Annotated in this window: 59 protein-coding genes, 1 pseudogene and 2 riboswitches (1 of these 62 running past the window's edge); of the genes and pseudogenes, 19 read left to right on the top strand and 41 right to left on the bottom strand. The window is 48.8% G+C overall.

All coding sequences use genetic code 11. From position 1 onward, the window contains the following. Positions 1 to 211: 211 nt before the first annotated feature. The gene (locus tag ACIFQN_RS14195; RefSeq protein ID WP_429833678.1) at positions 212 to 454 is read right to left on the bottom strand and encodes a hypothetical protein; all 243 of its coding nucleotides are present in this window, start codon (positions 452 to 454) and stop codon (positions 212 to 214) included. Positions 455 to 569: 115 nt separating this feature from the next. Beyond that, positions 570 to 677, top strand: a riboswitch (SAM riboswitch). A 93-nt stretch (positions 678 to 770) separates the two neighbouring features. Here ACIFQN_RS14195 and ACIFQN_RS14190 point away from each other — a divergent pair. Continuing rightward, entirely contained in the window at positions 771 to 2,075 is a 1,305-nt protein-coding gene (locus tag ACIFQN_RS14190; protein WP_429833677.1) for a homocysteine synthase, read from the top strand. Positions 2,076 to 2,199: 124 nt separating this feature from the next. On the opposite strand, the gene ACIFQN_RS14185 is transcribed toward ACIFQN_RS14190, so the two are convergent. The 11 genes from ACIFQN_RS14185 to ACIFQN_RS14135 form a co-directional block, all read right to left on the bottom strand. Beyond that, positions 2,200 to 2,778, bottom strand: a complete 579-nt coding sequence (locus tag ACIFQN_RS14185) for a 3D domain-containing protein (RefSeq protein ID WP_429833676.1) — start codon at positions 2,776 to 2,778, stop codon at positions 2,200 to 2,202. Between the two features lies 1 nt (position 2,779). Beyond that, positions 2,780 to 2,936: riboswitch (cyclic di-AMP (ydaO/yuaA leader) on the bottom strand. A 136-nt stretch (positions 2,937 to 3,072) separates the two neighbouring features. After that, complete coding sequence (locus tag ACIFQN_RS14180; protein WP_429833675.1) at positions 3,073 to 3,621, bottom strand: TasA family protein; 549 nt, start codon at positions 3,619 to 3,621, stop codon at positions 3,073 to 3,075. 104 nt (positions 3,622 to 3,725) lie between these two features. Further along, the gene (locus ACIFQN_RS14175; protein ID WP_429833674.1) at positions 3,726 to 4,325 is read right to left on the bottom strand and encodes a TasA family protein; all 600 of its coding nucleotides are present in this window, start codon (positions 4,323 to 4,325) and stop codon (positions 3,726 to 3,728) included. Positions 4,326 to 4,562: 237 nt separating this feature from the next. Next, positions 4,563 to 5,081, bottom strand: a complete 519-nt coding sequence (locus ACIFQN_RS14170; RefSeq protein WP_429833686.1) for a signal peptidase I — start codon at positions 5,079 to 5,081, stop codon at positions 4,563 to 4,565. Positions 5,082 to 5,268: 187 nt separating this feature from the next. Then, positions 5,269 to 6,081, bottom strand: coding sequence for a hypothetical protein (locus tag ACIFQN_RS14165; RefSeq protein ID WP_429833673.1), 813 nt, complete (start codon positions 6,079 to 6,081; stop codon positions 5,269 to 5,271). A 12-nt stretch (positions 6,082 to 6,093) separates the two neighbouring features. Then, positions 6,094 to 6,642 (bottom strand): hypothetical protein, encoded by a 549-nt coding sequence (locus tag ACIFQN_RS14160; protein WP_429833672.1) that lies wholly within the window; start codon positions 6,640 to 6,642, stop codon positions 6,094 to 6,096. A gap of 103 nt (positions 6,643 to 6,745) precedes the next feature. Then, a complete protein-coding gene (locus tag ACIFQN_RS14155) occupies positions 6,746 to 8,068 on the bottom strand; it encodes a right-handed parallel beta-helix repeat-containing protein (RefSeq protein ID WP_429833671.1) in 1,323 nt (440 codons plus the stop codon). Continuing rightward, complete coding sequence (locus ACIFQN_RS14150) at positions 8,065 to 8,610, bottom strand: signal peptidase I (RefSeq protein ID WP_429833670.1); 546 nt, start codon at positions 8,608 to 8,610, stop codon at positions 8,065 to 8,067. The genes ACIFQN_RS14155 and ACIFQN_RS14150 overlap by 4 nt, the downstream gene beginning before the upstream one ends. A gap of 457 nt (positions 8,611 to 9,067) precedes the next feature. Beyond that, positions 9,068 to 10,222: an HD domain-containing phosphohydrolase gene (locus ACIFQN_RS14145; protein WP_429833669.1), complete on the bottom strand. Its 1,155-nt coding sequence runs from the start codon at positions 10,220 to 10,222 to the stop codon at positions 9,068 to 9,070. Positions 10,223 to 10,266: 44 nt separating this feature from the next. Further along, positions 10,267 to 10,890 (bottom strand): response regulator, encoded by a 624-nt coding sequence (locus ACIFQN_RS14140; RefSeq protein WP_429833668.1) that lies wholly within the window; start codon positions 10,888 to 10,890, stop codon positions 10,267 to 10,269. Beyond that, positions 10,883 to 12,436: a GAF domain-containing sensor histidine kinase gene (locus ACIFQN_RS14135; protein WP_429833667.1), complete on the bottom strand. Its 1,554-nt coding sequence runs from the start codon at positions 12,434 to 12,436 to the stop codon at positions 10,883 to 10,885. The genes ACIFQN_RS14140 and ACIFQN_RS14135 overlap by 8 nt, the downstream gene beginning before the upstream one ends. 264 nt (positions 12,437 to 12,700) lie before the next feature. Between ACIFQN_RS14135 and ACIFQN_RS14130 the strand changes: the two genes are divergently transcribed. From ACIFQN_RS14130 to ACIFQN_RS14105, 6 genes are all read left to right on the top strand, one after another. Continuing rightward, complete coding sequence (locus ACIFQN_RS14130; RefSeq protein WP_429833666.1) at positions 12,701 to 13,759, top strand: ArsR/SmtB family transcription factor; 1,059 nt, start codon at positions 12,701 to 12,703, stop codon at positions 13,757 to 13,759. Then, entirely contained in the window at positions 13,746 to 15,002 is a 1,257-nt protein-coding gene (locus ACIFQN_RS14125; protein WP_429833665.1) for an MFS transporter, read from the top strand. The genes ACIFQN_RS14130 and ACIFQN_RS14125 overlap by 14 nt, the downstream gene beginning before the upstream one ends. Before the next feature lie 81 nt (positions 15,003 to 15,083). Next, positions 15,084 to 16,022: an AAA family ATPase gene (locus ACIFQN_RS14120; RefSeq protein ID WP_429833664.1), complete on the top strand. Its 939-nt coding sequence runs from the start codon at positions 15,084 to 15,086 to the stop codon at positions 16,020 to 16,022. 4 nt (positions 16,023 to 16,026) lie between these two features. Next, the gene (locus tag ACIFQN_RS14115) at positions 16,027 to 17,220 is read left to right on the top strand and encodes a DUF58 domain-containing protein (RefSeq protein ID WP_429833663.1); all 1,194 of its coding nucleotides are present in this window, start codon (positions 16,027 to 16,029) and stop codon (positions 17,218 to 17,220) included. Beyond that, the gene (locus ACIFQN_RS14110) at positions 17,217 to 18,548 is read left to right on the top strand and encodes a DUF4129 domain-containing protein (protein ID WP_429833662.1); all 1,332 of its coding nucleotides are present in this window, start codon (positions 17,217 to 17,219) and stop codon (positions 18,546 to 18,548) included. The genes ACIFQN_RS14115 and ACIFQN_RS14110 overlap by 4 nt, the downstream gene beginning before the upstream one ends. Before the next feature lie 108 nt (positions 18,549 to 18,656). Next, positions 18,657 to 19,574, top strand: a complete 918-nt coding sequence (locus tag ACIFQN_RS14105) for a Nif3-like dinuclear metal center hexameric protein (protein ID WP_429833661.1) — start codon at positions 18,657 to 18,659, stop codon at positions 19,572 to 19,574. A 5-nt stretch (positions 19,575 to 19,579) separates the two neighbouring features. Here the strand turns inward: ACIFQN_RS14105 and ACIFQN_RS14100 are convergent, their stop codons facing one another. From ACIFQN_RS14100 to ACIFQN_RS14080, 5 genes are all read right to left on the bottom strand, one after another. After that, complete coding sequence (locus tag ACIFQN_RS14100) at positions 19,580 to 20,959, bottom strand: MFS transporter (protein ID WP_429833660.1); 1,380 nt, start codon at positions 20,957 to 20,959, stop codon at positions 19,580 to 19,582. A 71-nt stretch (positions 20,960 to 21,030) separates the two neighbouring features. After that, positions 21,031 to 21,618, bottom strand: a complete 588-nt coding sequence (locus ACIFQN_RS14095; RefSeq protein ID WP_429833659.1) for a TetR/AcrR family transcriptional regulator — start codon at positions 21,616 to 21,618, stop codon at positions 21,031 to 21,033. A 207-nt stretch (positions 21,619 to 21,825) separates the two neighbouring features. After that, positions 21,826 to 22,854, bottom strand: coding sequence for an NADH:flavin oxidoreductase/NADH oxidase (locus tag ACIFQN_RS14090; RefSeq protein WP_429833658.1), 1,029 nt, complete (start codon positions 22,852 to 22,854; stop codon positions 21,826 to 21,828). 132 nt (positions 22,855 to 22,986) lie between these two features. After that, on the bottom strand, positions 22,987 to 24,090 hold the full coding sequence (locus ACIFQN_RS14085; protein WP_429833657.1) for a citrate/2-methylcitrate synthase: 1,104 nt from the start codon (positions 24,088 to 24,090) through the stop codon (positions 22,987 to 22,989). Positions 24,091 to 24,176: 86 nt separating this feature from the next. Beyond that, positions 24,177 to 25,085, bottom strand: a complete 909-nt coding sequence (locus ACIFQN_RS14080; RefSeq protein WP_429833656.1) for a LysR family transcriptional regulator — start codon at positions 25,083 to 25,085, stop codon at positions 24,177 to 24,179. Between the two features lie 166 nt (positions 25,086 to 25,251). On the opposite strand from ACIFQN_RS14080, the gene ACIFQN_RS14075 reads away from it, so the two are divergent. Continuing rightward, on the top strand, positions 25,252 to 26,901 hold the full coding sequence (locus ACIFQN_RS14075) for a hypothetical protein (protein WP_429833655.1): 1,650 nt from the start codon (positions 25,252 to 25,254) through the stop codon (positions 26,899 to 26,901). Positions 26,902 to 26,961: 60 nt separating this feature from the next. Here the strand turns inward: ACIFQN_RS14075 and ACIFQN_RS14070 are convergent, their stop codons facing one another. The 3 genes from ACIFQN_RS14070 to ACIFQN_RS14060 all read right to left on the bottom strand — a co-directional run bounded on the left by ACIFQN_RS14070 (position 26,962) and on the right by ACIFQN_RS14060 (position 29,456). Next, positions 26,962 to 27,396, bottom strand: coding sequence for a metal-dependent hydrolase (locus ACIFQN_RS14070; protein WP_429833654.1), 435 nt, complete (start codon positions 27,394 to 27,396; stop codon positions 26,962 to 26,964). Positions 27,397 to 27,485: 89 nt separating this feature from the next. Continuing rightward, positions 27,486 to 27,848 (bottom strand): cupin, encoded by a 363-nt coding sequence (locus ACIFQN_RS14065; protein ID WP_429833653.1) that lies wholly within the window; start codon positions 27,846 to 27,848, stop codon positions 27,486 to 27,488. Positions 27,849 to 27,929: 81 nt separating this feature from the next. After that, positions 27,930 to 29,456 (bottom strand): ABC transporter substrate-binding protein, encoded by a 1,527-nt coding sequence (locus ACIFQN_RS14060; RefSeq protein WP_429833652.1) that lies wholly within the window; start codon positions 29,454 to 29,456, stop codon positions 27,930 to 27,932. Between the two features lie 25 nt (positions 29,457 to 29,481). Between ACIFQN_RS14060 and ACIFQN_RS14055 the strand changes: the two genes are divergently transcribed. Further along, a complete protein-coding gene (locus ACIFQN_RS14055; protein ID WP_429833651.1) occupies positions 29,482 to 30,705 on the top strand; it encodes an MFS transporter in 1,224 nt (407 codons plus the stop codon). Positions 30,706 to 30,777: 72 nt separating this feature from the next. Here ACIFQN_RS14055 and ACIFQN_RS14050 read toward each other — a convergent pair whose 3' ends face one another. From ACIFQN_RS14050 to ACIFQN_RS14030, 5 genes are all read right to left on the bottom strand, one after another. After that, positions 30,778 to 31,794: an NAD-dependent epimerase/dehydratase family protein gene (locus ACIFQN_RS14050; protein ID WP_429833650.1), complete on the bottom strand. Its 1,017-nt coding sequence runs from the start codon at positions 31,792 to 31,794 to the stop codon at positions 30,778 to 30,780. 19 nt (positions 31,795 to 31,813) lie between these two features. Then, on the bottom strand, positions 31,814 to 32,395 hold the full coding sequence (gene clpP, locus ACIFQN_RS14045) for an ATP-dependent Clp endopeptidase proteolytic subunit ClpP (protein ID WP_429833649.1): 582 nt from the start codon (positions 32,393 to 32,395) through the stop codon (positions 31,814 to 31,816). A gap of 32 nt (positions 32,396 to 32,427) precedes the next feature. After that, complete coding sequence (locus ACIFQN_RS14040) at positions 32,428 to 32,691, bottom strand: hypothetical protein (RefSeq protein ID WP_429833648.1); 264 nt, start codon at positions 32,689 to 32,691, stop codon at positions 32,428 to 32,430. Continuing rightward, a complete protein-coding gene (locus ACIFQN_RS14035) occupies positions 32,688 to 33,281 on the bottom strand; it encodes a winged helix-turn-helix domain-containing protein (RefSeq protein ID WP_429833647.1) in 594 nt (197 codons plus the stop codon). The genes ACIFQN_RS14040 and ACIFQN_RS14035 overlap by 4 nt, the downstream gene beginning before the upstream one ends. Before the next feature lie 309 nt (positions 33,282 to 33,590). Continuing rightward, positions 33,591 to 34,349: an MBL fold metallo-hydrolase gene (locus ACIFQN_RS14030; RefSeq protein WP_429833646.1), complete on the bottom strand. Its 759-nt coding sequence runs from the start codon at positions 34,347 to 34,349 to the stop codon at positions 33,591 to 33,593. A 118-nt stretch (positions 34,350 to 34,467) separates the two neighbouring features. Here ACIFQN_RS14030 and ACIFQN_RS14025 point away from each other — a divergent pair, with 118 nt between their 5' ends. The 3 genes from ACIFQN_RS14025 to ACIFQN_RS14015 all read left to right on the top strand — a co-directional run bounded on the left by ACIFQN_RS14025 (position 34,468) and on the right by ACIFQN_RS14015 (position 35,464). Further along, positions 34,468 to 34,881 carry an Lrp/AsnC family transcriptional regulator gene (locus ACIFQN_RS14025; protein ID WP_429833645.1) on the top strand — a complete coding sequence of 138 codons (414 nt, stop codon included), beginning with the start codon at positions 34,468 to 34,470 and terminating at the stop codon, positions 34,879 to 34,881. A gap of 130 nt (positions 34,882 to 35,011) precedes the next feature. Beyond that, positions 35,012 to 35,302 (top strand): hypothetical protein, encoded by a 291-nt coding sequence (locus tag ACIFQN_RS14020; protein ID WP_429833644.1) that lies wholly within the window; start codon positions 35,012 to 35,014, stop codon positions 35,300 to 35,302. 27 nt (positions 35,303 to 35,329) lie between these two features. After that, positions 35,330 to 35,464: a hypothetical protein gene (locus ACIFQN_RS14015; RefSeq protein WP_429833643.1), complete on the top strand. Its 135-nt coding sequence runs from the start codon at positions 35,330 to 35,332 to the stop codon at positions 35,462 to 35,464. A 96-nt stretch (positions 35,465 to 35,560) separates the two neighbouring features. Here ACIFQN_RS14015 and ACIFQN_RS14010 read toward each other — a convergent pair whose 3' ends face one another. After that, on the bottom strand, positions 35,561 to 35,932 hold the full coding sequence (locus ACIFQN_RS14010; RefSeq protein WP_429833642.1) for a cupin domain-containing protein: 372 nt from the start codon (positions 35,930 to 35,932) through the stop codon (positions 35,561 to 35,563). Positions 35,933 to 36,203: 271 nt separating this feature from the next. On the opposite strand from ACIFQN_RS14010, the gene ACIFQN_RS14005 reads away from it, so the two are divergent. Beyond that, complete coding sequence (locus ACIFQN_RS14005; protein WP_429833641.1) at positions 36,204 to 37,370, top strand: cation:proton antiporter; 1,167 nt, start codon at positions 36,204 to 36,206, stop codon at positions 37,368 to 37,370. Positions 37,371 to 37,562: 192 nt separating this feature from the next. Here ACIFQN_RS14005 and rpmG read toward each other — a convergent pair whose 3' ends face one another. The 3 genes from rpmG to ACIFQN_RS13990 form a co-directional block, all read right to left on the bottom strand. Next, positions 37,563 to 37,712: a 50S ribosomal protein L33 gene (gene rpmG, locus ACIFQN_RS14000; RefSeq protein WP_055748042.1), complete on the bottom strand. Its 150-nt coding sequence runs from the start codon at positions 37,710 to 37,712 to the stop codon at positions 37,563 to 37,565. Between the two features lie 21 nt (positions 37,713 to 37,733). Next, the gene (locus tag ACIFQN_RS13995; protein WP_429833640.1) at positions 37,734 to 38,942 is read right to left on the bottom strand and encodes a GTP-binding protein; all 1,209 of its coding nucleotides are present in this window, start codon (positions 38,940 to 38,942) and stop codon (positions 37,734 to 37,736) included. A 187-nt stretch (positions 38,943 to 39,129) separates the two neighbouring features. Beyond that, positions 39,130 to 40,080 (bottom strand): hypothetical protein, encoded by a 951-nt coding sequence (locus ACIFQN_RS13990; RefSeq protein ID WP_429833639.1) that lies wholly within the window; start codon positions 40,078 to 40,080, stop codon positions 39,130 to 39,132. Positions 40,081 to 40,295: 215 nt separating this feature from the next. On the opposite strand from ACIFQN_RS13990, the gene ACIFQN_RS13985 reads away from it, so the two are divergent. Genes ACIFQN_RS13985 through ACIFQN_RS13975 form a run of 3 tightly spaced genes read left to right on the top strand, consistent with a single transcriptional unit; the run spans position 40,296 to position 43,807 of the window. After that, positions 40,296 to 41,663 carry a VCBS repeat-containing protein gene (locus ACIFQN_RS13985; protein ID WP_429833638.1) on the top strand — a complete coding sequence of 456 codons (1,368 nt, stop codon included), beginning with the start codon at positions 40,296 to 40,298 and terminating at the stop codon, positions 41,661 to 41,663. A 52-nt stretch (positions 41,664 to 41,715) separates the two neighbouring features. Next, positions 41,716 to 42,426, top strand: coding sequence for a response regulator transcription factor (locus ACIFQN_RS13980; RefSeq protein WP_429833637.1), 711 nt, complete (start codon positions 41,716 to 41,718; stop codon positions 42,424 to 42,426). Further along, a complete protein-coding gene (locus ACIFQN_RS13975) occupies positions 42,413 to 43,807 on the top strand; it encodes a sensor histidine kinase (protein WP_429833685.1) in 1,395 nt (464 codons plus the stop codon). The genes ACIFQN_RS13980 and ACIFQN_RS13975 overlap by 14 nt, the downstream gene beginning before the upstream one ends. Positions 43,808 to 43,887: 80 nt before the next feature. Here ACIFQN_RS13975 and ACIFQN_RS13970 read toward each other — a convergent pair whose 3' ends face one another. Further along, positions 43,888 to 45,306 carry an amidase gene (locus ACIFQN_RS13970; RefSeq protein WP_429833636.1) on the bottom strand — a complete coding sequence of 473 codons (1,419 nt, stop codon included), beginning with the start codon at positions 45,304 to 45,306 and terminating at the stop codon, positions 43,888 to 43,890. Next, positions 45,299 to 45,481: a hypothetical protein gene (locus tag ACIFQN_RS13965; RefSeq protein ID WP_429833635.1), complete on the bottom strand. Its 183-nt coding sequence runs from the start codon at positions 45,479 to 45,481 to the stop codon at positions 45,299 to 45,301. The genes ACIFQN_RS13970 and ACIFQN_RS13965 overlap by 8 nt, the downstream gene beginning before the upstream one ends. A gap of 218 nt (positions 45,482 to 45,699) precedes the next feature. Between ACIFQN_RS13965 and ACIFQN_RS13960 the strand changes: the two genes are divergently transcribed. Next, complete coding sequence (locus ACIFQN_RS13960; protein WP_429833634.1) at positions 45,700 to 47,985, top strand: transporter substrate-binding protein; 2,286 nt, start codon at positions 45,700 to 45,702, stop codon at positions 47,983 to 47,985. On the opposite strand, the gene ACIFQN_RS13955 is transcribed toward ACIFQN_RS13960, so the two are convergent. Then, a complete protein-coding gene (locus ACIFQN_RS13955; RefSeq protein WP_429833633.1) occupies positions 47,969 to 48,601 on the bottom strand; it encodes a nitroreductase family protein in 633 nt (210 codons plus the stop codon). The genes ACIFQN_RS13960 and ACIFQN_RS13955 overlap by 17 nt on opposite strands. A 147-nt stretch (positions 48,602 to 48,748) precedes the next feature. On the opposite strand from ACIFQN_RS13955, the gene ACIFQN_RS13950 reads away from it, so the two are divergent. Continuing rightward, positions 48,749 to 49,504 (top strand): SDR family NAD(P)-dependent oxidoreductase, encoded by a 756-nt coding sequence (locus ACIFQN_RS13950; RefSeq protein WP_429833632.1) that lies wholly within the window; start codon positions 48,749 to 48,751, stop codon positions 49,502 to 49,504. A gap of 231 nt (positions 49,505 to 49,735) precedes the next feature. Here the strand turns inward: ACIFQN_RS13950 and ACIFQN_RS13945 are convergent. The 6 genes and pseudogenes from ACIFQN_RS13945 to ACIFQN_RS13920 all read right to left on the bottom strand — a co-directional run bounded on the left by ACIFQN_RS13945 (position 49,736) and on the right by ACIFQN_RS13920 (position 54,093). Next, positions 49,736 to 51,366 (bottom strand): annotated as a pseudogene (locus tag ACIFQN_RS13945) (cbb3-type cytochrome c oxidase subunit I). A gap of 15 nt (positions 51,367 to 51,381) precedes the next feature. Beyond that, positions 51,382 to 51,849 (bottom strand): cytochrome c oxidase subunit II, encoded by a 468-nt coding sequence (locus ACIFQN_RS13940; RefSeq protein WP_429833631.1) that lies wholly within the window; start codon positions 51,847 to 51,849, stop codon positions 51,382 to 51,384. Between the two features lie 23 nt (positions 51,850 to 51,872). Next, complete coding sequence (locus ACIFQN_RS13935) at positions 51,873 to 52,040, bottom strand: cytochrome c oxidase subunit 2A (protein ID WP_429833630.1); 168 nt, start codon at positions 52,038 to 52,040, stop codon at positions 51,873 to 51,875. 807 nt (positions 52,041 to 52,847) lie between these two features. Then, on the bottom strand, positions 52,848 to 53,504 hold the full coding sequence (locus ACIFQN_RS13930) for a response regulator (RefSeq protein ID WP_429833629.1): 657 nt from the start codon (positions 53,502 to 53,504) through the stop codon (positions 52,848 to 52,850). Next, positions 53,479 to 53,781 carry a sensor histidine kinase gene (locus ACIFQN_RS13925; RefSeq protein WP_429833684.1) on the bottom strand — a complete coding sequence of 101 codons (303 nt, stop codon included), beginning with the start codon at positions 53,779 to 53,781 and terminating at the stop codon, positions 53,479 to 53,481. Before ACIFQN_RS13925 ends, ACIFQN_RS13930 begins: the two co-directional genes overlap by 26 nt. Continuing rightward, positions 53,782 to 54,093 (bottom strand): sensor histidine kinase, encoded by a 312-nt coding sequence (locus ACIFQN_RS13920; RefSeq protein ID WP_429833628.1) that lies wholly within the window; start codon positions 54,091 to 54,093, stop codon positions 53,782 to 53,784. Positions 54,094 to 54,204: 111 nt separating this feature from the next. On the opposite strand from ACIFQN_RS13920, the gene ACIFQN_RS13915 reads away from it, so the two are divergent. Next, complete coding sequence (locus ACIFQN_RS13915; protein WP_429833627.1) at positions 54,205 to 54,744, top strand: N-acetyltransferase family protein; 540 nt, start codon at positions 54,205 to 54,207, stop codon at positions 54,742 to 54,744. Positions 54,745 to 54,800: 56 nt separating this feature from the next. Here ACIFQN_RS13915 and ACIFQN_RS13910 read toward each other — a convergent pair whose 3' ends face one another. The 3 genes from ACIFQN_RS13910 to ACIFQN_RS13900 form a co-directional block, all read right to left on the bottom strand. Beyond that, complete coding sequence (locus tag ACIFQN_RS13910) at positions 54,801 to 55,793, bottom strand: copper amine oxidase N-terminal domain-containing protein (protein WP_429833626.1); 993 nt, start codon at positions 55,791 to 55,793, stop codon at positions 54,801 to 54,803. 84 nt (positions 55,794 to 55,877) lie between these two features. Beyond that, a complete protein-coding gene (gene yunB, locus ACIFQN_RS13905; RefSeq protein WP_429833625.1) occupies positions 55,878 to 56,579 on the bottom strand; it encodes a sporulation protein YunB in 702 nt (233 codons plus the stop codon). Between the two features lie 47 nt (positions 56,580 to 56,626). Continuing rightward, on the bottom strand, positions 56,627 to 56,665 hold the end of the coding sequence (locus ACIFQN_RS13900) for a calcium-translocating P-type ATPase, SERCA-type (protein ID WP_429833624.1). Its footprint extends 2,766 nt past the window's final position; only the last 39 of its 2,805 coding nucleotides appear in the window; its start codon lies beyond the right edge, outside the window; its stop codon occupies positions 56,627 to 56,629.

Here is a 56,665-nt window from a genome sequence, read left to right as displayed (position 1 = left end):
TTCTTTCGGAATTAGTTAAAAAGCGTCAAAAAGGAGAGCAGTCGATTGCTCTCCCCATTGCCTTTGAAACCCCAAACATTATGGGGTTTCTTTCTATTTAACTAGCGACTTTTACTGTTCCACCGTTCTGTCGTTTACTCGTCACCCAGAACGCCATAGGAGGGGGCTTCTTCAGATCGCCCAAAGGATCGCTCTCGCTGTAATCCCACTTTTATATTTTCCCTGCCCTGATCCACGTAAAAATGCGAAAAGATCCGTACAGCGAAGCCAGCAGAAGGCAAAAGAGCATGAATACCCACTTGCCAAATTCATTGATTTCCTTTAGTTCACTCGCATTGTCTATCACATAAAAGCCAAAGTAGATGACGAGCGCGTAACAGAAAACATTGGGAATGATCCATGCGATTCTTAGCGCCAGCTTTTTCTGATTCGTCGATTCATCCTGCAATTTCATTCCTCCTGTCGTCAGGTACGTAAATATCCTCAAAATCCACCCCGATAACTAATAATTATAATTGACAGCAAAGCAATGTTTTTCATACAATTATGACAACAATAACTTACACACTTTTTCATCAAGAGCGGTGGAGGGACAGGCCCTATGAAACCCGGCAACCAGCGTCAAGCGATGCGCGGTGCCAATTCCTGCAGAATCAATAGATTCTGAGAGATGAGTGCAAGCCCGCGTATGACCGGAGCCTTCTTCTTCTCAGGAGAATGCTCCGTTTTTATTTGTCTTCATTCTACCATAGAAAAAGGGAGAGATGATCATGTCGGATCAACAACAATGGAAGCCGGAAACACTCGCAGTACACGGAGGACAAGAGGTTGACCCTGTAACGGGCTCGCGTGCTGTTCCTATTTACCAGACGACCTCTTATGTGTTCCGCGATACAGAACACGCAGCCAATTTGTTTGCACTTAAAGAATTGGGCAACATCTATACCCGGATCATGAATCCGACACAAGATGTTTTTGAAAAACGCGTAGCCCTCCTTGAAGGTGGCGTTGGCGCGCTGGCTACCTCCTCTGGTCAAGCTGCCATTACCTTTTCCATTCTCAACATCGCTCACGCAGGAGATGAAATCGTAGCGTCCAGCAGTCTTTATGGCGGCACGTACAATTTGTTTGCCCATACCCTCCCGCGTCTCGGCATTAAAGTTCACTTTGTGGACCAGTCCAACCCAGAGAACTTCCGTGCTGCTATCAACGAGAAGACGAAAGCACTCTTTTGCGAAACAATTGGCAATCCGCGCATTAACGTCGCCGATCTGCAAGCAATTGCCGACATTGCTCATGAAAACGGCGTTCCGCTGATCGTCGACAACACCTTTGCCAGCCCTATTTTGTGCCGTCCATTTGAACACGGCGCTGATATTATCGTCCACTCCACTACCAAATTCATCGGTGGACACGGAACAGCGATTGGCGGCATCATCGTAGACTCCGGTAAATTCGACTGGAACAATGGAAAATTCCCTGGCTTGACGACTCCAGACCCGAGCTATCATGGCGTCGTTTATACAGAGGCAGTCGGCCCTCTGGCTTATATCATTAAAGCGCGCGTCCAGCTCCAACGCGATATCGGAGCTGCAGTAGCACCGATCAACTCCTTCTTGTTCCTGCAAGGGCTCGAAACGCTGCACCTGCGTATGGAGCGCCATAGCCAGAACGCGCTGGCAGTTGCACAATACCTTGCGAGTCATCCAGCAGTTGAATGGGTCAGCTATCCTGGCCTCGAGGGAGACGCTAACCATGCACTGGCGGGGAAATATTTGCCAAAAGGTGCAGGCGCCATTCTTACCTTTGGCATTCGCGGCGGCGTGAAGGAAGGCAAGGCCTTGATCGAATCCGTGAAGCTGTTCTCCCATCTGGCAAACGTAGGCGATTCCAAGTCGCTGGTCATCCATCCTGCGAGTACTACGCACCAGCAGATGAATGAAGAAGAGCAGGCAGCGGCAGGTGTGACTCCGGGGTTGATCAGGCTGTCGATTGGGACAGAGGCGATTGATGATATTATTGGCGATTTGGAGCAGGCATTGAAGAAGGCTGTAGTGTCCTCTGTGATCTCATAAGAACGCCTGTGCACCGATAAAAAAAGAACTGGGACTGCCGTAGATTACGGCAGTCTCAGTTCTTTTAAAATCGAGCTTTTTTCCTTACATACATTCGTCCGTATGTATGCAGTAATCCTTTCGATTACTTCAGCACATAAACCTGAACATTTTGCGTTCCAAAGTCGCTAGCGTCACTACCAGGCACATAAATGTCCACCCGAGCATTTTTAATTGCTCCGCCGATGTCGGTTGCTTTGGCGATCATGCCTTTTGCAGGAAGGGAGCCATGCTTGTACCCGGTGATGTATACGGTGGAGCCAAGTGGAATCACGGCCGGGTCGACTGCGATCGTACCTACTTTGAGTGGATTTCCGAAGTAATCCACCCCAGCCCATCCGCCGTTTTCCTCCGCTGAACCAGTATAGGCGGTTGCCACAGCTTTAATCATTTTGCTATAAGAGCGAGGTTGACCAGCTGTTGTTTTTACATGATTGGCTACGGGCACCTGGATGTTCTGCCCCAGTCGCAGATTCTGTGGGTCCACCCCAGGATTTGCCTTCTGGACCGATTCCAATGGCACGTTGAACCGTTTGGAAATCAGGTAAAATGTGTCGTCTTTCTTAATCTGGTAGGAAGCAGCGAATGCTGGTGTAGAGATCGCTGCCAAGCACAAGCCTAACGCCATCATTACAAAAGATTTTGCCTTGAACCGCTTTTTCATTTTTTCTCCTTTCAACTGCCTGCGAGGTTAGTTGTCGGGTTCGGGTTGAGGAGTCAACCCTACGCATACGCGTTTCACCCCAATCGCAGATCTAATGATCTTGCGAAGAAAATCGTCCCCCGCACTCCCTTTGTGAGAAGTTTTGGCTCCCAAAAAATTACCACATCTTTTTTATAGGGGTAAATGAGAAAATATTGGTAACTCCTAATTAAGCACTCCAGCTTTCAACGATCAACTAGCCCTCCTCAACCAATAAGAAAGCACGTATCTCACTTAATGAGTTACGTGCTCTCTTTATTGATGAACGTTTCCAATTCCCTGTACCGCTTCCAGATTCCAATGGAGTGTAATCTGATCCCCTTGAAAAATGTTTTGATCTTGATCATTATCGTTAAAGTGAAACCTCATTGCGATAATCTTTGCTTCTCCCACCCGCAAATTCATCCGATTCGTATTAAATCCCGAAATGTCTGGCGACTCCCCGCTGTCCGTCCTTTTTTTAAGATCTGCCAGGGATTGATTTTGCAAAATAATCTGACCGTCGGGAGTTAAAAATTCCATAAATAAGTGCTCGCCAAAATCTTCTGTACCATTGTTCCCCATGGAATCGAGGACTGTATAATTGGTATGTAACAGTACTTTTGCCATATCCAATGACCCGCTGTTCGTAATGGTAAAATAATGAATGATATCATCGCCAGGCTTTACGTCCTTTATATCCAAATGAACCGTACTCCCTAACGTCAAGCCCTGTGTCCCCGTGGCAAATGTATTATTGACAACTTCTTTGTCACTGAGATAAAGAAAAGTGGCTCCACTAACAAGAATGCTTCCGAATCCCATTGCAACGAAAGGAAAGCATCAGTTGTTTTCTCCAGTTTTTCATAGGTCATCTCCCTTTATTAGTAAAACGAAGGTGAGAGAACCTCACCTTCGTCATATACGCCTTATTGATTGATATGTTCACCTGCTGTTTGGGTAGCGTCAAACGTCCATTTCATTTGCAAACCATCGCCTTGGAAAATATTTTGATCTTCTCCGTTATCTACAAAAATAATTCGAACAGCGATATTGTTCACTTCATCACTAGCCAGTGATTGACCCGTTGCTTCATTGTAAGCTTTGAGTAGATCAGGACGATCCGTTCCCTGTTTCTGACTTAGGTCATAGATAGTTTCCCGCAGGATAACACGCTTGCCCTGCTCAAAGTTATCCATGAGCTCTACCACCATGTGCTTCCCTAAATCTTCGTTTCCATTGTTATTATTTGCGTCAGTCACACCATAACTAGTTGTCAAATACACATTTTTAATATCGAGCGAACCACTATTTGTAATATTGTACCATCTGTCTGCCCAGTCACCTGGCTTCATGTTCGCTACGTCAAAGACTACTTCTGGATTAACAGCCAAATCTAGCGTACCCGCTGCGAAGGTATTGTTAGCTTCTTCCTGGTCACTGAAGTATGCAAATGTACCTCCGCCGATCAGTGCTGCACCCAAGCCCACAGAAGCCAGTGTTAACGCAAATTGTTTTTTCAAATTCATGATTCCATTCCTCCTGCATCGTTTTTATTTTCGTTCTTGGCACCGTTTTTGATGTGCCTTACACTTCTTATCTTACTGATTTCGAACCATTCCAACTTCCTGCATCAGGGTGAAAAAGGAAGATGATAGGGATGAACTCTCTCTACAACAACCTGCTATCCTACCTCATACTTGAGTATGAGACTTATCTCTAGTAAAAAAATCCCGATCACAAGGACCGAGATTTCCGTTTGCTAGTCAGTTTGCTGGCGCTTCCGCTTCCTTCATCAGCTTAAATAACTTCCAGATTTGACTTACGATTAAGTAAATACCAGGAATACCAAGGAAGACAAGCATTCCTACTTTAGATTGGATGAAGTCAATCAGGTATCCGATGAAGGGTACCGAGTACTGGACTTGCCCGATTAACCGGTCTGCTGTTACTGGAATGGAGTCATTTCCGTTATTGGCATCCCCTTTTGTGATCAGCTTGCCGTTATTGATCTCCATTACCCGATGCGTTACAGTCAAGTTGTCTTCATTTTTAAACGTGACAATGTCTCCCTTCTTGACCTCCTCAAATTTCATTGGTTTCACCGCCACGATACTTCCCGTATTAAAGGTTGGAGCCATCGAGCCGCTTAATACGACCATGATCTCATTTCCAAACAAAGTTGTTTTTCCACCATTCATTTTTCCAATGAAAAGAAAGGCCGTAAGAGCAATGACAAGAACGAGAAAAAGGGTAGTTAATAGCGATAGACCTTTTTTTAGCATGTTCACTTATTCATTCCTCGCTTTCTTGTTCTATTCCATGATTTTATTGTACGAATTTTGTATGACGCTAACTTCCTCCACCAGGTGGGAAAGCCCTCATACTGAAGTATGAGTTTGCGTTAACAAAAAAAGGACCCCCGCAACCCTACTCTCACTGGGTAAGCTTGGGATCTCTTATGTAGGATCGTTAATCCTGTGTTTCCACAGAAGTCGGCGCTTCTTCTCCTGCCTTTGCATCCACTTTTCCATCTGTGGACGTCGTCGTCTCTGTCGCGTCCTGAGAGGAGGATTGCTCTTCTGATTCCTCCTGCACTACAGGTTCCCTTTCGACTGCATCCCCTGATGAGCCTGCTTGGTGATCTGTGTCTGCAGGCGGCGGTGCAGAAGGTTCAGTGGGTGCAGAAGGTTCTGGCGTACCGTCTGGCTGCGGTGATTGACCGGACGGACCTTCTTCACTTATGTCCGTTGAACTGCTATAGGTTGTACGAACAATTATCGGAATGGTAAACGAATAAAAACCTCCAAGTGCCGTAACATGAAGCTCGCCTTTTTCTGTCTTGGTTTTTCTATCTACCATCTGCCGATTGTGAGCAATCCGAAAGACAATCCCTTTCTCCGCCTCCATCTTTTCGACCTGCTCAATCGTTATTTCTCCCTCGGACAACCCTGTAACGGTTATATTCTCCACGCCCAAATTCAGATGATCACGCTGCGGAACAAAAGAAATTCGTTGGACGCCTTCTTCTATGGAAGTCCTACTCTCCGTCGTCTCGGAAGAACTTCCATCAGCGTTTTTGGTACGCTTCACCTTTACTCGTTTAGCTACCTTTGTTTTCAAAACAATCTGTTCCGTCTCCGTTACAAAGACATCTTCATTCGTACCAGTAGAAACAGCAGATACCTGTTTTTTTTCACTTGTTAGAAAAGAGAGTGTTCCATTCAAAGGAACGATATTCAGCCCAAGGGTGACCGCTATCAATCCGATCGCCAGTCTTTTCAAGTCCATCCCCCCTTACTCCGCATAGATCGCATCCTCCGTCGCTTGCTTCGCTAAAAAGCGCAGCTCTAGCTCCCCACCGAGGGACTGAAAGGTGTGATCGACGCCTTCCTCAGGGAGATATACCGTGATCCAAAACACTTTATCTGTCTCCTCCTCATGGAAAACGTTGTCAGTCCCGTTGACATGAACAAGACCCGGCTGCTCCTGATGCAGCTCGCGCACTAGGCCATCGTAGATTTTGTCCTTACCTTCCTCTATACGTATGCGCAAGACTTCTTCCAGCTTTTGCGCAGCCCCTGGCTTTGTGGAATCCTTGACTCGAGCCACAACTTTATAGAAAAAATCCAGATCACTCGCCCCATTGGAGAGTGTCGCTCTTATCTGACGAGAATCGCCCGGAATCATACGAGACAAGTCAATCACCCGGTTACCGCCTTGCACAACCTGCCACTCACTTCCAAAGCTGCTCTTTGAAATGTCAAGTAGACCGACGATAAATTCGTGACCGGAATCTTTGGCCTCCTGCCACATCCAACTGTATGTGTTCGTAGGGCTCCACAAGGAGAGAGCGACTCCAACCAAAAAGACGCATCCGATCACCTGATCCCGTAACGAAGCCCAGCTCCCCCCCGATCTTTGGCGTGTTCTGGGCCGCTTACCGTCTTCATTTCTCATACTTGTTGTTTTCGAGGTACAAGTCTGCCTTATGCAGATGGAGAGCAAGCTTCTTCGTCTCGTCATTTTCTGCCGCAATCTCCTTGAATCCATCAATTCCATCACCTACCTGGACTCCGTTGCTTTCCACGGCGTATTTGCTGACTTTGGTAAAATCGTTGTCGACAATCTGGACTTGTGTCTCTTTGTTGTTGGCAATAACAACCGCGTGCTCTACGCCACTAAATTTATTGTTGTCCACCATCACGGCCTTGATTGTTTGATCGAGCACAATCCCCTGATTCCCTCCCTCAAAGGTGCTTTCTTTTACCGTCAGCCCTTCGAGGAAGTTCCCTTTATCCGTTTGGTCCTCCGTTTGACTGTCATTCTGATTGCCTGACTGGGTCTGAATCGCTACTTCATAACCGTCAAAAATGCAATTTCGGAAGCTGACATTGGAGCCGACCAACAAGCCTGTCCCGTTCCCCTCGAATCGGATTCCTTCAAACGAGGCATCCCTAACCTCCAGCTCGTCAGCATGGATGATTACCTTTCCTTCCTGACCAGGTGCCGCCTTCCACGTAATATTTTTCGGCAAATCCAAACCGCTCAGTTCATAGCTTCCTGCTGCTAGGATAAAGGTCATCCCTTTGTTTGAATCTCCATCGGCTCGCTTTGCCGATTCCTCTTTTTCCACTCTATTTGCCAGCTTCATCGTCTCAAGCAAGGCCGTCCCGCTTAAATCGCTCGGTGTAAACGTCATGACTGGACCACTTTGCGCAAAGTAATCTCCATTTTCTTGTTGAGTGGCGAGAAAGCCAAAATTGACTTCAGCCGATTTCTCTTGTACTTCGTTTCCTGTGCTCTCCGGCAGGTATACGGTAAAAAGCAACTGATCATGCGCTCCCTTTTCCAAGTCGGGAATGACTACATTTGCCTGCGTTAACGTACTGATCCGTCCGTGATAGAGTAGCTGATCATCGCTGCCTCTTCTGATCTCTGTTACCAACTGATCGTACACGATATCGTCGCCTGCTTCTTTTTCCGCTAGCAAGGCATACTTCACAGGTACATCACTCTTGTTTTCAATACTGAGCGTCTTATCGACGCGTACTCCTGGCAAAAATGGTTGATCCGTTTTTGACTGAAATGCTGCCATGCTTTGCCCTAGGCTAATCTCAAGCCTTCCTACTGCAAAGGTAGTACCCGTTCCTACCTGACTGGTGAAGTAAGCGTATGTCCCAAAGCTTGTGCTAGCTGCAATCGAGCTGATGACAAGCGTTCCAAACAAGATGCGCTTCCACGGCCAATTTTTCGTTTGCTCCCACTTCATGACAGTTCCCCCTCAATCGTATCGGTCTGCATCGAATCTGGTCTGTTTTTTGGTCGACGCTGTGAATAGATGATATACACGAAAAAACCCGTAAAAATGACTAACATTGACAATGGCTCTTTTATCAATTGTTGAACATAAGCAGCAAACGGTATTGTAAACACTACCTTCCCCACCAAACGATTCGGATCCGTCCAGCCTCCATCCGTCTCCAGGTTGGCATCGCCCTTTGTTTGCAGATAACCATTTTCCAACCGTTGCATCACGCGATGTGTAATCAAGGAATGAAACTGATCATCCCTCCAGTAAGTAACAACATCTCCTGCTCGTGGTACATCGTTCGAATATCGGGTGACAATGACCATGTCTCCGGTATTAATAGCGGGGGCCATACTCCCTGTCAAAACAGAAAGCACCCTCCAACCTCCAATTCCGGGCATACCATCGGAGTTCCAGCGGCTACTCGCATAGAGAAAGAGATTGAGTAAGATAAACAACACAAGCAATACCGTTCCCACACGCTTTACTACGAGAATACCCACTCCGATCACCTCTTTTGTTCATTGTACGTAGTTGGCCATTCCTTATCTTCCTCCACCGGAAGGACTACCGCATCTCAACAGGAGGAAGATTTTTAGCGTCTAGTATGACCGCATCTCATACTGAAGGATGAGGGAATAAAAAAACTGCCTCGAGGGCAGTTTTTTATCAAGCTGTATCTTCATCGGGTGAATGTAATGGTTGTAAGCGTTGAGGTACGAGGGGACGTACATAGACAACCCGTAGTCTGGCTGGAGTGGCTTTTTGCTTCGTAATATCTTTGCCACAGTACGGGCACAGCCATCGGTACCAATCACCGCTACTGTATGAATGCTTTTTACAGTGCTTACACCGTTTTTGCATCATCGACCTCCCCCTCCACTACTCCACTCTAACCATATAGGCACATTTCGTACATCGGGGATCAGGGTCATTTCCGTCTAGCTATCAGGATGAGATTCACCCCACCTTGAAAGAGGAGTTGGATACCTTTGTAAGAGAATGGATTTGGACCGCGGTCGCAAACGCGCGTACTACCCTTTCATCGTAAGCGGTACCAGCCATTGAACAAATTTCTTCAAAAGCCTCCTCCAACGTGATCGTTTCCCGATAGGCACGCGGCGTGGTCATCGCCAGGAAGCACTCTACAATTCCCAATATTTGAGGCAAAAGGGAAACGTCATTTCCTTTCAGCTTATCTGGATACCCACTGCCGTCATACCGCTCGTGATGATCTTGCAGTGCGCGAACTACGCGTCCAAAAGCAGGCTCCTCACCAAACATCTCTCGACCGAAACGGCAATGCTCCTGAATAACCTGATATTCGAACATCGTCAGCTTTTCATCGGTTTCAAACACATAGTCCGGCCATTTGATCCGACTCACATAATGCAGCAAAGACAGAAGTTTGATTTCCCAATCCGTTATCTTCTCCTGCGGAAATTCGCGAAGCATCCGTTTCATCAATCTGCTCATTTGCTCAATTTCCTTGCTGCTGGTCTGCGTTTTTCGCTCTACGATTGGAACAAGTGTGTTGAGCAGAGTGATCGCATACTCTCGATTGTACTCCTCTGATGCTCGCCTCGATTCCCCCATATGCCTGTTCAAGGTACAATAACACGTCCAAGCACAAATGGCGCTAGCTCCAGCCACCGTGAGATGAAAAAAAATATCCAAGCTGAGGGCGTTGCTATGCTCCAACCCCAGTGACAAGGCATACAGCAAATAGCTGACTGCCCCCCAGACCAAAAGCAGGACTTTATCGTAAAAAAAGCTGAGAAAAATGGGAAAGAGCAAGAAGACAAACCACATGTTTGTAAACTGTTGGGGATTGTACAGACTCAAAAACAGCAATAGAGAAACACCTAGAAAGGCGGAGGCATGAAACGAATTTGTCTCCTGCAGCAAGTAGCGCTTGTGCAGGACGTAGACTGTCCATCCCACAGCAGCACAAACCATCAAACCAGCCATCCCTGCCCAAGTGGACATGACAATGCCCAAGGCGTGTAAGATTACAGCCATCAATGCATTCATGCTAACCAGAATCGAAATCCAGTAAAACATGGCATCCGCCAAGTAACCTCTGTGGTTTCTGTTTCTTTTTCGCAGTTTCATTGATAACCCTCTTCACCGTTTTTCCACGTATGGGCAGGCTTCTGTTAACGTGGTACCTTGACGAGACCCTTTTTTAGTGCGTACAGAACGGCCTGTGAGCGGTTCGGTTGTCCTGTTTTACGCAAAATGCTGCTGACGTGTGTCTTGACGGTTGCCTCTGAGATGTACAAGTGCTGCGCGATTTCTGAATTACTCAAGTTATCGACGATCAATTGAAAAATTTCCTGTTCGCGATCAGTAAAGGTGACGTCTGATTTTTCTTTCTTTTTTTGTTGAATCTTAGACTGGAAGCAAGAGTATCCCATCATGACCATGTCCATCGTATTCAAGATTTGCTCTGGTACCGTGTCTTTCATGATGTAGCCGTCCACATTTGATTCCAGTGCGCGAAATACATCCTCACTTTCGTCAAAAGCGGTAAGGATCAGGACTTTGATGTCAGGCAACTGCTCCTTTAACACCTTGCAGCTATCAATGACGGAAGCCCCTGGCATTTTCAAATCAGAGACAATCAAGTCAGGCGCAAGTGCAAGCGCTTTTGTCAGCAGCTCGTCTCCATCGCTCGCCTCATCAACAACAAGATAGCGAGGGGAGCTCTCCAGAATCATTTTCAGCCCTTCACGCACAATCCGATGATCATCGACCAACAGCAGCCTTACACTATCCAAACATCTCCACTCCTTTTCGCGGTATGATTGCCAGGACCTCTGTTCCTTCATCGGGCTTGGAACGGATCTGAAAGGTTCCTCCCACTTGCAAAATCCTTTCTCTCATCCCCATCACCCCATACGTCACTACGCTTTCCTTTTCTTCCGGCAAAAAGCCGATGCCATCATCCTTCACCCGTACCTTCACTTGCAACGATGATGCTTCTACCGAGACGGTTAAGCATTTGGCCTGCGCGTGCTTCACTGCATTGGCAGTCGCTTCCTCGACCATCCTATAGATGGCATCTTGTACCGGGAACTCCTCATCCATCACGCGCCCTTTTGCGGTAAAGCGTATTTGCAGATCGGTTCCCACCGTCATCCGCCCAAGCAGTTGCTCGATTGCCTCCGCTATTTGCTCTGATTCGCGAAACTCTCGCAAATGGGAAATGGTATTCCGAACTTCACCATGACACCACTTAATTCGCTCCTCGATCTGTTCTAATCGATCTGTCAGTTTCTCCGTCACTTCTACGGGGAGCGACCGCTTTAATCCATAGAGTTGCGCTGACAAAAAGAACAGTTGCTGCGCCAAACCATCGTGCATGTCCTGAGCCAGCTTTTTCCGCATCTCCTTGTGCAGGGACTGTGCCAGCTCGTAGCGTGCGCGGTTTTGCTTCCCCTGATGACAAACAATCGCGGACACGCTTTTCAGCAGCAATAGATCGACCCGGTCTATAGAGCTTTTGGGCGGAATCGAAAAGATCAGGCAGCCCCATGCCTCATTGTCCAATCGCATCGGCATGCATGCATACGTATCTTCCCGACCCGTGTAATCATCCAGCACATGAACCGAAAATCGTTCCCATTCCTGTGCTCCCTCATCAAGCAGTGTTCCAAGAAAATACTCTCTTTTCCAATCCCCCTCTGCATCCTGCTCATGGTAGAGGCACAAATATGCCTGCTCAGCTCTGAACATGCGTCGAATCAACTGCTCTGTAGCTGCGCATAGATGAAAGGTGGAATCCGATGCAGTCTTTCTTAGAAACATATAGACATGAAAACATTTCTTGTACAGCTTTTTCATCATTCTCAGTAACGCGAGAGAAACAAAAATAACAGTGACCCAAATGGTAATGTCGAGAATCAAGCGAAGCTGGTTGAGTCTTGTCTGGGGAAGGATCATGGTGAAGGTATGGATTTCCGGGAGCAGAGAGGCGGCGAGCAAAAACAGAACCACAATCAAAAGCACCTGCTCCAGCCGCAAAACTACCATGAGCCAGAGCATCGTTGTGTACACATAGAGCATAAACGGACTGCTCCATTTGCCCGTCTGGACGATAAAAAACAGGGCAATTGCCATGTCTACCAATCCGAGCAAGAACCAAGCTCTTCGTGGAAATGCAAAGCAAAGAATAACCAAATAGAGAGTGCACACGATCAGAAAGCTAGTCAAAAAGTGATAGTTCCAATTAGGTGCGTCCAAATAAAAAAAGAAAAAGGACAATAATAACACCCATTGGAAGAAATACATCACGAGCCGGATTTCTTTCAGCAGTCGAATCATAGAGCAGGGCTCCATTCCTTCCTGTCAAAACAAATCAGAATATATACATTAATCGTACCTTATATTGACAAAGAAATACAATATATGAAAAATGTCGAATGCACATGACTATTCTAGATCTTTCGACCTGTTCTATCATTTTAAGACTAATCTTCATGTTCTGTAAGCAGTCTTTCGAATTTACAAATTCGAAAGACATTGAATGTAATATTCGAATAACATATAATCAACCTACCTCATTTCTTTGGAAAGGATATCCAAACCATGAACATACTTAACATCGGCAGTGATCGAACGACTTATCATGTCGAAATTTTTCATTCCCCTTTATTCGAAGCTGCACTGGGCATTGCCGCCGCTACCTACGACCAGATCCATCCTACTCTGGAGCAGCCCGCCACCTACTGGCAACAGTTATTGAACGAGCTTCATCCCGATGTTTTTCTGGAAGTGGCGTACGCCAAGCAGCATAATACTTGGAAAACTCTTTTGCATTTACTGCATCAGCATCCTTTTGCAGAATTGACCTCCTTTCTCTCGTTTGTCGCTCAGTTGACACCTGAAGAGCTGCGCTATCTGGCCCTTCCCTTTTTGGGTGACGAACTGCAGAATTCGCGTAAAGAGGCAGCCCGCGGAAGTGAAGCTGATGCACTGCTCCTGCAAGGTGCTTGCCGCTCCCATCTCTTTTTCCCTGCCTATATCGCTCATATCACCTCGGTTGATCCCGAGGAATTGCGACAACATTTGCTGCTCCTGATGGAAGGCTGGTATCACGCACACATCAAGCCGCGGGAAGAGGAACTCATCCGTATTCTCGAACGAGACTGCGCACACAAAAAAGCCATGCAGGACAAGCTGTCAGCAGAAGCTTTCGTAGAATGGGCGACCAATGGCAGCTATCCGCCTGAGCCGACCATTACACGTGTGCTGCTCATTCCCCATGCCATTTACCGCCCTTGGACGATACACGCAAATGCAGAGGCGACCAAGATTTTTTACTATCCCGTAGCAGATGAAAGCATGCATGACACAATCGACCCGTACCGTCCTCCCCAATCATTCGTGCAAGCGTTGAAAGTGCTGGGTGACGAGCACCGGCTGCGCTTGGTCAAAATGCTGGCGGAACGAGAAATGAGCCTGCAGGAAATGACGGAGGTGCTAGGCGGTGCAAAATCGACCGTGCATCACCACCTCTCGCTGCTGCGTTCCGCCCATCTCGTAGACAGTGCGGGGAACAAATACAGGCTGAAGCGTGGCGCTTTGGGCAAAATCCCCATCCTGTGGGAGCAATTTCTCGGGTGCGTATCAGATGAGCAGGGTTAAACCTATCGCGCCCCTTTGGCGTCTGCGCTCCTACCGCTTCATTCTGCTAGGTCAGCTCGTCTCGGAGTTCGGAGCTGCGCTCGGGACGCTGGCGAATAGCTGGTTGATTTACCAAACGACAGGCTCTCAGGCTGCCGTGGGCGGGATGTGGCTCCTTTACTTTCTGCCTTCGCTTGCTATGCAATTGGTTGCGGGACCTTATCTGGACCGATTCGACAAAAAACGCATCATGGTCTTTTCGCAATGGATGAGAAGCGGTGTCTTTTGCTTTTCTTTTCTCGTGATCCTCATCCAGCCCGGTCTGCTCTGGCCGCTGTATCTCACCTCGCTAATCAACGGCTTGATCCAGCCGCTTTACGTTCCAGCAAGCCAGTCACTTTTGCCCTCCCTCGTCAAAGGGGAGCATCTCGTGCAGGCCAACGCCTATTTGGATAGCGCCTTGCGCATCGCGATGATTGCTGGACCACCGTTGGGTGGCCTGCTCGTAGCAGCGGTTGGTGGCGTACCCGTACTCGCTATGGTAGCGGCTGGCTATGCCTTAAGCGGCGGACTCCTGTTGATGTGCCAAAACATTTCACTAGAGACTCGCGCCGTAACGCAATCGTGGTTTGCTATGTTTCGGGAGGGGCTGGCCGTTTTTTATGAAAAACCGCTTCTCTTGTGGCTGAGTGTCTTTTCAGCCCTCGTCCAATTCGCAGTAGGGATTACCCTTGTGCTCAATCTTCCTTTTATCGCGGGTGAGCTTCACGGCTCCTCCTTTCATGTCGGGATTTTTCTCGCCGGCTATCCGCTAGGCTATTTGCTTGGCTCGCTTGTCGTTGCGCGACTCTCCTTCACCGAACGATTTGGGCAGCACATGATCATGCTAGGGTCACTTGTGCTGGGAGGGGCTACGTTTATCGCTCTTGGCTTTACATACAGTTTGTGGCTGGCCATCGGGATCGAAGTATTTGCCGGTCTCGTCGCTCCTTTTTTTCATGTACACAATACAAGCCTGTATCAGCGCTATGTACCTCCTCATCTGATGGGACGTGTCTTTTCGGTCCGGCTTTTGATCGTCCGTACGACCATGCCTCTTGGGGTATGGATCGGTGGACAACTCGGTGATCAGGTGGGAATTCGCCCTCTTTTCATGGCAATGGGAGCACTGATCGTGGTTGCATCTGTAATCGGCTTGTTTTTTCAAAAATTTACAAAAAAATCCTCATGGAGGATTTTTGATGAAGGAACGAAACCATTTTAGTAGAAGTTTTTTAAGTGGTACGTAAAAGTTTGAATGGAGATTGCTATTCCCCATCCATCACATCTACAAAGGAGAATTCCCATGACTCATCCGTCCCTGGATCATCTATTGAATGCCGTCAACCGCGTTATTGTCGGAAAAGAAAAACAAATCCGCCTGCTGGTGACAGCTTTGCTGGCTCGTGGTCACGTACTCCTAGAGGATTTGCCCGGCATGGGTAAAACTGTGCTCGCCAAAACATTGGCCCAGGCAATCGGCGGCAGCTATAATCGCTTGCAGTTTACTGCTGATTTATTACCCTCTGACGTAGTGGGGCTGCATGTATTCAACCAACGTACGAGTGAATTTGAATTGCGCAAAGGACCTGTTTTTGCTGATGTCCTGCTCGCTGATGAGATCAACCGCGCTACCCCTCGAACCCAGTCCGGCTTGCTGGAGTGCATGGAAGAACGTCAGGTCACCATCGAAGGAATCACCTTGCCGCTCCCTGCAACCATGCTTGTTATTGCGACACAAAATCCGATCGAGTCTGAAGGCACGTATCCGCTTCCGGAAGCGCAATTGGACCGCTTCTTGTTCAAGCTGTCGCTCGGCTATGGTACACGAGAGGATTCCAAAGAAATCCTGAAGCGATTCCGCAGTGACTCTCCCCTGGAGCAGGTTCAGCCAGCCATCACTGCTCAAGAGATCGCTGCCCTGCAAAAAGAAGTGACTGCGGTTCATGTCAGTCAAGCCGTCGAAGATTATGTGATCGATCTGACAGAAGCCACACGCAGCCATCGCTCGGTAGAGGCGGGCATCAGTCCCCGCGCTATGCTCGCCCTCCTGCGTTCCGCTCAAGCATTCGCTTTTATATCCGGCCGCACGTACGTCTTGCCTGATGATGTGAAAGCGGTGTTCCCAAGCCTCGCTACGCACCGCATCCGACTGTCTATGGAAGCTGAGCTGCATGTAACGGAGTCGGAAGTGGTCGAGCAAATCGTAACGAGTGTGCCAACGCCGGTCGAAGAAAGCGTGTAGCGAAATGAACACCAAGCAAACCTTTCATGTGATCGGTTTTCTCCTGCTGCTCTTCGCCCTGTTTTCGGGAAGCTCGTTTCTCTGGCTATTCGGCGGCTTCTTCTTTTTCATGCCTGCCATGCAAAGCTGGTGGATATCGTCCATGGCCAAATGGGTGAAGCTGGAGTGGTCTTATGATCATAGCCGGGTCATGCCGGGAACGCCCGTCCATGTCACGATCCGTCTGCGCAATTATTCCTGGTTGCCGCTTCCCGCTACCTGGATACGATTTTCCCTGCCTGAGCATGTATCCGTAGAAGGCGCAGATGAGGTGAGGATCAGCAATCAGCGGACGATCGTTCGACTCCGCTTCGATCTGCCCATGCGACAGAGCGCCGCGCGGAATTTGACCCTAGTCCCTCACAAACGCGGCACGGTTTGGCTGACAGAGGTACAATCCGAGTCACTGCCGTTATTCGGGGATGAGCTTAGCGCCCTGCCGCTTTCTCTCTCTTTTTCCCTTCTTGTCTATCCGCTGCCGCTGCCTCTGCCGCCTTTTGTCCTCGACGAAACAGAACCAGACGGAGGCAGACTTTCCCGCCAGCGACAGCAGGAGGATGTTACTTTTCAACGCGGCGTGCGCCCCTATATGCCAGGTGACCGCATGAAACATATACATTGGAAGGCAACCGCCAAAACCGGCTCTCTGGAGACCCGTCTGTTCGAACACACAGCTCAGCCCAATTGGCGAATCGTGGGTCATATCTTGCCTTCCTATGAGCCGCTATTGCAACGACATAATGACATCGTGAATGAGAGAACCATCTCCGCTCTCGCTGCCCTTTCTGTTCTGTGCAGAAGAAAATCATTCGGGTACGAGCTGTTTCTTACCGTGAAGCAACGGGGACGTGAGCTTTATCATTTACCAGCGGGCAGTGGCAAAACCCATCATCTGCATGTGATGACCCAACTGGCTCAGATGCACCACTATGTCACGACTTCACTCACTCTCCTTTTGCGACGCCTGGAAGACAGTCCGTCCAGAGAAGCCATTCTGCTTGTCACATCGCGACTGGATGAAGAGACACAAGCCGCCATTGAGCGATTGCTTCGGCGAGGGCATAAAGTTGCCGTTTTGGACGTATCCGAGGAGCATGCGTTGCTGCGCCGCTTCGAAAATGCGCGACACTCGAACCAAAGGAGAGTGATGTCACGATGACGCTCTCCATAATAAGTCGCTGGACTCTCGCTTTTTGGTTGGAGACCCTCTTGGTTGGCGGTGCCTTGATGATGCTTGGCTGGATGTCAGCCGGACTTGGTCAACTGCTCGTTTTTTGTGCGATTGCATCCCTTTTGTTGATTGCCGGCAGTTGGCTCTACCATGGCGGCGGACGCAGCCTACTATTGCATCTGCTGCTCTACCCGCTGGTCGCAGGAGTCGGACTTCTTACCTTTGTCACCTATGACTCCTGGATGATTGCTTTGATACTGGCAGGGGTCTTTTATTGGAGAATCCATTCCGTCTCCTCCGAAGGGATTGGGCATGCCAGCTTGCAGCGCCGCTTTGTCCTTGCCCTGATGGTGTGCGTGATGCAGCTGGCAGTAGCTGGACTGTACGGTTCTATCGCCCATCCTGATACGTTTGATCCAAACGTGTATTATGGGATACTGGTACTTGTCCTCGGCAGCTATCTCTTGATCGCCTTAGGGGCGTATGTACTGCGTGAGGAGGCTCTCTCCATACGGGTGCCTGTACGTCTTGGCATCATACTTGGTGGTCAAGTGCTCGGTACACGCCTTCTGTTGAGCGCAGGCTATCTCGTCCTTGGTTCTGCCCTGCTCGGTTTGTTGCACTTGCTCTGGACGTGGCTAAAAGGACCACTCGGCGCCGGACTTTATTTCCTCATGGAGCCTGCGCTCCGAGCATTGACGGAATGGATCGAGAGCCTGTCCGAGAAAATGGGAAAAGACCAGCGGGTGAATAATTTGCTGAACAATCAGGGACAAGGGGAAGAGATGCCCCCTCAGCAAGTCGATGCCTATGAGCCGCTCTTTTCCATGCTGGAGCCTTTCCTGATCGGGCTCGTCATCCTCGTCTTTTTGACCATACTCGGCAGATATATGTGGAAGCGCCGCTATCAGGCAAGACACAGCCCGGAAAAAGACGTCGCCAGCGCCAGCCCTGCGGTGTATACATCCCTCGACTCGACCTCTGATCCAGACGCTGCGCAGTGGGATGTTTCCCAATGGTTTAAAAAGCCAGTGGGGCCAGCAGACGATCCCGTCCGCTACGCCTACTATCAGTTCCTGCAGGAAATGGCGAGTGCAGAGCTGAGTATTCAACCTCATGAGACCAGTCAGGAGTTTTTGCAAAGAATAAAGAAACACCCTTCACTTGATCCCGTAAGATTGGAACTGGCTACCCAAATTACGGGCTTCTACGAGCAGTATCGCTACCAGGAGAAGTCGCTTCGTGATACTGAACTGGATGCAATGAAAAAAGCCGTCCAGACACTGCGCTTTGCGTCGCCCGAAATGGAAACATAGCTGTCCCCATTCACAACCACGTGCTCTTGCTGAAGAAAGCGGAAAAGCATGGGAAGGAAACAGGGAACATGGTGATGTATTAGAAGGTGTATGCAGGAGGTGGGGAATATGGAATCGCGTATTCGAATCGGACATGAGCTGCAGAAGCTTTTTCGCATGGATGAGTGGGATGCTGACCCGGCCTTTTCCCGCTTTATCCCGATGGTTTACGAGCCGCTCGGTTTTCCTTGGCGCTCTTTTTTCGAAGCGGATTTCGTTCAAAAGTTTAATGGCTTCATGCTGGCAGGACGCGAAGAAGTCAATACGGTCTTTCTCGCGGTTTTTCCCTCTGACGATGTTCTGGAGTGTTTCATTGCCCAGTCGCGTCCCGGAGACCTGCTCTTCATGCATCATCCATTGCTGATGGAATGCGGCGATCCGCGCGGAAACTGGGGCAGAGGGTTCGTCCCGATTCGTTCGGAGCATTTGGAGGCAATGAAAGACAAAGAGCTGTCCGTCTTTACTTGTCACCTGCCGATGGACACCAGCCTCCCGATCGGCACGGGCGGGGCCATGATCGAAGCGTTGGGGGCGGAAATGATTCGTCCCTTTATCCCTTATGGAAATGGCCACGTGGGCCACATCTGCAGGATTAAGGAAACGGATACGGATTCACTGTGCTTTCAGCTGCGCCTCCTGTTTGATATTCCTTACGTAGATTTCGGGGGCAAGCGGAGGGAGCAGATTCAGACCATCGCAATCGTTCCGGGGTGCGGGGATGTAGTGAAGGACATGCAAGAAGCGGAAGCGCTGGGGGCGCAGGCGTACATCACGGGGGAAATTCATTGTCACATCGACAATCCGTATGGCAAGCAGCGCTACGCGCAAATGATGGAGTATGTGCCCGCAACATCGCTCTCGTTGATCGGCGTCTCCCATGCTGCCTCTGAGTATTTGGTGATGAAAACGCAGATGAAGCGCTGGCTTGAGCAGCACTTCCCCGACATCGAAGTCGTGCTGCTGCCGCAAGCCAAATGGTGGCGATGAAGAGCTCAGACGTTCGCCTGAAGGCTCACTCCTCTGGATTTGCCGAACTGAAAATAGTAAAACAGGATAATGCCTGCATGCAAAAAAGTGAGAACTAAGTAAATATTGCTGTAAATGAGGCCGGCGGGGTATGGATTCACGGGATTCCAGTGGGTTGTGGCGCCGAGATCAATGACCTTGCTGTAAATCGCGGACGCAATCCCCATGGAGATGAAATTCAGCATTGAAAAAATACCCATGCCCACGCCTGCCTGTTCCTTGGATAACGTTCTGGAAATCGAATTGGCCATTGTGATTTGCATGAACGACTGCCCTACATTTCCGAATATGAGAAAGATGGCAATTCCGACAACAGATATGCCTGTGAACGTGGAAAGCAAGCCAAAGCAGGTCAACAATAAACCGGATGCCACAAAAAACAGATACGTATTTCCTTTCAAGTCTGCGAGCCGTCCACCCATCCGCCCGAGAATCGCAGAAGCAATAGCCGCCGGAACCATGACGAAGCCGATCCAATGGGTCGATAGCTGCTGTACGGAAGACAGGAGCAACGGACTGAGGAAGTAGAGTGAGACCCCGATACCGTTTACGAGAACCGCCATGGCAAGCCCGAGAGTGTATCTTTTGTTTGCAAAAATCTTCGGCTGGACGAACGGCTCGGAAACCATACGTATCCGCACGATAAATAATGACAGCGCGAGCAAGCTGCCAAGCACAAACCACCAGGACCCATTGGTCACTCCCATAAGTAGCGACGTTACAGCGACCGCGAGCAGACCTCCTCCCATCCAGTCAAACTTTCGGTGGGTCAGCGACTCTTCATCCTCCAAATATTTGCGGTACAACGGCAGCGTAACGAGGATCAAAAGCGGTACAGAAAATAACCAGCGCCAATGAGCAAAGCTGACGATGAGTGCAGCCAAAACAGGGCCGAGGGCACCGCCAAGCGCGAGCCCTACTGCTGTCATTCCCAATACAGCCCCCCTGTGCTCCGGCGGAAAATAGCGTACGGGAATAAGCATCGCTGTAGCAGGTATGGCCGAGGCCCCTACTGCCTGCAAGCACCTTCCGATGAGGGCCATAGAAAAGCTTTGGGAAGCAAGACCGAGGAAGGAACCGACAGCAAAAACGAGCAGGCCGAACGTCAGCAAATTTTTGAGCTTGTAGCTGTCTGCGAGCTTGCCATACGTCACAGTCCCTATCGCGTAAATCAAGCCATACGCCGTAGAAAGCCAGCTCACACTCGAAATGGTCAAGTCAAATTCTTTGCTGATTTCAGGGAGTACGATGTTGAACATCAAAGCACTCATCGAAGAAATCGTCAGGGTAAGCATCAAAATCCGAATGAGGATCGTCTTGTTTCGTTCCGATTTTTCCGTTTCCATTTTCTATCTCCACCTTTCTTTCACATGTTAATTGACCGTCAGTACTGACTGACATTCTTGCTGCAAAAAAACTAGGGAGTCAAAGCCCTAGCGAAAATCTCTACGCTCTCTGAAATAAATGCATCCAGTGATACGCTTGAAAAGTTGCCCTCCGCATCCAAATTGTTCATGAATGCGCCGAAATGCATCATCATGAAAGAGATCGCTTGAATCTCTGGATTCGTCCGAACCATTTTGCCTTTCTCGGACATCTCTGTGAAGTAATGGGTCAAAACCGTCAATAGCTGTCGCGGATGCTTTTGCGTTCGCTCGCGGAATCCAGGCAAATGACCCTCTTCCTTGATGCTGATCCAGATCATTTTCCGGTTCCGATTCATCATCTCATGATACGTCCGGCTGATCAAAAGCAAGTCTTCGCGTAAATCCCACACCAGCTTTTCCGCAAAAAGCTTTGTCATCTCTTCCGCGTAATGAAAACGGTCAAATGCGCTCTCCAGCAGATTTCGCTTGCTGCCAAACTGGCGAAACAGCGTCTTTTCACTCAATCCTGCCGCCGTGGCAATTTCTTGGGTGGAAACACCGTTGTAGCCTTTTTCCGCGATTAGATCGATCGCTGCTAGCATCAGTCTCTCACTGCTGCTCAGAACATTCCTGCTCATTCTTATCCTCATTCCCAAAATGATTGTCAGTACTGACTGGCATTTATTTTATGAACTCTTCCACAAAGTGTCAAGCAAGTAAAAGCCACAGACTTAAAAAGTCAACAAAAATGGGCACTTCTTAAGTCCCGGACAGACTCAAAAAAGCGCCCCTCTTGCTATTTACTAATTGTCGTGCAAAATGACTTCCCCTGCGGTTTCCCCAGGTTAAAATGCTCTTGAATACTGCTTCGGCGGCTTAAGCTCATCAGCCGACAGCTCTCGAATCGCATGCAGGGCCCAATAAGGATCGCGCAGCATTCCTCGTCCTACTGCAACCAGATCCGTATCACCATTTCCAATTGACGCCTCTGCCAGCTTCGGATCATCGAGGTTTCCGACTGCAATCACTGGAACATCCAACGCCTGCTTAATCGCGCGAGCAAGCGGCACTTGATAGCCAGGGTGAATTCCCGGACGTCCTGCCGAACCTATCGGGCCTTCCCCGCCGCTGGACAGATGGAAAATATCGACGCCCGCTTCCTTGTATCGGCGGCACAGCTCTGTGCTGTACGCAAGGCCATAGCCTCCGTCCACATACTCCACAGCAGATACACGCATGATCAGCGGCATATCTGCTGGAATGACCTTTTTGACCGCCTCGATGACTTCTACCCCAAACAACGCCTTATCTTGTCCGTATGCATCGTCGCGCTGGTTCGTTAGCGGGGAGTGGAATTGATGGATCAAGTATCCGTGTGCGCCATGAATTTCAATCGTATCCATGCCTGCTTCCACAGCACGTCGCGCAGACTCAGCAAACTTGACTACCATTTGCCCCGCCTCTTCTGTCGTCAATGCGCGCGGCGTTTTGTAACGGGCACCGGGGAAAGCAATCGCAGACGAAGATACAGGTACCTCTGCGTCTTCGGCTTTGCGTCCGGCATGAGCGATTTGAATACCGATTTTCGCGCCATACTTATGTACTTCGGAGACAATGCGGGCATAAGCAGGAATTTGCTCGTCTTCCCACAATCCCAAATCCCCGTTGGAAATGCGTCCATCTGGCTCGACATCGGTCATTTCCACAATGATCAGTCCCGTTCCACCCACGGCACGGGAAACATAGTGAACAAAGTGCCAATCCGTTGGCGTACCATCATGCGCATCCACCGAGTATTGGCACATAGGCGGCATGACCACACGGTTTTTCAAGGTAAGTCCTTTGCACTGAAAAGGGGTAGACAACAAAGCCATTTATTCCACTCCTTACTTTTTTTCACCATCATGCCAAAAGTTAGCTCAGTCTGCAATGCCATGCTGCACTTTTGAGCAAAACAAAAAGCCATCCAGAGCGACGGACAGCTTTTGTACGATGCCTCACCTATATTATTCCGGCATGGTGCCGACGTAATTCGATTGCGGACGGATGATTCGATTTTTGGCTGCTTGCTCCAGTATGTGTGCGCTCCAGCCAACGACCCGGCTCACTGCAAAAGTCGGTGTGAACAGGTTTTCTTCGAGGCCTACCGCACGCATGACCGCTGCCGCGAAGAACTCGACATTTGTATTCAGCTTGCGGCCTGGCTTGTATTCATCCAGCAGCCTAAGTCCTACTTTCTCTACATGTGTCGCCAGATCGAACCACGGATCGTTTGCAGACAGCTCGGATGCTACAACACGCAATGCAGTGGCGCGCGGATCGATCGTCTTGTAGACGCGGTGTCCAAAGCCCATCAGACGTCCGCCATTCTCCAGCTTGCTTCGCAGCCACGGCTCTGCATTTTCCTTCGTGCCGATCGCTTCAATCATCTCAGTTACTTCGGATGGCGCTCCACCGTGGAGTGGGCCCTTCAGCGTACCGATTGCAGCAGCAATAGCGGAAATCAGATCAGATTCTGTAGAAATAACGACTCGTCCTGCAAAAGTCGATGCATTCATGCCATGCTCCTGCGTCAAAATCAGGTAGGCATCCAGTGCGCGGACGTGCGCGGGATTTGGCTTTTCCCCTTTTAGCATATACAAATAGTTGGCGGTATGATCCAGCTCGGCATTTGGTGCCAGCGGTTCACGCCCTTCCAGACAAGCAAAGCGGTAAGCAACAATCGTCGGCATTTTTGCAGCCAGGGAGATGACCTCGTCAATCGATGGCGGCCAGCCGTGTGCAGAGCTACCCAGCGCAGAAACACCCGTGCGCAGTACACTCATCATATCTACATCTGCGGGGATCAGCTTGAGGATACCTTTTACATGCTCCGGCAGCTCCCGGTTTGCCTTCAGCTTGTCCTTTAATTCAGTTAGTTCCTGCTCGTTGGGCAAATGTCCAAACCAGAGCAGGTGCGCTACTTCTTCAAATGTGTGATGAATGGCCAGATCGCGTGCCCAATGCCCCCGATATACCAATAGTCCGTTGATGCCGTCTACCAGGCTGAGATCTGTTTCTGCTACGGCGATGCCATCTAGGCCAATTGCTAACGTATGTTGTTTCGTCATGATCGCCACTCCTTTTTCCGTCTCTTTTCCTTTTAGTATATTAATTCGGAATTACAAAGGGAAATAGAAGAAATCGGTGTTAAAGATTATGATTTATAATCAATTCTCGGCATCGGTGGATACAATGCTTGCAAGACCTCCACAAAGCGCTGCGCAGGATCACTCACCCCGCCCTTGGGTACGAGTAAATAGGAGGCCACATTAGGCAAAACCAGACCGGGAGTCGGCAATTCAATAAAGCGATTTTCAAACAACTCCCGAACTACAGCCGAGCGAGGCAAAAAAGAGACGCCAAGCCCATCCTCAATGAAGCGTTTCGTAATGTCCACCTGTGAAACAGCCATCGTCCGCAGGGACAGCCCCCTTTGGCGCAAAAGCAGCAGCAGCTCGTCCCAATACCCTGGATGGTTATGAGTCAAAAGCCGGTTGGACTGCACCTCGATCTCCCAATCAGGCAGCGGTGCTTCCATATCCCCTCCGCTATGCGGAACTGCAAATACTATCGGATCTTCGTACAGCAAATAAGTACTAAGCTGGAACTCCCCCGGCACAATCCTGGTTAACCCCAGATCTGCCTGTCCACTCTGAACCAGCGGTCCGATGTCTATCGAGTCCACAATCTTGATGGAAATATCTACGTCGGGATACTGCTTCGTATAACGATGCAGCAAATGTGAAAATCGGGCACGGGCAATGATTGGAGAGACTGCCAGCTGAAGCTTTTCCCGATACCCTTGTCTCCATGCCTGTAAATCCTCTATTCCGTGATGCCATTTTTCCAGTAAACCTTTTGCATGTGGCAAGTAGCGTTTGCCCGCAGCTGTCAAACGCACGCGCTTGCCTACTCGCTCAAACAAATCAATGCCCAATTCTTTTTCCAGTTGTCGAATATGCTGACTAACAGTTGGTTGAGCAATAAACAATGCTTCTGCTGTCTGATGGAAATTTTCCGTCGCAGCCGCCATCATAAATGTTTGTAGCACACGAAAGTCCACGAAAGTTCCCCCTTTCTCTTTAAATTGGGTCTTTCTTCCTCTTTTTTGAAATTATTTACTGGAAATACTTCAAGGCCCCCTGCCATATGGTACAATACGAAATCGAGTGCGAAAAACCTTTACGAAGCGTACTCAAAAAGAGAGAGAGCATAAAGGGGAGGAAAACATGGAAACCACTACAAACGTGAACCCGCCACGTAAAAGCCTTAAAAAAACGATGCTGATCGCCGGTGCGGCAGCTGTCGTTGTGCTGGGTGGACTCGGGACCGCCTACGCTAAGCTGGATCTGTTTAAAAGCGCAAAATCCATTTACCTGCAATCGGAGGCACAGAGCATGATGAAGCTGTCTGCTGACGTCTCAAAGGCTTATGGAGAATACGAAGCGTACATGAAACCTTATCTGGAAAAACCCGTTCACTCTACCACTGAGCTGAGCGAAATTACTTTAGATGCGACGATCCCAGATCCACAAGCACAAAAAGTTCTCGATCTGCTCAAAAACGCAAAAATCGTCATGCAAAGCAACATCGACGAACAAAAGAACCAACAAGCAGGGAATATTGAAGTACATCTCAAGGACAAGAAGCTGGCAACTATCGAGTATTTCTTAAACGATACGCTGATGGGCTTCCGCCTGCCAGAGTTTTATTCCAAGTATGGTTATGTTGACCTGAAAGACCGTGATGCCGTGAAAGAAAAACTGGGCGAAGAATTGCCGAAGCGCTTCCTCACGTATCGCGATATGTACGAGGCTGTTTCCTTCAAGCAAGACGAAGTTAAAAGCGTGCTGACACCTTATGCGCTGCTGTATGCAGGAAGTCTCAAAGACAGCCAAGTAACCATAAACAAAGACGCTACCTTCTCGGAAGAAGGCTTCCAAGCCAGTGCACGGGAAATTACCGTTACATTTAATGAGGAAGAAGCAAAAGCCCTCGCGACGCAAATCGCGGAAAAGGCAAAAGCCGACCAAAAGCTCTTTGATCTGATCTATACCCGTTACCACAACGTAGCGACATTAATGAACGACAGCGGATATCCTGTTGAGGAAATTTCCAAAGAAGAGTTCAAGAAAAACTACGACAAAGGCTTTGACGACCTGCTGACTGATATTAAAATATCTGACACAAACAGTAAGGAACAGATCAAAATGGTCATGCTGGTGGACGGCGATCACCAAATCCTGTCCCGCAAGCTGATGTTCACAGGTAAAGAAAACAAAGAAGAGCAGCTTTTCTGGAACAGTGTCGCTTATCAAAAAGGGGCAGATACGTACTATCGCTATTCCCTCCACAATCCAGAGGATGCGAAGAATGAAGAAATAACCTACACCTACAAAGCAGCCGAGCAAAACGGGAAAACATCTGGTAAATTCGGCCTTCTGCTGAAAGAAAAACAAAATCCTGTTCTCGACTTCACCACCACGTTTGAGGCAACCAAGCAAGACAAGAAAGAAACCGGGGTTTACGACTTTAAACTCGCGTTTGAAGACGAGTATGCATCACAACCGGTTTCGTTGTCCGGTAACGTGACCCTGTCCGAAACAGCAACCGACAATGGTCGTGATTCGGAAGGCAGCATCAAGCTCAACTTCGATAATCCGACCCCTGATATGCCAAAAGGTTTGAGTGTGAAGCTGAAGGCCAAGCAGGAATTCGGAAAAGCACTGGAGATTCCAGCTATGACGGCAGATAATGCCATCAATCTGGCAACCATCACCGATGAGCAAATGATGGGTATCCAGCAAGAAGCAGGAGTAGCTGTGCAGAAATTCATGGCTGAAAATGCTGAACTGGTTGAGCAATTCATGACTCCATAATCGTTCGTGAATAGCGGAGAGCCCTGTCTGACTAGACGGGGCTCTTTTTTTACGGTTATTTTACTGATAGCCTGCGTAGACGATATATCCGATCGCCAAAAAAAATACGACTCGATCAACGGTACGATACATCGTCTTGGTAAGAGGGATTCCAATCCAGCCCATGCGGATCGGCCAAAAAAACTGAATGCGCCCCACCAGCATATCACTGATCAAATGGGACAAAATTCCCCACAACGCAGCCAATGCTGCAGGTGAATCTCCAAATAATAGAGCAGGGACTAATAATATGACCCACGAATGTGTCAATGTCCTGTGCCCAAGTCCTTTTTGCAAAGCCCTCGACACAGGTCTAATCATATTCCCGAGCTTGCTTCTGGCTTGATCCACGTCAGGCAGCAATGCCATCGTAGCGCCAATCACGCTCCCTTTCCACGAGGGGTACGCATAATAGCCGGCGATTGCACCCAACACCAGATGTGTTTTCCACGTCATTTGCCTTTCACACCGACTTTCTTTGATTGTCTTTAGCGTTTGTGCACGGTTGGTGGAATGGCAAAGAAATACCATACATACCACAGCAGTTACAATTCCAATAGCGGCATAAAGCTTGCCGGGTCGAGTCCCTCTCCTTCGATCACGAGAGCGGTCATCCCCGTTTCACTGCCAGATTCATGACCTTCCCCCGTTGTCCAAAAGGCTGCCTGACCGGGCGCAACACGCATGGGCTTTCGATCCTCACCGCAAACCCAGCCTTCGCCGCTCACAACGAGAAACAGCTGCGGGCACACAGCCGGATGATAGCCAACTACCCCCGCTGCCCTCAAATGAATGCACCCTATTTGTACGGAACCAGGCGTGCGCATGATGCGAGCGATCACGGCATTGACTGAATCATAGCGGTCAATCTCTCTGCCTGCTTGTTGGTCAAAGCGAAATATTTGCATCCTCTTCCCTCCGTCTCTTGAAGCTGAACTACTATCGTAGCGCAAATGACTGGTAGGAAACAGACTCTGCCATCCTATTTTTCAATGCTTGAACCAAATATTTTTGTATTCCACTAGACCGAGCGCGTTGAGCGACACACCTTCCAAGGCAGAGTGATAGGCTGATTGCTGCTGGGAATGGAATAAAAACAGCAAAGCATGCTGCTCCCGAAGCAATTTTTCCACCTCGCGCAATCGCTTTCGCTGACACTCGCCATCCTGCTCAAGCATCACCAAATCCAGCTCCTGATCAATGCGCTCCCGAAAAGCAGGGCTCCACGTCATCCGCAAAAAACTCGCGTCAGACTTATACAGCTCCATGAGGCCCAGAACCCACTGTTCATCGAATACTTCTCCGGAGAGAACCATATGTGACTGCAGCAGGATTTCTGGTTTTTTCAGTTCCTCGATCGGCACCACGGTCACTTCGAGGAGCAGTCCGTATTCGGCAAAATGACGCCGCAGCCACTCCACGTTGTTCTCATTTCCTGCCCCTTCATACGTAAACAGCTTTAACCGTTCCCCCTGGTACGCGCTTTTCTCCAATCCATCCTGTGCCTTTGGTCGGCTCACCTCTGCGAAATCTACGGCTGCGTCTTTCTCATCGGGCAAAAAACCGCTTGCGGGCACATACCGATTCCCGCCTAGATCCGCAATCATTTTCTCCCGATCCAAGAAGCGGTCCATCGCTTGCCGAAAAGCCTTGTGCTGCTGCGGCCCAGTCCGATTCAGATTAAATGCCAAATACGCAGAGCCCCTTTCCAATCGCTCCAGTTCCTGCCACTTGTCTGGCGGAGCCTGTGTTTTCCAAAACGTCTGAAAGTGCACCTCTCCCTCCTTCGAGAAAAAATCTTCCCGCAGATCTTTTTGCGGCACAACCCAAATTTCCACCCGATCTAAATGGGCTCTGCCTAGAAAGTAGTTAGGAGTCGCCTCTAAAATAAACATCTGCTCATCATTTGTTACGAGACGAAAAGGACCGCTCCCTACCGGCATCCGACTAAACGCTGCCCCTTTTTGCGCTACGACTTCTCCTGGAACAATCGACATCCGATCCGATGCCAAAAAAGAGAGCAGCAGGTGATTTGGGCGTCTGAGTTCGATTTTTACAGTCGTCTCTCGGAGAGCCGTGATCCTCTCGACATCTTGCAGCATCCAGTGATAAGGCGATCCTGTTTTTGGATCAGCAATCCGTTCAAGCGTCCACACAACATCGTGCGCAGTTAGCTCGCGACCGTGATGAAACAGCACCCCTTTTCGCAAATAAAAGGTCCATTCTGACCCTGTCTCATTGGATTCCCAGTGATGGGCCAGATGGGGCAAAAAGGTATCTTTCTCCTCATCATAACGTATTAAGGTATCAAAAATTTGTTTGACCATGTGCGATTCTGTACGTCTTCCTACGAAAGCAGGGTCAAGTGCTGGTATCGTTCGATAGAAAGACATTCGCAATGTTTCGAGAGTACGTTCTTCGTCTTCTTCTGTGCGAAAACCGAATTGTCCGGAGAGCCAATCAAAAAACCGTTCTCTTGCCCTCGGCGGAATTGCTGAGTCATTCAGCACTTGCATCGCTTTTTCCAGATCTCCCTGCTGAATGTCCCCTGCATCTCATCCTGAAACGCCTGAAAACACCTCTGTCTGGCGTAACCGACCCTTTCTCATCCTCTTTTTGACCTCTACATTCCTTGCTTATGGAGCAAAGGTTTATGAATTGGCCTTGCCGCTCATTTTGTATGACATGACCCAATCCCCTGTCACGATGACGACCATGAAAAGCATCGAGTTTTTGCCCAATTTACTGCTGGCGATGTTCATCGGCGTATGGGTCGATCGCTTCTCCAAAAAACGCTGGTCCCAGTGGATGGTCTTTGGTCAGATGATGCTTTTGTTTCTGCTATATGGACTGACAGAAACTGGTCATGCCCAGGTCCTACATTATTACCTGGCAGGATTCTTGCTTATGGCCTTTAACTACGGATTCAACAATGCGCGTGTCAGTATGATTAAACAAGTGGTCCCTACCCCCTTGCTGACCTCAGCCAATGCTCGCTTTTCCTTTATGAGCACCTTCATCGAAATCATGGGGCCTGCAATCACTGGGTTTATCCTTCTTTTGTCCAGCCTGCACTCTGGCCTTTTACTCACGGGGATTGCTTATTTACTAGCGTTGATCGCTATTTCCCTCTTGGAACGAACAGATGCATCCGTCCAAGCGAAAGGCGGCTTTTGGCTGGAATTCAAGGCTGGCTGGAGAGAGCTGCTCGGTAATCGTCCTCTTTGGCTGATTACCTTGCTCGTGATTTTTCTCAATGCTACTTCCGGCATGTACGATGCAATGATCATCTTTTTTGCCAAGGACCATCTGAAGCTGGACAACTCCCAGCTAGGTCTCTTGCTCTCGATCGCCGGAGTGGGTGGTTTGCTCGGCAGTTCCGTAGTTGCCCGGCTACGCCGACGTTATCCTATCGGTAAAATCATGGGCATGACGATTCTTTTGCTCGGCGTATCCTATTTTCTTATGGTCTTTGCCCAGAGTGCGTGGGTGCTTTGCTTGTCTTTATTTCTCACAGGCTTCATCAGTACGATCGAAAATATTTGCATCTGGACGTTTCGCCAGGAGACTACGCCTGCCCATATGATTGGTCGAATTAGCGGGATCACAGGATCTATTTTCAAGCTGGGGATCGTGTTCTCTATCTACGGGTCCGGATGGATGACGCTTTGGCTAGGTCCATGGATTGTTTTTTTAACCGCTGCGGTTGGCAATGTGTTGATTTTTCTAGTGTATCGACGGCTTTCTTTATGGCGATTGGGGTAATCTAAAAAACCGCAAGCAGCTTTTTGAGAACGCTGCTTGCGGCCTTTGTTACGGGCTGGACTTTTCCAAACTTTAACCCATGCCTAGCTTTGCTATGATTTCATCCTCTTCTGTATAATTGACCAGCTGCAACACATCTTCAGGAGGATTCGCCAATTCCCATTCAATCGTACGTCGCATTGCCTCTACAGCTGAAAATCTTTCTTTATAGCCCAGCTCTCGCCTGATTTTCCCCGTATCCAACTGAATGTGCTGGCGGGATTCCAGCTTTGGAACCAAATGTGCAGGTAGATCAGTTGCAGATACGCTAACCACTTTCCCCTGCCAGCCCATGACTGTTCCGATTCGCTCAATCCACTCCTGCATGGACAAGCAATCAATTTCACCGACATGGTAGATTTGACCCTTTGCCCGTTCGTCGGTGGCTGCCAAGCAGATTGCTTCAACCATGTCCTCTACGTAGCCGCGAGCCCAGCGCCACGAAGCGAAGCCCTCTTCCAATAGGATTGTCTGTCTGCCGTCACGCATCTGCTGAAGGTAGGGATAGGGGCGGTGCTGATAATCGCCTGGACCATATACCATCGGCAGACGAACGATCGTACCCGGCAAGCTCTCATGGCCCATTACGATTTGTTCAACCAATACCTTGTCGTAGTCACCGCGTTCCTCGCGAATGCCGCGGAATGGGTAACGCTTTTCACATAGCGGTGATTCTTCGGTAAGCGGTCCTTCCTCAATCGGGCCTGTTTCGATTCCATTTAATCGTCCAAAAGCTCGATACACGTCGACGCTACTGATTGCTACCACACGGCCTGCAATATTCTGAAACGTTTCCATCAACAGGTGAGCGTCGGCTTCCGTATAAGGAAACAAATCAATGACAACATCCGGGGCAAATGAGCAAAAAGCCTCCCGATACTCGCCAAGCTTCACACGATCTCCCGTAATGGAGACGATTCCTTTTGGAAGAGAGACAGCACCGGGTGTAAGCCCCCGGTTAAAGATTGCGATCTCGTGCCCTCCTTCAGCCAACCGCCTTACTGCATGCGGCCCAATAAACCGCGTTCCCCCGAGCAATAGGATTTTCATCCCGGTCCCTCCCCCGTCTTTACAGCTTCTCAATTACCTTGTCAATCAGCCCATAGTCGAGTGCTTCTGCAGCAGTGAGGAAATAATCACGGTCTGCATCTTTTTCAATTTGCTCTACAGACTTGCCTGTGCGCTCGGAGATGATCGTATACAGCATGTTGCGATGTCTCATGATTCGATCCGCTGCAATCTTGATGTCGCTCGCCTGTCCTTGGCTTCCGCCCCAAGGCTGGTGAAGCATGACCTCGGCATTGGGCAGGGCATATCGCTTGCCCGGCGCTCCAGCTACCAGCAGCATGGCTCCCATCGAAGCTGCCATGCCCGTGCAGATCGTGGATACATCCGGCGCAACGAATTTCATCGTGTCGATGATCGCCATTCCAGCGGTGACAGAGCCTCCCGGCGAGTTGATGTAGAGGTGGATGTCCTTTTTCGGATCTTCTGCCGCCAGGAACAACAATTGAGCAACAACCGCATTCGCGACCTGGTCGTCTATGGCACTGCCCAGAAAAATGATGCGGTCCTTGAGCAATCGAGAGTAAATATCATAGGATCGCTCTCCATAGCTCGTTTGTTCTACTACCACGGGAATGAGATTCATGAAAAACCCTCCTTGTTTGTGCCTAGATTTTGTTATGCTGCCATGCTCATGCGGCTCGCCTGCGGCGCCGAGGCATTTCCACTCACTCGGCTAAAGCCGGACGAAACCTGGGTCACCACAGCGGGGCTGTCAGCAGGCCCGACCTTCCATGTCTGTACGACAGATTCCTTTTCACCGGCACCTTCATTTCCATTCCGGCTAGGTAGTGCAATGACATTGCCGTTTTGCTTTTGGGGGCGACCCTCCCATACGACTACAGGTCTGGATTGGCTTGACACGGCTGCCTCTGCCTTCATGCCTCTTCTCCTCCTTCTTTTGGATAAACCGCAAGAATCACCTGATACGTTTCCTGGCCTTTTGCAGCAGACTGATACTTTTCTACAAGCTGATTCACGAGCTGGACGTATTCCTCCACAAATGCACTGCGCTGCTCGGCACTGGCAAGGCGGATACTGGTGTCCAGCGTAGCACTTGGAATCTCCTGCTCCTGATCGGAGCGCTCCATCAAGCGCAGGGCGTCACGCTTGATTCGCTCTGCTGTATGGACTAAATGAGACAATGCACCTTGGTCCTTCATTTGCTGAACCGTTTCATTTACCCAATTCAATCCTTCCGAGAGCACGTAGGTACGGGCGATGGCCAAGTAAAGCACCTCCACCAGATTGCGCACCTGGCGACTTCCCACTCGTCTGACCAGACCCACTTTTTCCAAAGCCTTCAAGTGGTAATTCACCCGCTGCGGAATTTCATTGATCCCCCGCGCCACCTCAGCGGCCGATCCCGGCTCAACCAGACGGCTCAATATTTCCGCACGCAGCGGGTTCAATAGCGCCATCGCTTGCTCCGGCGTCTCGACTACATACGTTTCCAGTTGTTCATGTGCCACAACAACACCTCATGACATTAATCATTTACGTAAAAATAGTTTATTACGTGATGGTTTGTTTGTCAAATGGTGGATGAGCCTGAAAATGCAGGGACGTAAAAATACCTGAATCGAGCTATCGGGGAAGAGAGAAAAAGGGAGAAAACGCTCTCGCTTATTTCTCCCTTTTTCTCTGGCCAGCTTTTTGGATCCGGTCAGTCATTTTTTTTTTAGTAGGTAGTCGAAAATAGTACAAACGTAAAAAAGCCCCGTTTTTCAACGGAGTTTTCTCACCACTGCCTGGTTTCTTTTGCGGCACCTACACGTTCGTTACCGATAATGTATTCCTTCGCCGTCCTCAGGCACCCGTATCCTCGCTGACAGTTTTTTCTCCTCTAGATACTCTCGCAGCTCTCTGCGCCCGAGCAAGCAGTGATTCCACGTTTCCATGTGAGCCACTATGATCTGACTGTCTACAGCTGCATGTGCCACGCTGGCAATGTCTTCTTTGGTCATCGTGATCGGATCTCCCACTAAAAACTGGGCTGCTCCCGCGAATACCGTGATGACATCTGGATGATGGGCCTGGATTGCCTGTTCCACCTCTTCACACCAGATTGTATCACCAGCCAAATAAAACGTCGGTTCGTCCGCACCTTGCAGAACAAATCCCGAAACCGGTCCCATCTTCTCCCCAATCTCTCCCGTACCATGCTGTCCGCTTGTTCGGTGAAAACGGATCCCTTGCCATTCCTTTTCATCTTCAACTACGATTACCTGCTCAAATCCATGCTGGATCAGTTTCTCATGATCAGGCGGCTGGCAGAACAAAGGCAGATGCTTCGGCAGCTTGTTTACCGCTGCCTCGTCCAAATGGTCTGGATGCGTATGAGTGACCACGAGAGCATCTACACCCGCCAACACCTCTTCCACAGACAAAGGCAGGTCAACCAAAGGATTCGCACGCTGATTTGGCGTATTTTGCACAGCTGGCAGCTCTTCCGCGGCACTTAGCATCGGGTCGACCAAAAAAGTCCGTCCTCCGTAAGTAACTTTCAGCGTAGCATGTCGAATTACTTGAATGTGCATGTCATTCCTCTCCTTCGTCGGTATAATTAAGAATGGATTACCTTCATTGTACAGGGCTCGTAGCAGATGCCGCGAAACAAACAAGGTATCTGCACTTTCACCGTGAAAGGAGATTAATATGCTCGATCAAACGGATCTTTCCATCCTTGCCCTGCTGCGCGAAAATAGCCGCCTCTTGTGGAAGGACATCGGCGAGCAGGTTCATTTGAGCGGTCAAGCGGTCGGTAACCGGATTAGACGGATGGAGGAACAAGGAATTATCCAAGGCTACACGACGCTCATTGACGAAGTCAAAGTCGGACCTTCCCTCACCGCAATGGTGACGATGTTCATGAAGACAACAGATCATCAGCCATTCACCCGGTTTGTCAAAAGTCGCAGTGAAGTGATAGAAGCTCATCGCATTAGCGGCGAAGGCTGCTATTCGCTTATCGTCCGCGTACCTGACCAAACGTCGCTGAATCTTTTTTTGGATGAATTACTCGCCTTTGGCAACTACCGAGTCAATCTGTCCCTCGGAAAAATGAAATAGTTGGTACGGTTGCAATCCGCCTAATCGCGATGCTATTCACTATTGCCTGATTATGTGAACAGGAGTAGAATGGTGGATACTAAGAACAACGCATCATGTTCTTTTCCAAAAGGAAAGGGGGAGAAATGCCATGGAAGACTTGCTACTGCTGCTTTCGTTGGATGATTTCTTCGCCTTGCTCGCCCTGTTTGTGGGATGCTTTACGTCGCTTTACTATTTGAGAAGACATATTTCCCCACAAAACCTGGCTATGGATTGGCACCTAAGCGATACTTATCAACCTTCCATCAATCCTTGCATGGTAGAAACGTATCCGATGGCGGCAAGGCAACCGCTGCGCTCCCGATTATTCCGGCGCATGCAGCACCTAGACAGCGACGCCGATACATATGATCACCTGATTTTGGCTACATCCACGTAACTGGAAAACCAAAAGGAGGTAGATCTTATGATCGCCAAGTATATCGGAGAAGTATTATTGTTTGTTGTTGGCTTGCCTATTTTCGCTTATCAAACAGCGGAAAGCTTGCATGCTTTAGCAGACGCCTTCGCGCAAATGTCCGATTTCATGAACTGGAAATAACAGCCTCGCCCCACTGCACTGGTGGCGGACGGTGCATGATACCCCCTGATCGTATCTATGACGGTCAGGGGGTTTTTTGCATTTTTGCAGCATTCTCTAGTCGACGTGAATTCGATCTCCTCTTGTCGTTGGCGTCGAGATCACGAGAAACTCCACGTCGTCCATGGCTTCATTTTTCATCTGGTGAGCGACTCCTGGAGGCACTTCTACCCCTTCTTGTGGCTTTAGCTCATGACGGACGCCAGCAACCTCCAAAACTGCTTTTCCAGATAAAACAAAGAAGAACTGACGCGACTTCTCATGATAATGACGTACCTCTGCAGTATTTCCCGGCATTCGCTCATGAATAACACTCAGCTCTCGTCCTTTTACCAGGTGCCAGCCGTCACACTGCCCTCCCCAGATGTAATGCTCCGCGTTTTCCTTACTGATTTTAACGGTTTCCTCTGCTCCATAATCTCTTGTCAAAATGGCTCTCCTCCTCTTCCAACCGTTACCCATTACAGCTTATTTCGTCATGACTCCTTGGCCTAATCATGACATCTTAGTAAGCACTTTGTCAGTTTTTATTTACTTCTTTCTGACTCATATGCTAATATGTTTATGTAAAGAAAATGAATAGTTCATGTGTTACTGGAGGAGCCTGTCATCATAGGGTTCTTTTTGTCTTTTTACAGTAGACATTTAGGAGCCTGTGATTACAGGCTCCTTTTTTATTTTGACTAGAGGGGGAAACTACATGCTTATTTTTCAGTTGGCAGTCATCCTGATCGCCTCCAAAATTGCCGGCGACATCAGTGTTCGACTAGGTCAGCCATCCGTTCTTGGCAAGCTGTTGATCGGGATTGTGCTTGGCCCTACCGTTTTGGGCTTGGTGACTGACACAGAAATCATCAAAGAAATCAGCCAGATTGGTGTCATCCTATTGATGTTTGTAGCCGGTTTGGAGACGGATATTGATGAATTCAAGCGGACGGCAAGGGCATCCACCAATGTTGGCGTGGCTGGTATTATTGCTCCTCTGGCATTAGGCTATGGCGCTGGTATAGTCATGGGACTCTCCTCCATCGAAGCGACCTTTTTGGGACTTTTGCTCTCCGCCACTAGCGTGAGCATTTCCGTACAAACGCTGAAGGAATTGGGTAAATTAAAATCGAGAGAAGGCGCTACGATCATGGGTGCCGCCGTTATTGACGACGTTCTGGTTATTTTGGCGCTGGCCTTCCTGATGAGCTTTGCTGGCGGAGACGTCAATCTGGGAATGGTCATTCTGAAAAAAGTCGCATTTTTTGCCGTGATCATCTTGCTTTCCTGGAAAGTCGTTCCTTGGGTCTTGAAAAAATTCGCCCCGCTGCAGGTCACTGAATCGGTAATTTCTGCTGGGCTGATTATTTGCTTCTTATTTGCGTATCTGGCAGAGTACACAGGTGTAGCTGCTATCATCGGCTCTTACATCGCCGGGGTTGCGATCAGCCTGACGAATTACAGACAGGAAGTGGCCCACAAAGTCGAAACCATCAGCTACTCCATCTTTGTTCCTGTTTTCTTTACTTCGATTGGCGTAACGGCGCAGTTTTCCGGGATTTTGCAAAACCTGTGGCTAATTGTTTTCCTGAGCATTTTGGCGATCATCTCTAAGCTCGTCGGCGGAGCGATTGGTGCAAAGCTGTCCGGTTTTAGGTGGAAAAATTCGCTGGCGATCGGAGCTGCCATGGTATCTCGCGGAGAGGTCGCCTTGATTATCGCTGCCATCGGTCTGGAGAATCATCTTTTAACCGAGGAAATGTTTGCCGTATTGATCGTTGTTGTACTCGTGACAACCATCGTGACTCCTCCGATGATGAAATGGATGTTTTCCGATAAAAATCAAAAGGCAGAAGGGCTTGCGCTTAAAAAGAATGCCTAAAGATTAGAAAACCTGGCTGCGCCATGCCTTCTGGCGGAGCCGCGGTTGCACTTATACTGGATAAGAATTTTATAAATTCTTATCTGTAAAATAAAGGCTGTTCCTCGTCAAATGACGCTTGGAACAGCCTTTATTCCTAAACCAAGCATCTCCCCTTCATCTAAGCAAAGAAGGAGCGCTCTCATCTGGTCTTCACTTCGTTTCCCGGTGCAGCGTGTAGCGCTTCAAACGCGGAGAGTATTTCTTAAGTTCCAAACGTTCTGGATGATTTCGCTTGTTTTTGGTCGTGATGTAATTACGGTCTCCCGATTCTGTGCACTGCAGTGTAATATTTACTCTCATGTATGGTCCCTCCTCTTTTCGTTATACGGCTATCTCGACCACCGTGTCTGCGGTCGGTAACGGATCTGGTAGTTGGCTCCAGTCAGAAGCATATTCATCATCCGTCAACAGGCATGCGTCCAGCTGATTCCGGACAGCATCTTGGTCTAGCTCAATCCCGATGAATACAAGCTCTGTGATCCGATCGCCATGCTCTGGATCCCATGTCGCTCTCCAATCCGGATCTTCTTCTAAAATCGCAAGGCGCTCCTCCTCTGGCAGCGCTGCTGTCCAATAACCCGCCGCTCCTATTTCAATCGACGGACCTGCTTGACTGAGCGTCATCGCCAGATCATTGCGGGTCGCCAGCCAGAAAAATCCTTTGGCACGAACCACCTCTTCTGGCCACGCTTCCAGCCATTCACTAAAGCGCTTAGGATGAAAAGGTCTGCGCCCGCGATAAACAAAAGAGGAGATCCCGTATTCGTCTGTCTCAGGCGTATGCTCTTCCTTTTGCAGCTCAAGCACCCAGCCTGCCGATTGACTGGCCTGCTCAAAATCGAATAGCCCTGTGTTTAAAATCTCATGTGGGTCTACTTGCCCTCGATTGGAGCGAATCAATCGGGCATTTGGCTGCAGCTTGCGCAGGACACCCTCCAATTGCAACAATTCGTCAGACCCAACCAGATCACACTTATTCAGAATCAAGACATCACAAAACTCGATCTGATTAATCAACAAGTCCACCACTTCACGTGTATCTTCTTCTCCAACTGCCTGATTTCGATCTATCAAGCTCTCCCCAGAAGAGAAGTCGTGCCAAAAACGATAGGCATCCACCACCGTTACCATCGTGTCGAGACGGCATAGAGACGAAAGGTTGATTCCATGTTCTTCGTCCACATACGAAAAGGTTTGGGCTACAGGCACAGGCTCGCCAATTCCCGTCGACTCGATCAGTATGTAGTCATACACTCCTTCAAGCGCGAGTCGCTCTACCTCTGTCAAAAGATCCTCTCGAAGTGTGCAGCAGATACAGCCGTTGGACATTTCTACTACCTTCTCTTCGACGCGAGAAATTCCCCCACCTTGAGAAATCAGGGCTCCGTCCACATTCACTTCGCTCAAATCATTCACGATGACGGCGACACGCATACCTTCCCGATTGTTCAGTACGTGGTTCAAAAGCGTCGTTTTTCCCGCTCCCAGATACCCGCTCAGGACTGTAACCGGAATTCTTTTATCGCTCATAGAAGTATTCTCCTTGTCATTTTCGGTTTCATAAAGCGTAATAATTACGATTTAATTGCTATACTAACGCACAGAAGAAGTTCATGTCAATATAAAACGTAACGCTTACGGTTTGCTCGTTGTCTATAACCGAAAAAAGCAAAACCCTCTTTTCGCTTTGAAAAGAGGGCTTATGCCTGTATTTCATTTATTTGATTGGTTTCATGAATATCGCTTCGCCATAAATACCGTTCACCGGTTGGTAGGCGCTGCGGTTGTTTAATTTATCCTGATCCACAACTGGCACTGGACGATTGTCTTTCCAAGTGAATTGGCTATAAATTTGACCGGCTGCTGTCGGCATCGTCACTAGCACGTCCGGGATTTGATCGTAATTGGCATCACCTATCGAGAGCTTTGGCAGTGTACCGCTGTCCCGCTTACCTACGGAGACGAAGGTTTGCTGTTTATTTTTGCCTTCCCGCACGACAATCCGCAGATTCTCAGCGAGCAGATTCATCGCATTACCCATTTTATCTCCGACCAAGAGGACGTGATCCTTCACTCCATCTCCTGTCACGTCTGCATACTTGGTATCAAGGACATAAGTAATATCGCCTCCCATGCTAAATCCACTGTTGATCTCGATGTCAGAAGATGGCAGGTTGTCCCAGTCTCCTGCTTCAACAGCTACATTCAGAAGTTGCGGCTGTTCGTTCACAATGTTCCACACACTGGTCGCTACAGCGATGCGATCTTCGCCATTCACTCCCCAAAGTGTTTGCTGGCCTTTCCAGCGAAGGTTGCCGCTAGCATCCGTAAAAGGCACCAGCTGAACCAGCTTTTGGGCAAAACCCATTGTTATTTTTTGCAGCTTCCCGTTCCCTTGATAGATGCCCTGTCTCACATACGTAGCTTTATTGGCAGAAACATCAAAAGTGTTGACTGCTGTTGTCCGGTTGTTAGTAACTTTGACCTTGAAACCGTCAATAAATTGTATGGAAAATGGAATATTATGCTGAGCTTGCAATAAGACCATTGATGCAAAAGCCTGCGCTTGCGCTGTATGCGCGTAAACCGGATCGACTCCCAGACTAGAAGCCATTAAAATGCCGCTACTGCAAAGGATAGCAGCCAAGGTTTTATACCCTTTTTTCACTTTGTCTTCCTCCTTATGTACTTCCCTCTCCCTGCCTATCTAAACGAAAAAAACATGTCAAATGTTGCTAGTAAATTTTTCCCTGTTTCCAAAACGTGGTCGATCATCCAAGGAAAATCCTGTCTAGTGGTTTTTTTACCGGTTTGCAACAACTTTCACAGATAGTCAGGCTAAAATAGAGTCAATAGATACACCCATAGAAAGGAACAGATCAAATGAAAAAGGCCTGGCTTTACTCTGCTGTACTTTGCACCTCATTGGTTAGCGGATGTGGATTTACCGATACACCCAACGAGTTGATGCGCGCACCTTTAGCAGATGGCGACCAAAAATCAATTAATCAAGCTGTCATGCAGTTCCTGCCCCCCGGCTCTCAACTGACTGTCCCGCTCCATCCCAATGAGGCGAGCGCTGTATCTCTCCAAGACTTGACTGGCGATGGAACACCAGAAGTCGTTGCCTTTTTCAAATCAGAAAAAACCGATTACGAGATCGGTGTGCTGGTGCTCTCCCAAAACCAAGGGAACTGGGTAAAGCTCACTTCGTTTACCGGGATTGGCAGCGAGCTGGATTACGTTACGTTCGAAGACCTAAACGGAGATCATTTGCCTGAAATGCTCATTGGTTTGGGAGCCGGCGAAGATTTAAATAAAGAACTCTCTGTATACTCCATTGCCGGGGGACAAGTCCAGGAGCTGATTAAGCAGCCTTACTCTGTCATGGCGGTAGGGGATCTTACAGGGAATGGTCTCTCTGATCTGGCACTGGTTCTGCACGACCATAATAACCTTACGTCGAAAGCAGAATTATACGGAGCAAAGGACGGCAAGCTCACAAAGCTGACAGAAGTGCCATTGGAAGGCGGGATCAATGGTTATGAGCAAGCTGTCATCGGCAAAGCTTCTGCTACCCATAAAGGTCTATTCGTCGAGGCTGGGCTAGGTGCACACTCCGCTTCTACAGAATTGTTGCTATGGGACAATGGAACATTGCGCAACCCGCTCGCCAGAATTGACGGAGAAATGGACCTGACCTTCAAACCGTATTCATTGTATAGTGAGGATATTAACGGAGACGGCATCATAGAGATTGGGGTAAGCACACAGCCGCCGGGAACGGATGATTTGTCCATGGCTGAGATTCCCTGGATCTCCTCCTATTTTCAATGGGACGGAAAAACAGGCCTGAAGCCGATTGAAGAACACTACCAAAACTATTTGATGGGATATGATTTCCGAATTCCTGCCAAATGGGTAGGAAAATACACGCTATCTTCATCGGCTCAAGACCCTAACTCCATCCTTACTCGTTTCTATTACTATGTAGATAACGGCAAGACAAAAGCCGAACTTCTTACCTTGCAAACAGTTCCAGTGCAAGAATGGGCCAAATTTGAAAACGTGCTAAAACAAAAACAAGTGCCTTATATCTTACTAAAAGAGGCCGGCAAGCAAGTACTCGTAGCGATCCAGCCGCAAGTGACTCCGAATCTGGGCAAGTCTGCAAAACAAGAGTACAAATCTCTGCTGCTGACCCCGGATGAAATTCGTCAGCACTACAAGCCGCTATCCATGACAATGTAGTGCACGGTGTGTACGAACCATGGCAACCAAATCATGACAAGGGGAATGGCTGATGAAAGTTTTACTACTAGAAGATGAAAAGTCCATTCGCGATTTCGTCCGGATTAATTTAAAACGGGAAGGCTGCGAGGTAGTCGAAGCCTCTACAGGGGAAGAGGCGCTAGAGATTGCCGAAAGCCAGTCTGACATTGAAATTGCAATTTTAGATGTGATGCTACCCGGCATTGACGGATTCGAAGTATGCGGACGATTGCGTAAAAAATATCCACGGCTCGGGATTATCATGCTGACAGCCAAAAGTCAGGAGCTGGATAAAGTGATGGGACTGGAATTCGGGGCAGACGACTATGTTGGAAAGCCATTCAGTCCCGCTGAGCTGCTGGCGAGAGTCAAGGCCTTGCACCGCCGACTCGCTCCTGTGACAGCAATTCCCGCACAGAAAAATGAAATCGACATCTCCCCTTTCACCCTGCTCTTGGATGAACGGAAGCTAATCCGGGGTGATCAGGAAATCGTCCTAACGCCAAAAGAATTTGCCATGATTAAGCTGCTCGCAGAGAACGCGAACAAAGCAATTAGTCGTGATGAAATTTTGACGGCAGTCTGGGGGCAATTCTTTGTCGGTGATCTGAAAATTGTCGATGTGAATATACGACGAATCCGGCAAAAGATCGAACAAGACCCAGCCCATCCTGCTTTTCTAGAGACGGTTTGGGGCTACGGGTATTTATGGAGAAAGGACATGCATGATGAAAGGAATTAGGACCAGGCTCGTTGTCTATTTCGGCCTGATCCTGCTGTTAATTGTACTTTTGCTGGAAGGTTTATTTTATTGGGCGGTCCACTCCTACTATTTTGGTACCGCCACTGAGGCTCTCGTGACCCGAACCACTACCTTTACCAATTTTATCAACAAATACACGACGAGCTATTCAGTCAAGGACAAGGCTCGCTATATTTTGGAAAATGTGTCTAATCAGGAGTACGCCAAGGTTGAAGTACTGGACGTCAATGGTAAAGTGATCCTCAATTCGTACGGTTTTCAAACAGGGGAAATAATCAACACGCCAGACGTCATCGATGCACTAAAAGGGCAAACGGGTATCCATGTAGGAAAAAACCCGAAAACGAAGGAACGAATCATCGCTGTCTCAAACCCTCTCCTCTTTGCCAATGAGTATATGGGCGTTTTGCGCTACACCATTTCGGCAGAACCGCTCTATAACGCGGTCAATCGAATCGCCTTGTACGGAGCCGGTGTCGGAGCAGGCGTGGTGATCCTTGCCTTTGCGCTCAGTCTGTTAATTGCCAAACGAATCGTCGACCCGATCAAAGATCTGACCAAAGCCGCAACCCAGATGGCAAAAGGAAACTTTACTGCCCGCGCAGCAAAACGCTATGACGATGAAGTAGGGACTCTAGCTGAAGCCTTCAATTACATGGCGGCCGAAATCGGCAAAAATGAAAAGCTGAAAAATGATTTTATCTCCTCCGTTTCCCATGAGCTGCGGACCCCCCTCACCTCAATCAAGGGCTGGGGCGAGACGTTGATCTCCGGTGGGCTCGACGAACCCGAAGAGACCCTGCTCGGGCTGGAAGTCATTTCAAAAGAAACCGACCGACTCATCGGCTTGGTGGAAGAACTACTGGACTTCTCCAAGTTCCAATCGGGGGAAATGAAGCTTTCCCGGGAACGAATGGACATACGCGAGGTACTGGACGATTTGCACCTGCAGTTTGCTATCCGTTCGCAGGAAAAACAAGTAGAGCTGGTACTGGAGCTTCCCCAGGTACCTTTGATTGTCATGGGTGATCATAATCGTCTCAAGCAGGTCTTTGTCAATCTGTTGGATAATGCCTTCAAATTCACTCCACCAGGCGGCACAATTACCCTGTCAGCGGAAAAGTCAGGCGACATGCTCATCATAACCGTCACGGATACGGGAGAGGGCATTGATGCCGACGACCTGCCACATGTCACGGGGAAATTTTATAAAGGACGCTCCAAGCAGTCAGGAAGCGGTCTGGGGCTTTCCATTTGCAAAGAAATTATTGATTTGCACGCTGGACACTTTAACGTAAGTAGCTCGCTTGGACAAGGTACGAGTATTTCCGTCGATTTACCATTAGCAAAGAATCCGTGATCCGTAATGACACGCCAAAAAGGGTAGGACGAGCGTAAAGCATGCTCCCTACCCTTTTTGAATGTACTCGAATCACGATCTTACAAGGACCCGACCAATCCAGGCTTTTTCCCTTTTAACGGATTCGTTTTTTCAATAGCATACCCTACATTCAGGACGGTACCCTCCTGCATAGCAGGACCGAAAATTTGCAAACCGACAGGCATGCCGTCCACAAGTCCGCACGGAACAGTGAGCGCTGGAAGACCAGAGAGGTTGCCCGGTCCTGTAAAACGAATAATATGGTCGATCAAATCTACTTTTTGACCGTTCAAATCTGCTTCACTATCCCCAATGTTCGGGACGATGATCGGCAGTGTCGGTGCCATCAGTACGTTTACTTTTTCAAATATTTTTTGGAAATCTTGCTTGATTTGTCTTCTGAGCTGCTGCGCCTGCAAATAATCAACGGCTGAGGGAAGCTCCCCCAATTCGAACAACAGGCGAATGTCTGATCCGAAATCGTCTGGACGCTTTAACAGATCGCGGTGATGAATCGCAGAAGCCTCTGACAAGATGGTGATCATCTCTGCGTATTCCGCGTATTTCAGTGACGGAATGCTGACTTCTTCGATTCTCGCTCCCTGATCGACAAGAGACTGGATGGCGCCCCTCACCAGCTTCTCGACTCCAGCGTCTACGTTCTTAAAGAAGTACTCTTCGTTCACACCGATGACGAGATTTCTCACATCACCCGTTAACGCCGCTGTATATTGTCCAACAGGTGCCTGAACGGAGGTTGGATCATTGGGGTCATAGCCTGCAATAATTTCAAGCAAGCCAGCAGCGTCCTTCACTGTTTTGGTCATCGGGCCAATATGATCGAGCGACCACGCGAGCGGAAAACAGCCGTATTTACTGACTCTTCCATGTGTCGGCTTGAGCCCAACGATACCGCACGCAGAGGATGGAATTCGAATCGACCCCGCTGTATCTGTCCCCAGTGATGCCACGCTCATATCCGCAGCAACAGCAGCGCCAGATCCTCCGCTGGATCCCCCTGGAATTCTTTCGAGATTCCATGGATTGTGACATGTACCAAAGTGCGGGTTATTATTGGTAATGCCCCACGCATACTCATGCATGTTCAATTTTCCGGTGAAAACGATTCCGGCTTCTCTCATTTTGCCGATAATAGTCGCATCATAGTCCGAAACGAAGTCGCGATGGATTTTGGATGCCATCGTGGTTACTTCACCTTTAAAGTACAAGTTATCCTTGATGCCCATCGGAATTCCGTGATACATGCCCCGGTACTGACCGGATGCTATTTCCAGGTCCGCTTTCTCGGCGGCTTCCTCCGCCTGCTGACGAGTAAAGCTAATATAAGCATTGATTGTATGGTTAAGCGTCTCTGCATGATCCAATACAGCTTGTGTCAATTCCAGAGAGGATACTTCTCGCTTTTCGATCAGGGGGGCCAATTCTTCTACTGATTTTCCAACCAGCTCTTTACTCAACGTGATCACCTCCTGGAATGTTTCGCAACGCAATATCGTAGTCATCCAACAACGCTTGCTCTGTTTCCCGTTTCAGACTTTCAATAGCTTGCCAGCGTGTAGCCAGCTCAGTAAGATGCTCTTGTGGTACGGTCACGCCTTTGCTTTCCAAGACATCGAGAATGAATAATTTCAAGGTATGTCCTCCTCCTTTCACTTTGAAGCTTCTTAATCGCAACTATCATGCCAATGACTGGGTCCTGATCGGACAAGCTTTTCAAATGAAACCGTGTTGCAAAACAAAACATAAATTCCTAATGTTCTGATATTTGTTATATGATTGAGATGATATGGAGTTCGTCCCATTATGAGACGACATTCCCAAACCGAAACAACAGGAGACGGAGGGATTACGTGCATATCAAGGTGGGGTTATTATTTTCGTTAACGGGCACAACAGCGATCACCGAAAAAGGACAATGTGACGCAGCTAGATTGGCCATCGAAGAATGCAGCCGTGGACTATATAAAATAGAAGCGATCGTTCGTGATATTTGTTCCGACCCGGGAAAAGGAGAAAGAGAAGCAGAAGCAATGGCGAAAGAAGGTATTCGTATTTTCATCGGATGCTACACGTCTGCCTGCAGAAAAGCGGTTCTTCCGGTACTGGAAAAATACAACTGTCTTCTAGTCTATCCCACTTTATATGAAGGACACGAATGTCATCCAAACGTGATCTATACCGGAGAAGTGCCCAATCAGCAGGTCCATACCTTGCTGGATTACCTGACCCGTCATTATGGAAAACGCGTCTATTGTATCGGCACCGATTATCTTTATCCCCGCGAAACCACTCAACAGGTACACACGTTTTTGCATGAAAGAAACGGTGCTGTTGTAGCAGAGCGCTATGTCCCATTCGGACACCAGCATTTCCAAGAAGTCTGGAACGATATCATCGCCGAGGAGCCGGATGCCATTTTCTCTACTCTCGTGGGGAAGAGTATCATTCCCTTTTATCGGGATCACTATCGCATCGGTATGAAGCGCCAAAAGGTTCCTATCTTTAGTCCCATAACCAAAGAGACGGAGCTCGAAGCGATCGGAGCGGAGTATGGGGCAGGCCATTACAGCTCAGCCAGCTACTTTCAATCCCTCCCCTCTCCTGAAAATTTGGCGTTTATCCGCAGCTTCCAACGATTTACAGGCGAAAAGCGACCAATTTCATCCGTCATGTTTAACACGTATGTCGGCACGAAAATGGTTCTAGACAGCATCGTAGAAGCAAAAAGCATCAACCATCAGAAGATCTTTGACCAGATCAGCAATAGAAGCTTCGAGACAGCATGCGGTACACTGCTCGTAGACGCCCGGCATCGCCATCTGTCCCGGCCCGTCAAAATCGGAAAATCGTTATCCAATGGACAATTTGAAATCGTTTGGGACTCCGAGCGCAACATCCAGCCCAAGCCTTTTCTCGTGAACATGAACAACAAACCCTCTGCTACCCTCCATGAAATCGTGCTTCAGACATGGGGACAGCTCAGCGAAGAAGCCGTGCTCGTCGTGTCAGACCAAGGAACGGTTATGTATATGAGCAGCAAAGCAGCAGAGCTTACTGGGTTTACAAACGGGCAATCGCTCACACTCGCGATGCTTCAAACGATGCACCAGTCATTTCACGTCACCTCATGCAATGAGCGACGCCACCAGCTCTATATACTAAAGCCTAAGCAGGTGTCTACTGCTGCTTCATCCCAACCTATCTTTCGTTTTGGTCGTATCCAAACTGTCCATCCCGGCTATCAAAGAGAGCTTGAAATTGCTCGATTAGCGGCTCAATCCTCTGCTAATGTATTGATTCTGGGGGAAACTGGGACAGGTAAAGAAGTCATGGCCGAGGCGATTCATCGTGAAAGTGAACAAAAAAACGGCCCTTTCATTGCGGTCAATACCGCTTTGCTTCCGAAAGAGCTGATTGCAAGCGAGTTGTTTGGTTTTGTCGACGGAGCATTTACAGGTGCAAAAAAAGGCGGAGCGATTGGAAAATTTGAGGCAGCACACAATGGTACGATTTTTCTGGATGAGATCGGGGACATGCCACTCGAACTGCAAGTCGTGCTTCTGCGGGTGATTGAATCGAAGAAAATTATGAGGCTTGGCGATACAAAAGAACGAGCCGTCAACGTCCGGATCATCGCGGCGACAAACCGCAATCTTCCAGAAGAGGTGGCTTTTAAACAAAGCTTTCGTTCAGATTTATTTTACCGTTTGAATGTCTTGTCGATTACCATTCCGTCCTTAAAGGAACGTCCAGAAGACATCGAGCATCTCTGCCAACAATTTGTGCACGAATTTCTCCTGGCCTATGGCGATGGCCCCCAATCTTTTCAGAGAGAGGCGTTGCAATCCATCGTACACTACCCATGGCCAGGAAATATTCGTGAGCTGCGAAATGTGATAGAGCGGGCTTTTCTCTTAGCCAGAAAAGACCATTCGGAGATAAAAATGGATCATTTACCTCTCCACTTCAAAAACTACGATCATCGGCAGCAAAGCGCCGAGCCTCATTCGCTGAAAAGCTTGGAAAGACAAGTCATTGAGCAGGCTCTGAAACAGACAAAATCCGTAACCGAGGCTTCCCAGTTTTTAGGAATCGCCCGAAGTACGCTCTATCGAAAAATTAAAAGCTATTCGTAATGACCAATTGTTCCAAGCCAAAACGGGCTGTTGGATGTGCTTGCACGCTCGCTTTGCCCAATGTAAGCATCAACGTAGGCAAATAGCGCGACGGGATATTCAATTCAGCGATCAACGCGTCCCGATTATAGCCTCCCATTGGGCAAGTATCGTAGCCTTTTGCCTTTGCGGCAAGCATCAATTGCATGGCTGCGTAGGACGAATTGCGAATCGCCTCATCGCGGGCAATCTCCGGGTTTGCTTTGTAAGCTCCTTCGATTTGGGCAATCATGGAGTCGCGTACTGTCTCGTTCACAAGACCTTTAGCAAAAGCCTCGTCGTAGACCGGACGAGCCGACTTGTCTGCTTCCAAGTCCCCTAAAATGATAATGGTAGCGTATGCGTCCACTACTTGCTGCTGACCATAAGCGATTGGGAGCAGCTTTTCTTTTATGGCTGGGTCTGTCACAACAAGGAAGCGCCAATGCTGGAGGTTCCATGAAGATGGAGCACTCGCTGCCAGTCGCAGGATTTCATTCAACTCGCCTTGTGGAATTGTTGCCGTGGAATCGTATTTTCGCACGCTATGGCGCGCTTCCATTACTTGTTCAGTCGTCCATTTCACTTCTGTTTGCATGTGTATAAGTACCTCCTGGGAGTAGTTATCTTGTGAAAAAGATGAAACTTACTTTAATATAGTTAGGAACAATATGCAACTGCATTTTTGTTCTTTTTACAGTTTTCGTTCGGACTACCCATTTTCTATTGTTTGAAGGAGGTTTACATGAAATACACGGATAACATTGTCATCGTCACGGGAGCCGGACATGGGATAGGACGAGCTGTAGCCATCGCGTATGCATCTGTTGGCGCACATGTAGTCATTGCCGAGCGTAATCGTGAGGCGGGCGAAGCGGTTGCCAACGAGATCCATACGGCAGAAGCCGCGACTGGGAAAGCTTCTTTTTACCAGTTAGACGTCAGCCAGCCACAGGAAATCGAGCAACTGATGCAAGCTGTTGCGAAACGATTCGGAAGACTGGATGTCTTGATTAATAATGCGGGAATAACAGCCTGGGAGTCTCCCTACGATCTGACGGTCGATGCATGGGATCACATTATGAATACCAATCTGCGCAGTGTTTTCCTAGCATCCAGGGAAGCAGCTAAGCTCATGCGTCAAAATGGAGGTGGAGCGATCATCAATCTGGCCTCTACCCGGGCGCACATGTCTGAGCCCCACACCGAGGCATATGCGGCCTCCAAGGGCGGGATTCTGGCTCTGACCCATGCCCTTGCTGTCTCTCTCGGCCCTGATGGCATTCGGGTGAATGCGATATCGCCCGGCTGGATCGAAAATGGAGACTATTCCTTATTGCGTCCGGAAGACCATAAACAACACCCATCGGGACGTGTAGGAAATCCTGATGATATTGCCCGTGCATGCCTGTTTTTGACCCAGAAAGAGAATGATTTTATGACCGGAACCGAACTAGTGATAGACGGCGGAATGACTCGAAAGATGATTTACGTCCCCTAAAACTAAACCAATGCGCCTCCTGTCGAATACCTTGGTTATACCAAGAGATAAAGGAGGAGCGCCATGCCCTTTGAAGAAGAAGAACTCAGACTCATCGCCTTCTGGTTGATCGCTATCGGGTTTCTGATTCTCGCCTTTACCGAATGGGCTGCTTTTAACAACTGAAGCAAACGAAAGCCACTCGCCTGAATGAGTGGCTTTCTGCTTTCTGCTATCCGAATGGAGGATTTATTACCATGTTTTAAATGGGGGCGATCCCGGAGCCTGATGCTGAATTTGCTCCATGATCGGGTAACCGTATGCCAGTACGATCAGGAATGCGACAAGTCCGACCCATACAGGCCAGCGTTCCAAAATACGCGGCACTTCCTGCTTGGTTTCTGTCTCTGCGATCGGATACTCTGTATTTCCCTTTGGTGCGTAAAACGTCAGGTACAACAGAATCAAAATCAAAAGGATCGCAGATACAAACAAAAGTCCACCACCAAACGCCATCACGCGTTGGTAATCCATCCAGCCAAGCGCAGTCGGATGATCCATGTAAGTGGTGTAATCAGTCCGGCGCGGCGCCCCCTGCAAGCCCATGGTGTGCATGGCCAACGACATCAGGAACATCCCAACTGCCCAGAAAACGGTCTGAACCATCCCCATGCGATTTGCTGTCTTGATCAGTGTGCGGCCTGTCAGAGCAGGAATGAGGCAGAAGCTGACACCGAAGAAAGTCATCGCAACTGCCGCACCAACCGTAATATGGAAGTGACCGGTTACCCAGATCGTATTGTGAACAACGGCGTTGATCTGGTTACTTGCGCCACAAAGGGAGCAAAGAAACGCACATCGGTCCAGGGCAGCTTTTTAAACCAGCCAAAGAGCCCTACTCCGCCTTTTTTTCTTCCGGTTGTCTCGAATATGGCAAACATCGAGAAAGCGGTCATCAAGGATGGGATCACAACGATCAGCGTCAGTGTTACATGAATCATTTTCCAGCCTGCCGAAATGCCTGGCTCCATCAGCTGATGGTGGAAGCCTACCGGAATCGAGAACAGAAGCAGACAGATAAAAGCGAGACGACTGAGCGAATCACTGAATACGTGTCCACCGATAATCCGGGGAACACAGACGTACCAAGCCATGTAAGCAGGCATCAGCCAAAAGTAAACGAGCGGATGTCCGAAGAACCAGAACAAGGTACGGCTCAGCATGATGTTGATGGTTGGTGTAAGTCCGAGCGACCAGGGAATTAGCTGGAACAACACTTCTACGGCTACCGGAATCGTAGCGATAATCCACATGATGTAGGTTGTGACGGCCATGAAAACAAATAGCGGGGACATTTGCCCTTTGATTTCCCGCTTCCATTTGCGATAGCTGACAAAGACACCGATTCCTGCAAACCAGCTACCGACAACCAATAGTGCAGAGCCAATGTAAAAATAGGGAGATGCTTTCAGCGGCGCATAAAACGTGTACAATACAGAAGCTTCATTCATTAAAATCGTAATAACAGCCACCGTCGTGCCTGTCACCATCAAAATCCAGCCAGCCCAACCCCAGCTCAGCGCCGCTTTGTGCAATGAGCCGCCTGTTGTGCGGGCAACGCCCGAAAAGATAAATCCAACAATGAAAAACGTGGTAAAAATAAGTGCCATTAATACGCCGTGCGCAGTTAAAATCTGATAGTAGTTCGTCCAGTTGGGCAGCTCTATTATGCCGCCCCGTACCATTCCCTGCAGCATTCCCGCCAATGCGGCAAGTCCGAATGCGATATACGCTACCCATACATAAGAAAGACTGAGTCTTGCCGATGCTCGCCCGATGGGAGCATGAGGGATCTTCGTATCTATTCTCCTTGCAACTACCATATTTATCACCTGCCTTTATTTCACAATAATTGTAGTCGCCATCACTTGATGACCTGCTCCACAGTACTCGTTGCAAAGGATCAAATATTCACCGGGTTTGTCAAACGTATACGTAGCTGAGCTGATATGACCCGGCAACACCATGAAGTTGACATTTGTCTCTGGAATTTGAAAGCCGTGAATGACATCTGGACTCGTGACGTGGAAGTTAATCGTCGAGCCTACCGCTACCTCCATCTTTGTGGGAGAAAATCCAAACGCAAAGGCTGTCATGTAGGCGTCATATTCTTTGTCCCCCACCCGCTTCAAGCTTGGTTTATCAAAAGGAGGCGTTTCCATCACTTTTTCCGGATCAATCATTTCCATATTGCTAGGTGGAGCCATCCCCATTGCAAACGCATTGACGCACAACAGCAGAATAAACAACGCCAATCCGCCTGCGCCCAACATCAGCCAGATTTTTTCTAAACGATGCAAATGCATAAGTACCCTCCTTCACTATCCTCTTACGCCCGTTCCAGGAAAAGGCCGAATACACCAAACCAACTGAGGAGATTAATACCCCCGACGATCAGCACGGCAGCAAACGTCCCCTTCAAATTTTCCTGCTCCGGTTGTGTCTTTTCTTGTTTGGATTTCTTTGTTTGACCCGGAGCGTTTGTTTGCGTCTCCATCGCGCTCCTCCTTTCCTCTTGCCCTTGATAGCGTTGTCGCTTTTACGCCTTCATTCTACCCCTGGAACTAGTTGGAAGTAATTCGGGGAAAACCCCTAAATTGGTCGGGAAAATACCTGATATTATCCATTTCCTGTCACAAGTTGGACATAAAAAATACCCAACCCTAAGGTTGAGTCGGTAAAGCAAGGTTGATCGGGCAATAGTGGTGGGGAGGAAAAAGAAGAAACCTCTCCGGATTCTTGAAACACCTACTAGGGGTCATCCCTGTCCGGCTCCATGAAAAAAACGAAACCGCGTCAAAAGTAGCCGGTTCAAGGATGCATCTCAGAGGTTGACGCTTTAAAGCATGTTTCGTTTTTTTCATTCCGCCTTTGCTGGTGTTTCAAAGATCCTGCGCTTGTTTCTCCTTTTTCCTCGACCAGCCATAGGTTTTTCTCGTGCTTTTCTTTGGGAGATTCCTCCCCGCAGTTTCTAGAAGGATAACAAGATAAATGGGCAAAGCTGCTGACAAGTATATAGCTGTCCAAAGAAAACAGGAGAAAACAGCGAAGGTCTTTGGGACTCCTGCCTAGTTGGAGGGGAAAAAGGGAAACACGCCTTTAAGCGTCCACCTTTGTAAAAGCTTCTCTGAATACTCGACTTTGGACGCGGTTTCTCTTTTTCCCCGGAAGCGGACAGTCCCTGCTTCCGCGCTAGAGGCCCAAGAACCTGGAGCGGTTTCTCCTGTTTTCTTCCCACCACTACGGCGGGACTTACCTATACTCAACAGTCACTTCACCTTACAACTTGCGTTTTTTAAAAAACCTATTCAAAATCCAGCCAACCTTTTTTAATCGCATACCGCACCAGATCCGGACGCGTGCGCAGATGCAGTTTTTCCATGATATGCGCTTTGTGCGATTCAACCGTTTTTACCGAGATGGTCAATTGCTCGGCGATTTCCTTGTTGCTGAAGCCTTTGGCGATGAGGACGAGCACTTCTTTTTCCCGGTCGGTCAGGATATCGTACTTGACCTGCTCTTCGCCGTTCTTTACCATCTGCAGGAATTCCTCGATCAATGACTTGGTTGCCGATGGATACAGATAAGCCATCCCATTGCTCACTGAACGGATCGCAGCGATCAGATCGAGATCAGGGGCACTTTTTAAAATATACCCTGCCGCTCCTGCCTGCAGGACGCGAAACAAGTATTCCTCGTCGTCGTGCATGGTCAGCACCAGCACTTGGATCCCAGTTGTCGTTTCCTTTAGTCTGGCTGTAGCCGTCAATCCATTTTCTCCCGGCGGCATGCTGAGGTCCATCAACACGACGTCCGGGCGAATTTCCCACGCTTTTTCACACGCTTCTTTTCCGTCAGCAGCATACCCCACGACTTCCATGTCTGTCTGGGCGTTGATCAACATTCCCAATCCGGACCGCACGATAGCATGATCGTCAGCGATCAATACGCGAATGGCCATCTTCTATTCCCTCCTTTGGCAACGGAATCCGAACAATTACTGTCGTGCCTTCGTTCGGAGCAGAACGGATATCGACCGTCCCACCAAGCAGTTGTGCACGCTCCTTCATTCCGAATACCCCCAGGCCCTTGCCGGTATTCAGGGCCTGATCTACCTCAAATCCGATACCGTCATCTACTACCGTTACCACAACTTCTTTTTCCCTGTCTTCAAAGACGATTCCAAGCTGGCTTGCCTGTGCGTACTTCGCTGTGTTGGTCATGGCTTCCTGAACAATTCACGAGCGCAAAGCAGGCAGCAGTCCCAAATCATCCAGGGCTGATGGGCGCAGCTCCAAAGCCATGCGTTTTACCTCTTCCATCGCTTTGGAAGTCATGTGCAAAACGTCAGTTACATGCTGCCGTATCGGGGCGCTCAAATTGCCTTGCCCGACTACATTTAGCCCCACTAAAATACTGTACAGCGCCTGACCTATCCCATCGTGAAGCTCGCGGGAAATACGCTTTCGCTCCTCTTCCTGTGCCTGGATGGCGAAGCTGGTCAGCTTGTTTTGGTAACGTTCCTTTTCTGCCCGCTGCTGCGCTGACATGTCGCGCAAGAACTACAGGGGTCAGCGCTCATGAGAGATTGACAAAACAGAAATTTAGAATATCATCTAATTAGACATTTGTATAATCACTTTGTTAAAAGGAGCATTCTTATGCCAACTCTGACACCCTTTTCAAGATCAAGCGCACGCCTGTTTTACACGCCTGTTTGCGAAAAGGATTTTGTCGAGCTTCTCCTCGTGTACAATTCCAATCCCGACTATATGGAGTACGCGAACGGACAGCGTCAAGTCACGATCCAAACCGTTCTAGAAGACCATGAGGAAAACCTCAGTTTTGCAGACTCCTACGCGTTTTGTCTGCGAGAAGCAACAGGCGGCGCTATTGTAGGCATCGCTCAGTTTATTCTTTGCAATCCACGCGACGGCCACCCTTGGCTGGGCTTGATTATGCTCCACAGCCGCTATCAGAAAAAAGGCTACGCGAAAGAGTTTCTGGACCATTTGATTCGCTGGTACCAAGAAAACGGCTATCATTGCCTCCACCTCGGCGTCTTGGCGAAAAATCAACGTGTCGTCCCTTTCTATGAAAAGTACGGCTTTCGCGTCTATGAAGAGCGAGAAACCGAAAAGCTGGGCCGGGTCATCTGCATGTCGTACCCAATTATCGAAGAGCAGGCAGGCAGTGCATAGCCGGGCGCACAAAAAAGAGCGGGACAGCAACTGGCCGCCCCGCTCTTCTTTGTTGTTTACTCTACTACTTCCACTACGATTTTTTCAGCTGTACCGATTGGCGGCAAGCTGCGAGTCAGCTTTGGACCATAGAAAGCATATACGTTCATATCGGCTTTCAGGTCTTCCGGCTTGAGCACTTTATTGTCCTTGGCACTCACGATGACGGTTTTGTCATTGATCATCAGGGCTACCTTTTCAGGAGAAGTCTGTGTCAGACCTTGACCCTCTACCAGCATTTTGTAGGTACCCTTTTGATCCGGCTCGATGCTCACTACTTTTCCTGCTGTTCCTACTACTTCCTGCGTCTCCAGGCTGCCTTTTACCACGATGCTGAACGCGCTGGTTTGTGGCGGCAAGCTCATGGTCATGAATTTTGCGTGTGTTGCTTCTACGTCCATGCCCAGCTTCAGATTCTCTGCTTTCAATTCCTTGCCTGCAGCGTCTGTAATTTTGGTATCTTCGTTCAGGTGCAGCATGATCCCGGACTTATAGCCGTCGATCAGGATCGAGATTTTGCCATCCTCTGTTTTATTGATGCTCGTAATTGTGCCTGTACGAACAGGCGCCTTTTCAGATTCCTCGTCCACTACTGTCACCGCGCTATCCGATACATTCACTTCCGCTTGCAGGATCTCGTCAACGAAAGCTACTGGCACATAGGTGCTGCCATTGAGCAAACGCGGCTCCGCTCCCAATGTCTTGTACATTTTTGCGAACGGGTAGCGATCTTCCCCTGCTTTTGCGTAGCTGGAAATGGCTCCTTTTTGAACCTCTGCCGCTTTTACTTGATCATTCCATCCAACTGTAAATCCAAGTGATTCAGCTACCGGGCGAAGTGGAACCAGAACGGTTTGTTGTTGCTTATCAAAAATCGCTGCTTGAGCGATTGCAACTCCGTTGATGTTTACGGAGAGTTCTTTTACTGGTTCGGAGGTCGCCGATACTACGTTGGTTCCCAAAACGGCCAGCGCCGCCAATGTCATCATGCCTGTACGTAATGTTTTCATGCTATTTCAGCCTCCAATGATCTTGTATGTTTTAGTGTGTCTATTACTTGGACGACAGCATTCAACGAACGTTTCAAAAAAATTTTATGGCTGCGTATTCATCTGCACATTCCGCGGCATCGGCACGTCTGGTTTACCTGCAGGATTGTTGTATAAGTAGTTGGGAACCTTGCCCACGATTAACGCTTCGGTAATCGGAATCTGGGTCGTCACGGTCTGCTGTTTGGTCGCAAAAGGGATGATCACTCGCAGGTCGACTTCGACGTAAATGTAAACGGTGACCAGCACCATATTGATTCCCGCCTGCTTCATGCCTGTTTCCAGTCTGGTCTTGACTGCTCCGATGGGAACAAACGAGACGGGAATATCTGGCCCGAGATGCTCCAAAAAGACGTTTTTAGTGGCCAGGCCAAGTGGGACGGTGGTTTTGACGTTATCCTGCTCGAATTCTTTCAACCGATTTTGGATCCGAGCGGTCGTTTCCCCGACAATCCGTGAATACTCTCTGAAGTTGAAATTCACCGCTTTGATGCTGCCTGCCTCATCCTTTTCCATAATCACGACTTCGTTGAAATCTACCCCTTGTTGTGTCAATCGTTTGGTTACAGCGTCCGTGATCGCGAGCTTTGCCACCTGATCAGCCTTGGACTGAGCAATCAGCATGAGCGTTGGCTCGATCCGCTTTTCCGCAACCACAAATAGGACGAACAGCCCAATGATCACAAACAACGTCGTCGCAAAGATTCGTCTGCCCCGTCTACGCCGGCCCCGTCTTTTAAAGCGCACGCTGACTCCCTTTCCCCCGCTTCACGTTACGGTATCCATTCCTTTCGTTAATCAGGACGAACCGTACGCATGGACGAGCGTTTTTG

This window comes from Brevibacillus sp. NRS-1366, from assembly GCF_050467985.1.
The sequence above is the reverse complement of the archived record's forward strand: the minus strand, read 5'-3'. Positions and strand labels throughout refer to the sequence as shown.

Coding starts and splice junctions, on each gene's coding strand:
- ACIFQN_RS14025 (WP_429833645.1), top strand. CDS start 34,468: ATGCTCGATCAAACGGATCTTTCCATCCTTGCCCTGCTGCGCGAAAAT.
- ACIFQN_RS14070 (WP_429833654.1), bottom strand. CDS start 27,396: ATGACGTGGAAAACACATCTGGTGTTGGGTGCAATCGCCGGCTATTAT.
- ACIFQN_RS14110 (WP_429833662.1), top strand. CDS start 17,217: ATGACGCTCTCCATAATAAGTCGCTGGACTCTCGCTTTTTGGTTGGAG.
- ACIFQN_RS13910 (WP_429833626.1), bottom strand. CDS start 55,793: ATGAAAACATTACGTACAGGCATGATGACATTGGCGGCGCTGGCCGTT.
- ACIFQN_RS14105 (WP_429833661.1), top strand. CDS start 18,657: ATGGAATCGCGTATTCGAATCGGACATGAGCTGCAGAAGCTTTTTCGC.
- ACIFQN_RS14090 (WP_429833658.1), bottom strand. CDS start 22,854: ATGGCTTTGTTGTCTACCCCTTTTCAGTGCAAAGGACTTACCTTGAAA.
- ACIFQN_RS14155 (WP_429833671.1), bottom strand. CDS start 8,068: ATGAAGTGGGAGCAAACGAAAAATTGGCCGTGGAAGCGCATCTTGTTT.
- ACIFQN_RS14060 (WP_429833652.1), bottom strand. CDS start 29,456: ATGCAAGTGCTGAATGACTCAGCAATTCCGCCGAGGGCAAGAGAACGG.
- ACIFQN_RS14015 (WP_429833643.1), top strand. CDS start 35,330: ATGATCGCCAAGTATATCGGAGAAGTATTATTGTTTGTTGTTGGCTTG.
- ACIFQN_RS14170 (WP_429833686.1), bottom strand. CDS start 5,081: ATGCTAAAAAAAGGTCTATCGCTATTAACTACCCTTTTTCTCGTTCTT.
- ACIFQN_RS14075 (WP_429833655.1), top strand. CDS start 25,252: ATGGAAACCACTACAAACGTGAACCCGCCACGTAAAAGCCTTAAAAAA.
- ACIFQN_RS13940 (WP_429833631.1), bottom strand. CDS start 51,849: ATGCATTTGCATCGTTTAGAAAAAATCTGGCTGATGTTGGGCGCAGGC.
- ACIFQN_RS13980 (WP_429833637.1), top strand. CDS start 41,716: ATGAAAGTTTTACTACTAGAAGATGAAAAGTCCATTCGCGATTTCGTC.
- ACIFQN_RS14065 (WP_429833653.1), bottom strand. CDS start 27,848: ATGCAAATATTTCGCTTTGACCAACAAGCAGGCAGAGAGATTGACCGC.
- ACIFQN_RS14125 (WP_429833665.1), top strand. CDS start 13,746: ATGAGCAGGGTTAAACCTATCGCGCCCCTTTGGCGTCTGCGCTCCTAC.
- ACIFQN_RS14030 (WP_429833646.1), bottom strand. CDS start 34,349: ATGCACATTCAAGTAATTCGACATGCTACGCTGAAAGTTACTTACGGA.
- ACIFQN_RS14055 (WP_429833651.1), top strand. CDS start 29,482: ATGTCCCCTGCATCTCATCCTGAAACGCCTGAAAACACCTCTGTCTGG.
- ACIFQN_RS14180 (WP_429833675.1), bottom strand. CDS start 3,621: ATGGGATTCGGAAGCATTCTTGTTAGTGGAGCCACTTTTCTTTATCTC.
- ACIFQN_RS14085 (WP_429833657.1), bottom strand. CDS start 24,090: ATGACGAAACAACATACGTTAGCAATTGGCCTAGATGGCATCGCCGTA.
- ACIFQN_RS14135 (WP_429833667.1), bottom strand. CDS start 12,436: ATGATTCGACTGCTGAAAGAAATCCGGCTCGTGATGTATTTCTTCCAA.
- ACIFQN_RS14185 (WP_429833676.1), bottom strand. CDS start 2,778: ATGAAAAAGCGGTTCAAGGCAAAATCTTTTGTAATGATGGCGTTAGGC.
- ACIFQN_RS14040 (WP_429833648.1), bottom strand. CDS start 32,691: ATGAAGGCAGAGGCAGCCGTGTCAAGCCAATCCAGACCTGTAGTCGTA.
- ACIFQN_RS14050 (WP_429833650.1), bottom strand. CDS start 31,794: ATGAAAATCCTATTGCTCGGGGGAACGCGGTTTATTGGGCCGCATGCA.
- ACIFQN_RS14190 (WP_429833677.1), top strand. CDS start 771: ATGTCGGATCAACAACAATGGAAGCCGGAAACACTCGCAGTACACGGA.
- clpP (WP_429833649.1), bottom strand. CDS start 32,395: ATGAATCTCATTCCCGTGGTAGTAGAACAAACGAGCTATGGAGAGCGA.
- rpmG (WP_055748042.1), bottom strand. CDS start 37,712: ATGAGAGTAAATATTACACTGCAGTGCACAGAATCGGGAGACCGTAAT.
- ACIFQN_RS14175 (WP_429833674.1), bottom strand. CDS start 4,325: ATGAATTTGAAAAAACAATTTGCGTTAACACTGGCTTCTGTGGGCTTG.
- ACIFQN_RS14145 (WP_429833669.1), bottom strand. CDS start 10,222: ATGAAACTGCGAAAAAGAAACAGAAACCACAGAGGTTACTTGGCGGAT.
- ACIFQN_RS13935 (WP_429833630.1), bottom strand. CDS start 52,040: ATGGAGACGCAAACAAACGCTCCGGGTCAAACAAAGAAATCCAAACAA.
- ACIFQN_RS14195 (WP_429833678.1), bottom strand. CDS start 454: ATGAAATTGCAGGATGAATCGACGAATCAGAAAAAGCTGGCGCTAAGA.
- ACIFQN_RS13985 (WP_429833638.1), top strand. CDS start 40,296: ATGAAAAAGGCCTGGCTTTACTCTGCTGTACTTTGCACCTCATTGGTT.
- ACIFQN_RS13955 (WP_429833633.1), bottom strand. CDS start 48,601: ATGCAAACAGAAGTGAAATGGACGACTGAACAAGTAATGGAAGCGCGC.
- ACIFQN_RS14020 (WP_429833644.1), top strand. CDS start 35,012: ATGGAAGACTTGCTACTGCTGCTTTCGTTGGATGATTTCTTCGCCTTG.
- ACIFQN_RS13920 (WP_429833628.1), bottom strand. CDS start 54,093: ATGTCAGCGCAGCAGCGGGCAGAAAAGGAACGTTACCAAAACAAGCTG.
- ACIFQN_RS14095 (WP_429833659.1), bottom strand. CDS start 21,618: ATGAGCAGGAATGTTCTGAGCAGCAGTGAGAGACTGATGCTAGCAGCG.
- ACIFQN_RS14120 (WP_429833664.1), top strand. CDS start 15,084: ATGACTCATCCGTCCCTGGATCATCTATTGAATGCCGTCAACCGCGTT.
- ACIFQN_RS14100 (WP_429833660.1), bottom strand. CDS start 20,959: ATGGAAACGGAAAAATCGGAACGAAACAAGACGATCCTCATTCGGATT.
- ACIFQN_RS13950 (WP_429833632.1), top strand. CDS start 48,749: ATGAAATACACGGATAACATTGTCATCGTCACGGGAGCCGGACATGGG.
- ACIFQN_RS13975 (WP_429833685.1), top strand. CDS start 42,413: ATGAAAGGAATTAGGACCAGGCTCGTTGTCTATTTCGGCCTGATCCTG.
- ACIFQN_RS13995 (WP_429833640.1), bottom strand. CDS start 38,942: ATGAGCGATAAAAGAATTCCGGTTACAGTCCTGAGCGGGTATCTGGGA.
- ACIFQN_RS14130 (WP_429833666.1), top strand. CDS start 12,701: ATGAACATACTTAACATCGGCAGTGATCGAACGACTTATCATGTCGAA.
- ACIFQN_RS14115 (WP_429833663.1), top strand. CDS start 16,027: ATGAACACCAAGCAAACCTTTCATGTGATCGGTTTTCTCCTGCTGCTC.
- ACIFQN_RS14005 (WP_429833641.1), top strand. CDS start 36,204: ATGCTTATTTTTCAGTTGGCAGTCATCCTGATCGCCTCCAAAATTGCC.
- ACIFQN_RS13915 (WP_429833627.1), top strand. CDS start 54,205: ATGCCAACTCTGACACCCTTTTCAAGATCAAGCGCACGCCTGTTTTAC.
- ACIFQN_RS13930 (WP_429833629.1), bottom strand. CDS start 53,504: ATGGCCATTCGCGTATTGATCGCTGACGATCATGCTATCGTGCGGTCC.